This is a genomic window from Pseudomonas oryzihabitans, from assembly GCF_032027545.1.
Lineage (GTDB): Bacteria > Pseudomonadota > Gammaproteobacteria > Pseudomonadales > Pseudomonadaceae > Chryseomonas > Chryseomonas oryzihabitans_F.
Genome location: NZ_JAVSJB010000005.1, coordinates 1 through 54,893, shown reverse-complemented (window position 1 = coordinate 54,893; position 54,893 = coordinate 1). Strand labels below are relative to the sequence as shown.

The following is a 54,893-nucleotide window of genomic DNA, read 5'->3' as shown; positions in this document are numbered from 1 at the left end:
AAGACCTTGCCGGTCGCCCAGGAGCAGGACAGCCAGGAGCCAGGCGCCACGCAACTGGACCCGCTGTTCCTGCTCGGCATGACTGGCCAGTTCCCGACCCCTGCGGTGACCCCCGCCCCGACCACTCCGGCGGCGACGAGCACCCCGACGGCAGCCGCTCCGACCAATACGACTACCTCCCAGGGACTCGATCCGGCTGCCATTCTTGGCGCGGCGACCGCCCAGGGGACCCAGACAGCCGCCACGGGCCTGCCGAACGCGGCGCTGCCCGGCGCCGCCAAGCCCGGCGACACCGCGACCCAGGACAGAGGTCTGGCGCAGCTGCTTGGCCAGGCCCCGCAGCAGGGGCAGGGGGAGGCCAACAAGGCGGCAACCACCGCCAACAACCTGGCGGCGCAACTCAATACCCTGTTGCCGGACCCGTCCGCTCCGCTACCGGGTGCGGACCAGGCCGCCACGGCGGCCCTGGCTTCGACGCTGGATCAGGGGGACGCCAAGGATGCGGCTGTCCCGACCAAGGCCGATGCCTTCGCCGACAAGCTCACCGCGCTGTCGCAATCGCTGAGCGCGCCGGCGCAGACCGCTCGTCCGGTCAGCGCCACCGTTCCTGGCCAGGCGCTCAATCCCCAGGCCGGCAACTTCAGCGAGGCGGTGGTCGACAAGGTCATGTGGATGTCCAGCCAGAACCTCAAGACCGCCGACATCCAGATGGAGCCGGCGCAACTGGGCAAGCTGGAGGTACGCATCGACATGACCCAGGACCAGACCCAGGTGACCTTCGCCAGTCCCCATGCGGACGTGCGTGAGGCCCTGGACAACGGCAGCCAGCGGCTGCGCGAACTCTTCGCCCAGCAGGGCATGAACCTGGCCAACGTGAATGTATCCGACCAATCCTCCGGGCAGGCCTGGCAGCAGTCGCAACAGGGCGGCCAGAGCGATGGTTCGCGCCGTGGCCGCGGGGGGGCGGCGAACGGTGGCGAAGAGGAGCCGCTGGCGAACGTCGGCGAAACCCGTGGCTCCGCGATCCTGGCCGCGCGCAGCCTGGTCGACTACTACGCGTGATGACGGCCACCGGCCGGCAGGTGACAGCCTCGGCTGCACCTGCTATATCCCCTTCGCATCAATAAGTTAGCCGCGCTGCCCGGCAAGGGTGGCGCTCCGGACAAGGGTCGGTCGAGCGTATATGGCGAAGAAGCAGGCGCCTGCGGCAGAGGGTGCAGCCGCGGAAGGCAAGGGCAAGGGCAAGCTCAAACTCAAACTCATCATCATCATCGTCGTGGCCCTGCTGCTGGTGATCGGCGCCTCGGTGGGGGCGACCTGGTTCCTGCTCGGCAAGAAGAGCGCCGAGCCCGAGCACGCCGCGGCGGCCGCACCCGCGGCGCCGGTGCACCTGGCGGCGGTCTACCAGCCGTTGCTGCCGGCCTTCGTGGTCAACTACAACGCCGAGGGGCGGCAGCGCTACATGCAGGTGACGGTGACCCTGATGGGGCGCGACCAGGCGCAGATGGATGCGCTCAAGGCGCAGCTGCCGCAGGTGCGCAACCAATTGGTCATGCTGTTTTCCGGCCAGGACTTCGCTAGTCTGGTCACCCCGGTGGGCAAGGAGATGCTGCGCCAGCAGGCGACCAGCAAGGTTCAGGAGCTGGCGAAGAAACTGACCGGCCAGACCGTTATCGAACAGGTACTGTTCACCAATCTCGTCCTGCAATAGGTAACGCCATGGCCGTGCAAGATCTGCTCTCCCAGGATGAAATCGATGCCCTGCTGCACGGGGTCGACGATGGCATCGTCGAGACCGAGACCGATGTCGAGCCGGGGGCGATCAAGGGGTACGACCTCACCAGCCAGGACCGCATCGTCCGCGGCCGCATGCCGACCCTGGAGATGATCAACGAGCGCTTCGCCCGCTACACCCGGGTCAGCATGTTCAACCTGCTGCGGCGCTCGGCGGACGTGTCCGTGGGCGGCGTGCAGGTCACCAAGTTCGGCGAATACATCCATTCGCTGTACGTGCCCACCAGCCTGAACATGGTCAAGATGAAGCCGCTACGTGGCACGGCGCTGTTCATCCTCGACGCCCGGCTGGTGTTCAAGCTGGTGGACAACTTCTTCGGTGGCGATGGCCGCCATGCCAAGATCGAAGGCCGCGAATTCACCCCTACCGAGCTGCGGGTGGTGCGCATGGTGCTGGACCAGTGCTTCGTCGATCTCAAGGAGGCCTGGGGCGCCATGCTCGACTGCCAGTTCGAGTACATGAACTCGGAGGTCAACCCGGCCCTGGCCAACATCGTCAGCCCCAGCGAAGTGGTGGTGGTGAGCACCTTCAACATCGAGCTGGATGGTGGCGGCGGCGAGCTGCACGTGACCATGCCCTATTCGATGATCGAGCCGATCCGCGAGATGCTCGACGCGGGCTTCCAGTCCGATGTGGACGATCAGGACGAGCGCTGGGTCAAGGCCCTGCGCGAGGACCTGCTGGACGTGCGAGTGCCCCTGGAGGCGACGGTTGTCCGGCGCCAACTCAAACTCCGCGATATTCTCAATATGCAGCCCGGTGACGTGATCCCGGTGGAGATGCCCGAAGAGATGCTCATGAGAGCCAACGGCATGCCCACCTTCAAGGTCAAGATGGGCGCGCGCAAGGGCAACCTGGCCCTGCAGATTCTCGAACCGGTCAGCCGTAGCCGCTGAGCGATACCCGTTTTTCCCGTCCGGGCCGCGGCCCGGCGTTGCACGAGACACGAACGATGGCAGACAACCCCGAAGAACAAGCCCTGGCGGACGAGTGGGCCGCGGCCCTGGCCGAAGCCGGCGATGCCAGCCAGGACGACATCGATGCCCTGATGGCCCAGGGCACCTCACCGGCGGCACCCGAGGCGCCCAAGCCGCCCAAGGCTCCGGTCGAGGAATTCGGCCAGAGCAGTGGCGGTTTGATGGTGAGCGGCATGGAAGGGCCCAACCTGGATGTGATCCTCGACATCCCGGTAACCATTTCCATGGAGGTCGGCCATACCGACATCTCCATCCGCAACCTGCTGCAGCTCAACCAGGGTTCGGTCATCGAACTCGACCGCCTGGCTGGCGAGCCGCTGGACGTGCTGGTGAATGGTACCCTGATCGCCCACGGTGAAGTGGTGGTGGTGAACGAGAAGTTCGGGATCCGCCTGACCGACGTCATCAGCCCCACGGAACGCATCAAGAAGCTGCGGTGATCCATGAAGAGTCTGCTATTGCCGCTGGGTCTCCTGCCCCTGACCGCGAGCGCCGCCGAAGCCACTCATCCGGGGCTGGACGTAGGCGCCCAGCTCGGGCAGCTGTTGCTCGGCCTACTGCTGGTGATAGGCCTGATCCTCGGCCTGGCCTGGCTGGTGCGCCGGGTGCAACTGCAGGGGCCGCGTGGCCAGCAGGCGATCAAGGTGGTCTCGACCCAGCATCTGGGGCCGCGCGAGCGGCTGGTGTTGGTCCAGGTCGGCCAGGAGCAGATCCTGATCGGGGTCGCGGGCGGGCGCATCACGCCACTGCATACCCTGCGCGAGCCGGTACGACTGGGCGAGGCCGACCCGGCGGCGCCGGAATTCGCCCAGCGCCTGCTGGAACTCATCAGCCGCGATCCCAAGGCGAAACCATGACCAGGCTGCGACTACCGGCCGGTCTCGGGCGCACCCTGGGCTGGCTGCTGGGATTCGCCGTGCTGCTGTTCGCGCCCCTGGCGCTGGCGCAGCAGGCGGGACAGGGCAATCCACTGTCCGTCCCCGCCATCACCCTGAGCACCAACGCCCAGGGCCAGCAGGAATATTCGGTCAGCCTGCAGATTCTGCTGATCATGACGGCGCTGAGCTTCATCCCGGCGTTCGTCATGCTGATGACCAGCTTCACCCGCATCGTCATCGTCTTCGCCATCCTGCGCCAGGCGCTAGGGCTGCAGACCACGCCGTCCAACCAGGTGCTGGTGGGCATGGCGCTGTTCCTGACGTTGTTCATCATGGCGCCGGTGTTCGACCGTATCAATACCACCGCCGTGCAGCCCTATCTCAACGAGCAGCTCAGCGCCCAGGACGCCATCGGCCGGGCGCAGGTGCCGATGAAGGACTTCATGCTGGCGCAGACCCGGCAGTCCGACCTGGAGCTGTTCATGCGGCTGTCCAAGCGTACCGACATTCCCAGCGCCGACCAGGCGCCGCTGTCGATCCTGGTGCCGGCCTTCGTCACCTCCGAACTCAAGACCGCCTTCCAGATCGGCTTCATGATCTTCATTCCCTTCCTGGTCATCGACCTGGTGATCGCCAGTGTGCTGATGGCCATGGGGATGATGATGCTCTCGCCGATGATCATCTCGCTGCCGTTCAAGCTGATGCTGTTCGTGCTGGTGGATGGCTGGGCGCTGATCATGGGTACCCTGGCCAGCAGTTTCGGCACCGTCTAGCGGTGCTCCCTCGCGTGGAGAAGCGAAATGACCCCTGAAGTCGCCGTCGATCTGTTTCGCCAGGGTCTCTGGCTCACCGCGCTGCTGGTGACCGTGTTGGTGGTACCCAGTCTGATCGTCGGCCTGATCGTCTCCATCTTCCAGGCCGCGACCCAGATTAACGAACAGACCCTGAGCTTCCTGCCGCGCCTGATCGTCACCTTGCTGACGCTGATCGTGCTCGGGCCCTGGATGGTGCGGCAACTGATGGAGTTCATCCAGGTCTCGGTGACCAACATCCCGCGGCTGATCGGCTGAGCGATGCTCGAACTCAGCAACGCCCAGATCGGCGGCTGGGTCGGCAGCTTCCTCTTTCCGCTGTTCCGCATCGCCGCGCTGCTGATGACCATGCCGATCATCGGGACCACCCTGGTGCCGGTGCGGGTCCGCATGTATCTGGCGCTGGCCCTGAGCCTGGTGCTGGTCCCCACGCTGCCGCCCATGCCCCAGGTGGACGCCATCAGCGTCCAGGCCTTGCCGCTGATCGTCGAGCAGATCCTTATCGGGGCGGTGATGGGCTTCAGCCTGCAACTGTTCTTCCACGTCTTCGTGGTGGCGGGGCAGATCATCTCGACCCAGGCGGGCCTGAGCTTCGCGTCCATGATCGATCCGGTCAACGGCGCCTCGGCGCCAGTGATGGGGCAGTTCTTCACCATGCTGGTGACGCTGCTGTTTCTCGCCATGAACGGCCACCTGGTGGTGTTCGAGATCCTTGCGGAAAGCTTCGTGACCCTACCGGTGGGCGATACCCTGAGCGTCGAGCATTTCCGGCAGGTGGCCGGTCGGCTGGGCTGGGTGCTGGGCGCCGGCATCCTGTTGGTCTTGCCGGCGATCACCGCGTTGCTGGTGGTCAACATCGCCTTCGGCATCATGACCCGCGCGGCGCCCCAGCTGAACATCTTCTCCGTCGGCATGCCGCTGATCGTGGTGCTGGGCATGGTCATCGTCTGGCTCGGCACGGCGGATATCCTGTCTCATTACGAAAGCCTCGCGACCGAGGCGTTGCAGTGGCTGCGCGAGCTCGCGCAAGCCCGCTAGGAGATCTGCCCCATGGCTGAATCCGATGGCGAAGACCGCACAGAAGACCCAACCGACAAACGCAAGCGTGAGTCTCGGGAGGAAGGTCAGCTCCCGCGCTCACGCGAACTCGGTACGGTAGCCGTCATGCTTTCGGGCGTGGGCGGCCTGCTGATGTATGGCGCCTTCCTCGGCGGTAAGCTGCTGGAGGTGATGCGCGCCAACTTCTCCCTGCGCCGCGAAGAGGTGATGGACGAGCGCTTCATGGGTACCTTCCTGCTCGCCTCGGGCAAGGCGGCCATGGTGGGCATGGTGCCGATGATCGTCCTGGTGGTGATCGCCGCCATCGTCGGCCACATTGCCCTGGGCGGCTTCCTGTTCTCCGGCAAGGTTCTGGCGCCCAAGGCCAGCCGGATGAACCCGATGTCCGGCATCGCTCGGATGTTTTCCAAGAACTCCCTGGTTGAGTTGTTCAAGGCCCTGGGCAAGTTCTGCATCATCCTCGGTGTATCCGTGCTGGTGCTGATGAGCGAGCGCACGGCCCTGCTGCAGATCGCCAAGCTGCCGCTGGAGCAGGCGCTGCTGCACAGCATGCAGGTGGTGGGGCATGCCACCCTGCTGCTGGCCCTGGGGCTGCTGATCATCGCTGCCGTGGACGTGCCCTTCCAGATCTTCAGCAACCGCAAGAAGCTGATGATGACCAAGCAGGAGATCAAGGACGAGTACAAGGACGCCGAAGGCAAGCCGGAGGTCAAGGGCAAGATCCGTCAGATGCAGCGGCAGATGGCCCAGCGGCGGATGATGGCGGAGGTACCCAACGCCGACGTGGTGATCACCAACCCGACCCACTTCGCCGTGGCGCTGAAGTACGACGCGGCCAAGGGCGGGGCACCGATCCTGGTGGCCAAGGGCAGCGACTTCACCGCCCTGAAGATCCGCGAGATCGCTCAGGAGCACAAGGTGTCGCTGCTGGAGTCGCCGGGCCTGGCCCGAGCGGTGTACTTCTCCACGGAGGTGGACCAGGAGATCCCGGCCGGTCTCTACGTGGCCGTGGCCCAGGTACTGGCCTACGTCTACCAACTCAGGCAGTTCCGCGCCGGGCGCGGGCGCAAGCCCAAGCTGGCCGATCTGCCCATCCCGTCGGACCTGCGACGGGACGAGCAGGGCAAGCCGGCTACTTGATCACGCCGCAGGCGACGCGCGCGCCGCCACCGCCCAGGGGCTTGGGCTGGTCGGAGTAGTTGTCGCCACCGGCATGGACCATCAGGGCATGGCCCTTGAGCTCCTCGAGACGCTTCAGGCGCGGTGCCAGTACCGGTTGGGTGGCCTGGCCGTCGGCGGTCACGTAGAGCGCCGGCAGCTCACCCAGGTGGCCGTCGTCCGACCAGGGCGCGCTGTGCTTGCCGGTGTTGCGCGGATCGAGGTGGCCCCCCGCGGCGCCGCCAGCGGTCAGGGTGCCATTCACCTCGGCCGGACCGCAGTTGGGCTTGGTGTGCACATGGAAGCCATGGATGCCGGGCTCCAGGCCCTTGAGGTCGGGCGTGAAGACCAGGCCGTACTTGGAGCGGGTCACCAGTACGCTGCCGACGCTTTCACCCACGCCGTCGGTGGTGACCTTGTTCAGCGGGATGGTGAGGGATTCGGCGGCCTGGGCAGTGCCTGCCAGGCAGGTGGCCAACAGCGTCGCGGTCCAGATTGTTTTCATTGTCTCGTTCCTCGGATAGGCGCGCTAGCGCGGTCCCTAGACAGACCCATGCCTTTCTCGTGCGGTTCACCGCACTGTCCCGGCGATCCGTTACCAGTCCTGTCGACTCCTTGCGGAAAACCTCGCTTTTTCAAGGCGTTGAGCAGTTGGCCCGGAGCTTGCTGAAGCCCCTGCGAACAGTGCACTGCGTCAACTTTCCGTGACGACGGCACCGGCAAGCGAGGAATGGGCGTGAAAGTCGACAAATCCCTGATGATGGGCAACATGCGCGGTCTGGCACGCGGCAACCTGGGCGTGCCGCTGGCCGTCCTGGCGATGCTCGCCATGATGACCCTGCCGATGCCGCCGTTCCTGCTGGACGTGCTGTTCACCTTCAACATCGCCCTGTCGATCGTGGTCCTGCTGGTCAGCGTCTACGCCTTGCGGCCGCTGGATTTCGCCGTCTTCCCGACCATCCTGCTGGTCTCGACCCTGCTGCGCCTGGCACTGAACGTGGCCTCCAGCCGCGTGGTGCTGCTGCACGGCCAGGACGGCCACGACGCCGCGGGCAAGGTCATCCAGGCCTTCGGCGAGGTGGTGGTCGGCGGCAACTATGTGGTCGGTGCGGTGGTGTTCGCCATCCTCATGATCATCAACTTCGTGGTGGTGACCAAGGGTGCTGGCCGTATCTCCGAGGTATCGGCCCGTTTCACCCTGGACGCCATGCCCGGCAAGCAGATGGCCATCGACGCCGACCTCAACGCCGGCATCATCGACCAGGCCGAAGCCAAGAAGCGCCGGACCGAAGTGGGCCAGGAAGCCGACTTCTACGGCTCCATGGACGGTGCCAGCAAGTTCGTTCGCGGTGATGCCATCGCCGGCCTGCTGATCCTCTTCATCAACCTCATCGGCGGCATGGCCATCGGCATGGCCCAGCACGGCCTGCCGTTCGGCGAAGCGGCGCGCATCTACGCCCTGCTGACCATCGGTGACGGCCTGGTCGCCCAGGTCCCGTCGCTGCTGCTGTCGGTCGCCGCGGCCATCATGGTGACTCGCGTGTCTTCTTCCGAGGACATGGGTCAGCAGGTCAATCGTCAGATGTTTGCCTCGCCCAAGGCGCTGGCAGTCTCGGCCTTCATCATCATCGCCATGGGCCTGGTGCCGGGCATGCCGCACCTGCCGTTCCTCGGCCTGGGTGGCGCTGCCGCCGCCGGCGCCTGGCTGATCTACAAGCGTCAGCGCCAGGCCAAGCAGACTGCCGAGGTCGAAGCCAAGAAGCAGCAGGACCTGGCCCCCGTGCAGCGTCCCGCCGAAGCCAAGGAGCTGGGTTGGGACGACGTGACCCCGGTGGACATGGTCGGTCTGGAAGTCGGCTACCGCCTCATTCCCATGGTCGATCGCAACCAGGGTGGCCAGTTGCTGGCGCGGATCAAGGGCGTGCGCAAGAAGCTGTCCCAGGACCTGGGCTTCCTGATGCCCTCGGTCCACATTCGTGACAACCTGGATCTGCTGCCCAACGCCTATCGTCTGACTTTGATGGGCGTGAGCGTGGCCGAGGCCGAGATCTATCCCGACCGTGAGCTGGCCATCAACCCCGGTCAGGTCTATGGCACGCTCAATGGCGTGGCCGCCAAGGATCCGGCATTCGGTCTGGAGGCCGTCTGGATCGACGTCACCCAGCGCGATCAGGCCCAGTCCCTCGGCTACACCGTGGTGGACGCCAGCACCGTGGTCGCCACCCACCTCAACCAGATCCTCTTCAAGCACGCCCACGAGCTGATCGGCCACGAGGAAGTCCAGCAATTGCTGCAGGTACTGGCCAAGAGTTCGCCCAAGCTGGCCGAGGAACTGGTACCCGGCATCGTCTCCCTGTCGACCCTGCTCAAGATCCTTCAGCAACTGCTGCAGGAGCAGGTACCGGTCCGCGACATCCGCACCATCGCCGAAGCCATCGCCAACGTCGGTCCGCGGAGTCAAGATCCCGCCGCGATCGCTGGTGCCGTACGGGTCGCGCTGTCCCGTGCAATCGTCCAGAACATCGTTGGAATGGACCCTGAGCTGCCTGTTATCACCCTTGAGCCAAGGTTGGAACAGATGTTGCTAAGTAGTATGCAGAAGGCCGGTCAAGGCGCTGAGGACGGCATGTTCCTCGAGCCTGGCATGGCGGAAAAACTGCAGCGTTCCCTCGTCGAGGCGGCGCAGCGTCAGGAAATGATGGGTAAGCCAGTGGTGCTGCTGGTGGCCGGTGCGATCCGCGGGATGATGTCCCGCTTCGCCCGGATGGCGGCACCGAACATGAGTGTACTGGCCTACCAGGAAATTCCGGACAACAAGCAGGTCACCATCGTCGCTACCGTTGGCCAGAATGGCTGAGGTCTAGATCATGCAAGTCAAACGTTTCTTCGCCGCCGATATGCGTCAAGCCATGAAGCTGGTACGCGACGAGCTGGGCCCGGACGCTGCCATCCTCAGCAACCGTCGGGTCGCCGGCGGGGTCGAGCTGACCGCCGCGCTGGACTACCAGGCCCCGGCACCGGCTGCGCCCAACGCCGAGTTGCAGGCGGAGCTGCGCAAGACCCATGCGAAGATCGCCCAGGCCCATGCCGACCTCAGCATCCGCGCGCCGGGGGTACCCACCACCGCGCCCAAGGACAAGCAGCTGCTCGGTGCCATCAGTGCCGCCGACAGCCGTCGCGAGCCGGTGATCGCGCCGCCGCGTCCCCCCCAGCCTGCAGCTGCCGCGCCGGCCGCCGCTGTTGCGCCGGAAGATCGTCGCGCCCTGGATGCCATGCGCAGCGAGCTCAGCGGCCTGCGTGAACTGCTGGAAGTCCAGCTCGGCTCCATGGCCTGGACCCAGGTGCAGTCCACCCGTCCGCAGCAGGCTGGCCTCTGGCGCCGTCTGCAGCGCATGGGCCTGCCGGCCGAACTGGCCCGTCACCTGCTCGACAGCGTGGCCAAGATCCAGGACCCGCGGCATGCCTGGCGCATGCTGCTGGCCAACTTCGCCCAACTGGCCAAGACCACCGATGCCAAGATCCTGGAGGAGGGCGGCATCGTCGCCTTCGTTGGTCCGGCCGGCATGGGCAAGACCACCTCCCTGGCCAAGCTCGCCGCCAGCTACGTGCTCAAGTACGGTCCGCAAAGCCTGGCGCTGGTCAGCATGGACAGCTTCCGCATCGGTGCCCAGGAGCAGATCAAGACGCTGGGCCGCATCCTCGACGTGCCGGTGACCCTGGTCGACCCAGGCCAGTCCCTGGCCCAGGCGCTGGCTCCGCTGGCGCGCAAGCGCCTGGTGCTGATCGATACCGCGGGCATGCCCGCCAACGATCCGGCGCTCAAGGTACAGCTCGAAGCGCTGGCAAACCGTCAGCTGAAGATTCGCAACTACCTGGTACTCGGCGTTACCAGCCAGAGCCAGGTACTTAAGGCGGCCTACCACAGTTATCGCCGGTGCGGTCTCAGCGGCTGCGTGCTGACCAAACTGGACGAAGCCGCCAGCCTCGGCGAAGCCCTGGGCCTGGCCATCAGCCAACGCCTGCCGGTGGCCTACATCGCCGACGGTCCGCGTATCCCGGACGACCTGCATCCGGCGCGCAGCCACCAACTGGTGAGCCGTGCGGTGAGTCTGCAGGCGCCCGAGGAGCCGAGCGAAGAAACCATGGCGGGCATGTTCGCCGGCCTGTATCAAAACGCCGCCCGCCGCGCCGGCTAGCGCAGACGAACGGTATACGTGCATCGCATGCCTGGGCACGCCAAATGCACTTGGTCTAAAGTGTGACGGATTTCAATCAAAGGTATCAGGCAATGGGTAGCATGCATCCCGTCCAAGTCATAGCGGTCACGGGCGGTAAAGGCGGTGTCGGCAAGACCAACGTGTCGGTCAACCTGGCCTTGGCCCTGGCCGATATCGGGCGGCGCGTCATGCTGCTCGACGCCGACCTGGGCCTTGCCAACATCGACGTTCTCCTGGGCCTGTCGCCCAAGCGCACCCTGGCCGATGTCATCTCCGGCGAGTGCGACCTGCGCGACGTGCTGCTGCAAGGTCCCGGTGGCATTCGCATCGTCCCGGCGGCCTCGGGCACCCAGGCGATGGTCAACCTCACGCCGGCCCAGCACGCCGGCCTGATCCAGGCCTTCAGCGACATCAGCGAGAACCTCGACGTGCTCATCGTCGATACCGCTGCCGGCATCGGCGACCAGGTGGTCAGCTTCGTTCGCGCCGCCCAGGAAGTCCTGGTGGTGGTGTGTGACGAACCCACCTCCATCACCGATGCCTACGCCCTGATCAAGCTGCTCAATCGCGACCATGGCGTCACCCGTTTCCGGGTGCTGGCGAACATGGCGCTCACGCCCCAGGAAGGTCGCAATCTCTTTGCTAAGCTGACCAAGGTGACCGACAGGTTCCTGGATGTCGCCCTGCAGTATGTGGGCGCCATTCCGTTCGACGAAGCGGTGCGCAAGGCCGTACAGAAACAGCGCCCCGTGTTCGAAGCGTTTCCCCGTGCCAAGGCCTCGCTGGCCTTCCGCGCGGTCGCACAGAAAGTCGATGGCTGGCCGCTGCCGGCCAACCCGCGCGGACACCTCGAGTTCTTCGTCGAGCGACTCGTGCAACCAGCCACCGGTACCCACGCATGACAGCATCCAGCGGGCTTCGCATGTACAGCAAAACTTCCGAACGGACCGAGCAGGAGCAGCTCATCAACCGCTACGCGCCGTTGGTGAAACGCATCGCCTACCATCTCCTGGCACGGTTGCCCGCCAGCGTGCAGGTCGAAGACCTGATGCAGGCCGGCATGATCGGCCTGCTGGAGGCTTCACGCAAATACGACTCCGGCAAGGGAGCGAGCTTCGAGACCTACGCCGGCATCCGCATCCGCGGCGCCATGCTCGACGAGGTGCGCAAGGGCGACTGGGCACCGCGTTCGGTCCACCGCAACACCCGCATGGTCACCGATGCCATTCGGGCGGTAGAAGCGCGCACCGGTCGCGACGCTAAAGATTCCGAAGTCGCGGCCGAACTTAAATTGAGTCTGGATGAGTACTACGGCATCCTTGGCGACACCATGGGGAGTCGCCTGTTCAGCTTCGACGACCTCATGGAGGGTGGTGAGCATGGGCTCGAGGAGAGCGGTTCGCATGAACTCGAACCCGGTCGCGGTCTGGAGGACGAGCGCTTCCGCAAGGCCCTGGCCGACGCCATCGCCAATCTTCCGGAGCGTGAACGCCTGGTGCTCTCGCTGTATTACGACGAGGAACTCAACCTCAAGGAAATCGGCGAGGTACTGGGAGTGAGCGAATCCCGGGTCTGTCAGCTCCACAGTCAATGCGCGGCGCGCCTGCGGGCTCGGCTGGCGGATTGGCGTTCGCGTTAACGGGCTGGTACTCAGGCTACTACGATTGCTTAGGCGCGCTTCACGGCGTGTGTGCGGATTAGGACGGAGGTCGACTTGGACAAGAACATGAAAATCCTCATCGTGGATGATTTTTCCACGATGAGACGGATCATCAAGAATTTGCTGCGTGATCTGGGATTCACCAATACCGCCGAAGCGGACGACGGCAACACCGCACTGCCGATGCTGCAGAGCGGCAACTTCGATTTTCTCGTCACCGACTGGAACATGCCCGGCATGACCGGTATCGATCTGCTGCGTCAGGTCCGCGCCGATGCGCGCCTGAAGACCCTGCCGGTGCTGATGGTAACCGCCGAAGCCAAGCGCGAGCAGATCATCGAAGCCGCTCAGGCCGGCGTGAACGGGTATGTAGTCAAGCCTTTCACCGCCCAGGTGCTGAAAGAAAAGATCGACAAGATCTTCGAGCGGGTGAACGGCTGAAGAAAGCCGCGGGGACGTTATGGATCAGCTTGGCAACAACAGCTTCAGCGACTTCGAGTCGGTTCTAAAACAGCATGCCCAAGAGCTGGTGAAATGCCTGGAAAGCGGCGACTTCGCCCAGGCCGTGCACGTCATCAATGAGCTCAACCAGATTCGCGATCGGGGTCTCTACCAGGAAGTCGGCAAGCTGACCCGCGAACTGCACAATGCCATCGTCAACTTCGAGATCGATCCGCGCGGCATGGCCGGCGAGGAAGTCTCCCAGATCAGCGATGCCACCGATCGTCTCTCCTACGTCGTGAAGATGACCGAGAACGCCGCCAACCGGACCATGGATCTGGTGGAGGAGAGCGCGCCGCTGGTGGGCAACTTCGGCGACGAGGCCCGGGCGGTCCACGCCGACTGGAAGAAATTCATGCGCCGTGAGATGGGCGCGGACGAATTCCGCGAGCTCGCCAAGCGCGTGGACGCCTTCCTCAGCCACAGCGAAAGCAGTGCCGGACAACTTTCGTCCAAGCTCAACGACATCCTCCTCGCGCAGGACTACCAGGATCTCACTGGGCAGGTGATCAAGCGGGTGGTCAATCTCGTCGGGCAGATCGAGAAAGACCTCGTCAAGCTGGTGATGATGGCCAGCCAGGTCGACCGCTACACCGGCTTCAGCCACGATCACAGCGCATTGATCGAACAAAACCGAAAAGAAAAGACGATGAAGGGTGAAGGTCCGCAGATTCATGCCGATAAGCGTGAAGACGTTGTGGCCGCTCAGGTCGACGTCGACGATCTTCTATCCAGTCTGGGCTTCTGACCCAGACCCTCTTGGGGAGTGCAGGAATGAGCTTCGACGCCGATGAAGAAATCCTCCAGGATTTCCTGGTTGAGGCCGGCGAGATTCTCGAACAGTTGTCTGAACAATTGGTCGAGCTGGAAAGCCGCCCGGACGACATGGATTTGCTGAACGCCATTTTCCGTGGCTTCCATACCGTCAAAGGCGGTGCCGGGTTCCTGCAGCTCCATACGCTGGTCGAGTGCTGCCATATCGCGGAAAACGTATTCGACATCCTGCGCAAGGGCGAACGCCGCGTGGATGCCGAGCTGATGGACGTGGTGCTGCAAGCCCTGGATTCCGTCAATGAAATGTTCGGTCGGGTGCGTGAGCGGGAGGAGCCCCAGCCGGCTTCGCCCGAGTTGCTCGCTGCCCTGGCCCGTCTGGCCGAGCCGGCGGGCAGTGCGCCCGCTGCCGCCCCTGCGCCTGAGCCGGTGGTCACCGCTCCCGTCGCGGCGCCGGTACCGCCGCCCGTGGCAGCCGAGGCTGCCGAGCCGGAACTGAGCGATGCCGACTTCCAGAATCTGCTCGACGCCCTGGGCGGCGAGTCGAGCGCCGAGCGTGCGCCCGACGTGGCAGCGCCCAGCGCCGCCGGTGGCGAAGACATCACCGACGATGAATTCGAAGCCCTGCTCGATCAATTGCACGGCAAGGGCAAGTTCAACGAAGCGCCGGCGCCTGCGCCTGCTGTGACCGCTGCCGCGCCGGCACCTGCTACTGCCGGTGGCGACGACATCTCCGACGACGAATTCGAAGCCCTGCTCGACGAGTTGCATGGCAAGGGCAAGTTCGCCGTTGCCGAGGCTGCACCCGTGGCCGCGGTTGCCCCGCCAGCCGTGGCTTCCGGTGACGAGATCACCGATGACGAATTCGAATCGCTGCTCGACGAATTGCACGGCAAGGGCAAGTTCAGCGGCCCTGCCGAGGCCGCCGAGCCGGTAGTGCCGGCCGCTGCGGCTGCCGCGCCCAAGCCGACGCCGGCTCCTGCGCCCGTTGCGAAACCGGCACCGGTGGCGGCCGAAGCCGCCCCGGCCCGCGCCGAGCCACCCAAGCCTGCTGCACCGGCGCCTGCCGCGGCGGCAGGGGAGCGTCCCACCAGCGAGGCGGAAACCACCGTCCGGGTCGATACCGCGCGGCTGGACGAGATCATGAACATGGTCGGCGAGCTGGTGCTGGTGCGTAACCGCCTGGTGCGCCTGGGCCTGAACAGTGGCGACGAGGCCATGGCCAAGGCCGTGTCCAACCTCGACGTGGTCACCGCCGATCTGCAGACCTCGGTCATGAAGACCCGGATGCAGCCGATCAAGAAGGTGTTCGGCCGCTTCCCGCGCCTGGTTCGCGACCTGGCGCGCAGCCTGAAGAAAGAGATCAACCTGGAACTGGTCGGGGAAGAGACCGACCTGGACAAGAACCTGGTCGAGGCCCTGGCCGATCCGCTGGTCCACCTGGTGCGCAACGCCGTCGACCACGGTATCGAGGACCCGGCCGAGCGCGAGCGCAACGGCAAGTCCCGCGCCGGTCGCGTGGTGCTCTCCGCCGAGCAGGAAGGCGATCACATCCTGCTGTCGATCTCCGACGACGGCAAGGGCATGGATGCGGACCTGCTGCGCAACAAGGCAGTGGAAAAGGGTCTGCTCGACCGCGACGCGGCCGATCGCCTGACCGAGACCGAGTGCTTCAACCTGATCTTCGCCCCGGGTTTCTCCACCAAGTCCGAGATTTCCGACATCTCCGGACGCGGTGTGGGCATGGACGTGGTCAAGACCAAGATCAGCCAGCTCAACGGCACCCTCAACGTCTACTCCACCAAGGGCCAGGGCTCCAAGATCGTCATCAAGGTCCCGCTGACGCTGGCGATCATGCCGACGCTGATGGTGATGCTGGGCAACCAGGCCTTCGCCTTCCCGCTGGTCAACGTCAACGAGATCTTCCACCTCGACCTGTCCCGCACCAACGTGGTGGATGGCCAGGAAGTGGTGGTGGTGCGCGACAAGGCGCTGCCGCTGTTCTACCTCAAGCGCTGGCTGGTGCCCGGTGCGGCCCACGTCGAGCAGGGCGAGGGACACGTGGTGATCCTCTCGGTCGGCACCCAGCGGATCGGCTTCGTGGTCGATCAGTTGGTGGGCCAGGAAGAGGTGGTCATCAAGCCGCTGGGCAAGATGCTGCAAGGCACGCCCGGCATGTCCGGTGCCACCATCACCGGCGACGGCCGCATCGCGCTCATCCTCGATGTGCCCAGCATGCTCAAGCGCTACGCCCGCCGCGGGCTCTGAGCCGACACGGCACGAGCGGCGCCGGTCCCTGAGGGCCGACGCCATCGGGCGGCCTGCGCCGCCCCAGGTTAGGAGTTTCAACGTATGCCGGTAAAAGTACTGGTGGTGGACGATTCCGGCTTCTTCCGGCGTCGGCTCAAGGAAATCCTGGCGGCCGACCCCAACATCTCGGTGGTGGGCACGGCCAGTAACGGACGTGAAGGGGTCGACCAGGCCCTGGCGCTACGCCCCGATGTCATCACCATGGACTACGAGATGCCGATGATGGATGGCATCACCGCCGTCCGCCACATCATGCAGAAGTGTCCGACGCCGGTACTGATGTTCTCCTCGCTCACCCACGAAGGCGCCCGGGTCACCCTGGATGCCCTGGATGCCGGCGCGGTGGACTACCTGCCGAAGAACTTCGAGGACATCTCGCGCAATCCGGCCAGCGTGCAGAAGCTGCTGTGCGAGAAGATCCACCACATCGCCCGTTCCAATCGGCGCTTCGCCGTGGCGCCCAGTGTCGCGCCCGTCACGCCGGCTCCGGCGGCGAACGCGCCGGCCGGCGCGCGTCCGGCCGCGCGTCCGGCACCGATTCCCGCGGGTGCCGCCCAGGCGCCCGCCAGTCCCGCGTCGCCCCCGCCCAAGCGCAAGCACTATCGGCTGGTGGCCATCGGTACCTCCACCGGTGGCCCGGTGGCGCTGCAACGGGTGCTCACGCAACTGCCAGCCAATTTCCCGGCTCCCCTGGTGCTCATCCAGCACATGCCGGCTGCCTTCACCAAGGCCTTCGCCGAACGCCTGGACAAGCTCTGTCGCATCAGCGTCAAGGAGGCCGAGGACGGCGACCAGCTGCGTCCGGGCCTGGCGCTCCTGGCACCCGGTGGCAAGCAGATGATGGTGGATGGTCGGGGCATGGTGAAGATCCTGCCCGGCGACGAACGCCTGAACTACAAACCCTGCGTCGACGTGACCTTCGGTTCCGCGGCCAAGGCCTACGCCGACAAGGTGCTGGCGGTGGTGCTCACCGGCATGGGCGCCGATGGCCGTGAGGGCGCGCGGATGCTCAAGCAGGCCGGCAGCCAGATCTGGGCCCAGGACGAAGCCAGTTGCGTCATCTACGGCATGCCCATGGCCATCGCCAAGGCCAACCTGGCCGACGCCATCTACGGCCTGGATGACATCGGCAAGTACCTGAGCGAGGCCTGTTCGTGACGGCAGGCCTGCGCTCGCGAGAAGGCGATTGAGCGTGGATGTGCTGAGTCTCATCGGCATCCTGCTGGCCTTCACCGCCATCATGGGTGGCAACCTGCTCGAAGGCGGGTCCTTCGGTGCCCTGGCCAATGGCCCGGCGGCGCTGATCGTGGTGGGTGGCACGCTGGGCGCGGTACTGCTGCAGACCCGTCTGCCGGTACTGCGCCGCGCCCTGACCATGCTGGTATGGGTGTTCACGCCACCACCCCTGGACATGACCGGCGGCATCCGCAAGGTGGTCAACTGGAGTACCGTGGCGCGCAAGGAAGGCCTGTTGGGGCTGGAGCCGCTGGTTGCTCGGGAAGGCGATCCCTACGCCGCCAAGGGCCTGCAATTGCTGGTGGACGGCACCGAGCCGGAAGCCCTGCGCAGCACCCTGGAAGTGGATCTCTACGGCCAGGAGGATCATGACCTCGCGGCCGCCAAGGTCTTCGAAGCCATGGGCGGCTATTCGCCCACCGTCGGCATCATCGGAGCGGTCATGGGGTTGATCCACGTCATGCAGAACCTGGCCGATCCTTCACAACTGGGCAGCGGCATCGCCGTGGCCTTCGTCGCTACCATCTACGGCGTCGGCTTCGCCAACCTGTTGCTGCTCCCCATCGGCAACAAGCTCAAGGCACTGACCCTGCAGCAGTCGCGCTATCGGGAAATGTTGCTGGAGGGACTGATGTCCATCGGCGAAGGCGAGAATCCCCGTTCCATCGAAATGAAGCTGCAAGGTTTCCTGGATTAGAGGACGTCGCATGCCTCGCCGCCGCCGTCACGAAGAGCACGAGAACCACGAACGCTGGCTGGTTTCGTATGCAGACTTCATCACCCTGTTGTTTGCCTTCTTCGTGGTGATGTATTCCATCTCCTCGCTGAACGAGAGCAAGTACAAGGTGCTCTCGGACAGCCTGTCGGGCATCTTCAGCCAGCCGGAGCGCTCGATCAAACCCATTCCCATCGGTGATCAGCGCCCAACCGGGGCGAGCCCCACGCCAGTGGAGACCAACGCTGAGCAAAGCGCCAGCAAATCGGCGGGCGATCCCCTGCAGCAGATCGCCGAAAGCATGCGCGCGACCTTCGGCGACCTCATCGCCGGTGATCAGCTGAACGTCAGGGCCAGCGAAATGTGGCTGGAGATCGAGCTCAGCTCCAACCTGCTCTTCGCCAGCGGCGATGCCTTGCCGAGCAATCCGGCCTTCGGCCTGCTGGAGAAGGTGGCCAAGATCCTGGCGCCCTTCAGCAATCCGATCCAGGTACAGGGCTATACCGACGACCGTCCCATAAGCACGACGCTCTATCCCACCAACTGGGAGCTTTCCGCAGCCCGGGCGGCCAGCATCGTGCGGCTGCTGATCGGCAACGGCATCGCCCCACAGCGGCTCGCCGTGGTGGGCTACGGCGCCTACCAGCCGGTGGTGGACAACAACAGTGAGGCTGGTCGGGCACGCAACCGGCGGGTGGTCCTGTTGATTTCGCGTAATCTCAACCTGTTCCGTCCGCAGAGCACCTTGCAAAATTCGTCGACTGGCACACAATCTGCAGCATCGCCTGGAGAATCGGCGCCGGTGGTGGCGCCCGTCAAATCTTCGTCGCCGGCCGCTAAGCCGGTACCTTGACCCGGCTGGCCGTGTCGTCGGGAGGAAGTCTGCACATGAGAGTCTGGGCTGTCGCCAATCAGAAGGGTGGGGTAGGCAAGACCACCACCACCGTTGCCCTCGCCGGGTTGCTCGGCGATGAGGGCAAGCGCGTCTTGCTGGTGGACCTCGATCCCCACGGTTCGTTGACCAGCTACTTCGGACAGGATCCGGATAGCCTCGAGCACAGTGCCTTCGATCTGTTCCTGCATGGTGGCCAGGTGCCCGAGGGGCTACCGAAGCGGCTGCTGCTGCCCACCAGTCATCCGCAGCTGTCGATGCTGCCGTCCAGTACCGCCCTGGCGACCCTGGAGCGTCAATCGCCTGGCCAGAGCGGCCTGGGCCTGGTGATCTCCAAGAGCCTGGCGCAGCTGTGGAACGACTTCGACCACGTGCTGATCGATAGCCCGCCGTTGCTCGGCGTGCTGATGGTCAATGCCCTGGCGGCAAGCCAGCACCTGGTGATCCCGACCCAGACCGAGTTCCTCGCGCTCAAGGGCCTGGAGCGCATGGTCAATACCCTGACCATGATCAACCGCTCGCGCAAGCAGGCGCTGCCGTACACCATCGTGCCGACCCTGTTCGACCGTCGTACCCAGGCGTCCATCGGAACCCTCAAGGTGCTGCGCAATACCTATCCGCAGCGGCTGTGGCAGGCATTCATTCCCATCGATACCCGCCTGCGCGATGCCAGTCGTTCCGGACAGGTACCGTCGCGTTACGAGGCCAACAGCCGAGGCGTGATCGCCTATCGAGCGCTGCTGCGGCATCTGCTCGATGGAGCGCCCAGTACCCAGGTCGCCTGATTCAAGTTTTCCCTCGTGCCGGCCGATAGGCTGGACAATCAACCCACGTAGATCGCCATGAGCCAACCGACGTCCCTTGACAACCGTCCTCAGCGTGTCCTCCAGGGCTATCTCGATGCCCTGCTGCTGGACGCGTTCCTGGAGCTGCCGACCGCCGAGAGCGTGCCGGTCGCGGCGCCCGTGATGGCGACCGCCGAGCCGGTCGTCAGCGTCAGCGAAGACGAATTCGCCGCGGCGGTACGCGAGGAGCTCGAACGCGATGCCGCGCGGCAGCCCCGGGTCGTGCCGCTGGCACCCCGTCGGCCCGCCGTTGCCCTGGCCGAGCGGAGTCTGCCGGACGTGGTGCTGCCTCCGGTCCTGCCCACCGTAGCGCCGGAGACCGACATCGAGCTGGACTGGCGCGTGCCTGAACTGGCGCCGGCAGTCGAACCGGCCCGTCCGGTGGTGGAGGGCATCCCCCTCGGTGTCGACGCGCCGGTTCAGCCCGCCCTGGCGGAGGGCCTGCCGCCTGACGCGGTGCGCCTGGACGAGCGTCCTGAGTGGGGCGAGGAGCCCTTCGAGTGCCTGCTGTTCGACGTGGCCGGTCTGACGCTGGCGGCTCCCCTGGTCTGCCTGGGCTCCATTTATCCGTTGACCGACGAAGAGTTGACGCCGCTGTTCGGTCAGCCAGACTGGTTCCTGGGGCTGCTGCCCTGCCAGGCCGGTAACCTGCGCGTGCTCGATACGGCGCGTTGGGTGATGCCCGAGCGCTATCGCGACGACTATCGCGAAGGCTTGAAATTCGTGATATCGCTGCAAGGCCTGGACTGGGGGCTGGCAGTGCATGGCGTCAGCCATTCGGTACGCCTGGACCCGGCCGAGGTCAAATGGCGGAACCAACGGACCAATCGCCCATGGCTGGCCGGTACGGTGATCGATCAGATGTGCGCGCTGCTGGATGTGGCGGCGCTCGCGGAACAGGTGGTTGGCAGCCGTCGGTAAGGTGCCTGCCAGCCGCAACTAACCAGCGGGTTCGCCCGCTTCGCCGCACGTGCGGTAATTGACGAGGCTAGGGAACATGAAAAAAACGTCCGCACAGGGTTCCGAAGATCCGGTCCTGCAATGGGTCACCTTCCGCCTGGACAACGAGACCTACGGCATCAACGTGATGCAGGTCCAGGAAGTCCTGCGCTACACCGAGATCGCCCCGGTCCCGGGTGCTCCTAGCTACGTGCTGGGCATCATCAACCTGCGCGGCAACGTGGTGACGGTGATCGACACCCGCCAGCGCTTCGGCCTGCTGCCCACCGAGGTCACCGATAACACCCGCATCGTCATCATCGAAGCCGACAAGCAGGTCGTGGGTATCCTGGTGGACAGCGTGGCCGAGGTGGTCTACCTGCGGCAATCCGAGATCGAGACCGCGCCGAGCGTGGGTAACGACGAGTCCGCCAAGTTCATCCAGGGCGTGTGCAACAAGAATGGCGAGCTGCTCATCCTGGTCGAGCTGGACAAGCTGATGACCGAAGAAGAGTGGTCGGAGCTGGAAAGCATCTGATGCTCGTCGGGCTCATCCTGCTCAGCGTCGCGCTGGGGCTGGCCTGTGCCGGTCTCGGCGGCTGTTGCTGGCTGCTCTGGCAACGCCAGCGCCAGCAACTGGCGAAACAGGCCGAGCGGGATGCCCTGGTCGACAAGCGCATGCAGATGCTGCTCAAGCGCCTGGAAACCTACCAGGCGGGGCAGGTGCGGATGGGGGAGCAGGTCCAGGGCCTGGCGCAGATGGTGGCGCCCTTGCCCGATCGCCTGACCCAGATCGAGCAAAGCGACCCTACCAGCCTGTCGTTCTCCCAGGCCGCCCGTCTGGTGGGACTCGGCGCCAGCGCCGACGATCTCACCCAGGCCTGCGGACTATCCCAGGCCGAGGCCGAGCTGGTGACGCGACTGCACAAGCAGCGCCAGCAGCGTTCGGGCTAAGCGCGACCAGCAGCGCTACCAAGCATCCGCCCGACAGGTGCGCCTGCAGTGCTCGGATGCCAACACCCTAGTGTGGTGTTTCAGAAGTTCGCGCAAGAATTGGCGAGTGATTTTTTGACCTGGGCTAGGCGCCGCGACGAGTCATAGCAGGGCTATGGCGAGGAGTGGCAACAACGCCTAGACGGTCCGCCGCTGCGGCCGAAAAAGCGCCGCCAAAATTGTGCAGGTAACTTCTGAAACACCACACCAGGTACGAGCCCGGTAACCTTCCGGCGCGCCGTGCGCACCCGCCGAACCATTCCTCGCTACGCTTCGTCAGCCTCTCGACATCTCTAGCGCAGGACCATCAGCCTCAGCTGACGATCCAGTGATACAGCGCGATCACCACCAGCACCGCCAGCACCGGCTTGGCGATGCGGTAGGCCTTGGGATGGCGCCGCTTGAATTTCTTCACGCCACCGCCGATGCGATCGCCGAATCTCTTGCTGAAGGCATAGGCCTGGTTGATGCCGCCGACGCGCTCGCCCTCGACGTTCTGTGGCGCCGTGGCGCTGCCGAGGAAGCGGCTCACCGCCTGGTTGACGCGGGTCAGGAAGCGGTTGCGCAGCGGCCGCTCGACGTCGCAGAAGAGGATGACGCGGGTCTGGTCGGTCTCGTTCTTCACCCAGTGCACATAGGTCTCGTCGAACATCACGTCCTCGCCGTCGCGCCAGGCGTACGGCTGGCCGTCGACATAGATGCGGCAGGCGTCCGAGTTGGGCGTGGCCAGGCCCAGGTGGTAGCGCAGCGAACCACCGAAGGGGTCGCGGTGCGGATTCAGATGGCTGCCGCCTGGCAGCAGGGCGAACATGGCGCCCTTGACGTTGGGTATCTGGCGCACCAGTTCCACGGTGCGGGGGCAGAGGGTCTGGGCGGAGGGCAGGGGTTCGCCGTACCAGGTCAGGTAGAAGCGCTTCCAGCCCTTCTTGAAGAAGGAGCCGAAGCCTGCATCGTTGTCCTTCTCCGCGGCGCGGATGTAGCCCTCGTCGAACAGGCGCAGCGCCTCGACGCGGATTTCCTGCCAGTTGTCCTTGAGCACGTCCAGCTCCGGGAAGCGGCTGCGATCCAGGTAGGGCTTGGAGGGCACACTGGAGAACAGGTACATCAGCGCGTTGTAGGGGGCGAAGACCGCCGAGTGGTTGACCAGCTGGCGCAGGAAGGGCAGCCGTGCGCGTCCGCGAAGGTGGACGAAGAGCACGCTGGCGACGAAGAGCAGGACGATCGCGAGAGTAATCATGGGCAGAATTCTGATCGGCAGCGCCCGAACCAGGGGCGGATAGGTAATGGGATCATTATTTCACCCCCGTGAAAGGCTTGCACTCGGTTCGTCGGCTGCGCAGGATGGACACCCTGGCGCGCGGCCGCTCCAAGGCTGCGTCCTCTTGGATGATCTAGACGAGTCGTATCGATGAGCATGTCCCTACGCGACCAGCTGCTGAAAGCCGGGCTGGTCAATGAAAAGCAGGCCAAGCAGGCCGTCAAGCAGAAGCAGAAGCAGAACCGCATGGAGCACCGCGGGCAGGCGGAAAAGGATCGCTCTCAGGAGTTGGCCGTCCAGCAGGCCCAGGCGGAAAAACTGGCCAAGGACCAGGAGCTCAATCGCGCCCAGGAAGACAAGAAGAAGCGCAAGGCCGAGCAGGCGCAGATCAAGCAGTTGATCGAGACGAGCCGACTGCCCAGGCTGACCACCGAGGATTACTACAACTTCGTCGACGACAAGAAGGTAAAGCGCCTGTCGGTCAACGTCATGATGAGAGACAAGCTCAGCAAGGGCAGCCTGGCCATCGTGCGCTACGAAGGGCGCTACGAGGTGGTGCCACGAGCGACTGCCGAGCGCATCCAGGAGCGCGATCCCAAGCGGGTGGTGCTGCTCAACGTGCAGAGCGGCGAGCCGGACCCGGACGATCCCTACGCCGCCTATCAGGTACCCGACGACCTGATGTGGTAACGCCGATCAGGTTTTGGGCCTGACCAGCATGTACACGCGATAGACGGCGATGCTGGGGATCAACTGCAGCAGGCCCGAGAGGGTCTGCAAGGCGATCTCCGGGATTGCTACCTTGGCGAAGTGCTGGGCGATCCAGGCGTCGATCAGCCAGGCCGGCAATACCGTGACCAGGATGCAGGCCAGCAGCGTGAAGAAATGGCCGCGGGTCATGCGCAGGCTGCCGCGCAAGGCGTCCAGCGGCGCGCGTCCTTCCAGCACCAGCAGGTTCTCGGCGAAGGCCAGCACGGTCATGATCAGGAAGCCGGGGACGATCAACAGCGAAAAGCCCAGCATCACCAGCCCCGAGGTCAGGGCGGCGAGGATGGCGAAGCGTGGCCAGAGCAGCAGGGCTGCCCCCCAGACGCCGCTCAGGCGCGGTGTGTTGCCCTGGGTACGCGCCTCCAGGAAGATCAGTAGCGAGGCGGTGTACAGCGGATAGCACAGCAGGCTGACCAGCATGTCCCAGAGGCCGTTGCTCACGCCGAAACGCTCCAGTACCTGGTAGCGCAGCAGGGATTCGAGCAACAGCCAGGGCAGGGTGAGGACGGCCAGGGGACGCAGGTTGCGAGCGAAGAAGACCAGCGAGTCGCGCAGGATATCGACGGGGTTCATGCAGCTATTCCAAACGGGCAGGGCGGCAGTCTAGCAGGCGGATCCACCTGCTCGCAGGCGTTCGAGTAGCGCGGCGGCAGTGGTGACGGTGGCGTATTCGCCGTGCAGGTTGGCCATGGCCATTGCGTGGACCTCCTCGGCGCTGCGGGCGCGTCCGGCGAAGTCGGCCTTGGCGAAGGTGTAGCAGGCGTCTTCCGCCACCCAGGTGCGAAAGCCCAGGTTGCCGGCGCTGCGCGCCGTGGCCTCCACCGAGTTCTCGCTGGCCACGCCGCAGATGAACACCTCCTCGATGCCGCGTTGTAGCAACCAGCGCTCCAGACCGCTGTGGGCGAAGGCATCGGGCACCTGCTTGTCGAACACCGTCTCTCCAGGCAGGGGCGCCAGCTCCGGTTGGAACTCGACGCCTGGCCGACCGGGCCAGAACACCGAGCTCGGACTGCGCGACAGGTGCCGGACGTGAGCCAGCGGCGCTCGCGCCAGGCGCCAGGCCGCCAACAGTTCGGCCATGTGCCGTTCGGCGTCGGGATGGTTGCGCGGTCCCAGGTGTGGCGACCGGATGCCCTGTTGCTGGTCGATCAGGAGGAGCAGTGGCGGCATGGTCAGGCCTCGCGCAAAGTCGCCAGCGTCCCGCAGCGCTGGCCGATTGTCCAGCCGCGGCGGTGCTCAGGAACTCCCGCGAGCGCGCTCATTTCAGATGGGAGATGGACGCCGACCCGGGCCAGGCTGAATCCGCGCTGAACGCAGCGACGGTCGGCCTTGAAAAGGCTCTGGTCCGCCATTATCTGGAACAGCGGCGCCGGTGTATGCGCCTTTCGACATCCAGGCCGTTCCGCGAGAGGAACGCCGTCCAGTAGACCGTCTGCGGGAGGGTCACCATGCAACGCGAAGAAAGCCAGCTGATCGAGGGTCTGTTCGACCGTCTCAAGACCACGGAGGCCCAGACCGCACCCCGTGACCGGGAAGCCGAGGCGCTGATCCAGCAGCGCCTGCGCGAGCAGCCGGCCGCGCCCTACTACATGGCCCAGGCGATGCTGATCCAGGAGGCTGCCATCAAGCGGCTCGACCAGCGCGTCAAGGAGCTGGAGAGCCAGATGGCCCAGGTCCAGCAGAATCGGCCCAGCAGCGGTGGCTTTCTTTCCAGCCTGTTCGGTGGTGGCCAGTCCTCCAGCGCCCAGGCGCCTGCGAGTCCTGCGAGTAACGCCGCGCCGTCGCGTGGCTGGAACGACCCTGGTCCGGCAGCGCCTCGTCCCGGCTACGGCCAGCCCAACCCCGGTTATGCCCAGCCCGCACCCGGCTATGGCCAGCCGGCACCGGGTTATGCCGCACCCCAGGCCGCGCCGTCGCGCATGGGGGGGTTCATGGGGGGAGCGCTGCAGACCGCCGCTGGCGTAGCAGGCGGTGTGCTGGCCGCCCAGGCCATCTCGGGGCTGTTCCATCATTCCCAGCCCGAGGAGATCGTCAACGTCATCAACGAGACGCCAGCCACCGATCCTGGTCTCGCCGGCGGCGGTTCCCAGGATGCCTGGGCCGATAACGCCAGCTATGACAATGGCGGTGGTTTCCAGGATGCCGGCAATGTCCAGGACAACGGTGGCTTCCAGGATGCCGCCGATTATGGCGACACCGGCGGCGGTGGCTTCTTCGACGACAATGGCGACGACGACTCCTTCATCTGAGGCGTCGTGTCCGACCAGCCCTGGCACCGCGAGGTCAGGGCTTTTTCATGGGTGCGGTCAGCTAGACGCGGGCGGTAGCGGACGTTCGAAGGGCGTCGACAGCACCACCACGGTGTGACTCATGCCGAAGCTCATCAACTGGTCGAGCAGGGCCTCCAGCTCGACCATGTCGCGTACCGCTGCACGCAGCATGGCGCAGTCCTCGCCGGTGACCCGGTGGCAGGCGATCAGTTGCGGAATGGCCTCCAGCTTCTTGAACACCTGGCCGTGGCTGGTGCTGTGCAGTCGCAGTGAGATCAGGCACTCGGTACCGTAGCCCAGGGCGCGGCGGTCGATGCGCGCGCCGTAGCCGGTGATGATGCCGGCATCTTCCAGCTTGGCGACCCGCTCGGCGATGGCCGGGGCGGAGAGCCCCAGGCGCCGGCCCAGCTCGGCATAGCTGGCACGGCCATCGACCAGCAGCAGGTCGATGAGGCGTCGATCGATGTGGTCCACTCTCTGCTCCTTGGCCTTCGAATCGAAGGGCGTTTTCCTGAAATACCGCAGAACCCAAGCCCGCTGGGGCCCTTTCTCCGTTGACTCTATCTTAGTCGTCTCAGGGCGCACTTCTACAATGTCAGCCTGACACCCTGGGACCTTCTCGCACATGGACACCTCCGCTTTGCCCTCGACCGCCTCGCCCCGCCTGCCCACCTGGCTGCCCTTGCTCGCGTCCTTCTTCGCGCTCTATGTGATCTGGGGTTCCACCTACCTGGTGATCCGCCTCGGCGTGGCCCACTGGCCGCCACTGCTGATGGCCGGGCTTCGCTTCACCCTGGCCGGCGCCCTGTTGCTGGGCTGGCTGCGCTGGCGCGGCGCGGCCTGGCCAACGCGGCGCGAAACGCTGGCGGCTGGCGTGATCGGCGTGCTCCTGCTGGGGATCGGCAACGGTGGCGTGACCCTGGCCGAGCACTGGGGCGTGACCTCGGGAGTCGCGGCCCTGTCCATCGCCACGGTGCCCCTGTTCACCCTGTTGTTCGGCCTCTTCTGGGGCCACCGCAATACCGGACTGGAATGGGCCGGCATAGCCCTCGGCCTGCTCGGTATCGCCTTGCTAAACCTGGGCGAGACCATGAGCGCGACGCCCCTGGGCGCGGCGGTGATCCTGCTCGCGGCAGCGGCCTGGGCCTTCGGCTCGATCTGGAGCCGCTACCTGCCATTGCCCAAGGGCGCCATGGCCAGTGCCGTGGAGATGCTAGTGGCGGGCGCCGGACTGCTGCTGGTCAGCTGGCTCAGTGGCGAGCGCCTGCAGCATTGGCCGGCGCTGGGTGGTTGGCTGGCGCTGGGCTACCTGGTGGTGTTCGGCTCGCTGATCGCCTTCAGTGCCTATCTCTATCTGCTGGGCCGGGTGCGGCCGGCGGCGGCCACTAGTTACGCCTATGTCAATCCGGTGGTGGCGGTACTGCTGGGGACGCTGTTCGCCGGTGAGCGGATCGGCCTGGCGGAGCTGCTGGCGATGCTGGTCATCGTCGGTGCCGTAGTGCTGATCGGTCTGCCGCAGTGGCGACAGCGCTGAGGGCAGGCTAGGCTGGCGCGTCATCCTCGCGGAGTTCGCCATGAGCCAAGACGTCACCCCAGCCTTCGCCGAAGAACCGCTCGAGGTCGCCGAGATCCGCGTGCTCGGCAGCCTGATCGAAAAGCAGCTGACCACGCCGGAAACCTATCCCCTGACGCTCAATGCGCTGGCGCTGGCCTGCAACCAGAAGACCAGTCGCGAACCGGTGCTGAACCTCACCCCTGGCGAGGTGGGCCAGGCCCTGCGGCGCCTGGAAGAGCGCGGCCTGGCGCGCCTGGTCATGGGCAGTCGTGCCGATCGCTGGGAGCAGCGGCTGGACAAGGCCCTGGAGCTGCCACCGCCCCAGTGGGTGCTCTGTGCGCTGCTGTTCCTGCGCGGTCCCCAGACACTGGGTGAGTTGCTCGCCCGCAGCAACCGCCTGCACGCCTTCGACGATACCGAGCAGGTGCGCCATCACCTGGAGCGCCTGATCGCCCGGGGTCTGGCCACTGGCCTCGGGCGCCAACCCGGGCAGCGCGAGGAGCGCTATCTGCATCTGTTCGGTACGCTGGCGGAGCGCGATGCCCAGGTCGCCCAGCTGGGCAGTGCCAGTGAGGGCGGGGCGTCCGCGGGCGGTCGCGAAGGGCGGCTGGACGCACTGGAAGCCCGGATCGCGGCCCTCGAAGAGCGTCTGGCGCGCTTGGAGGAGGGCACTCAGCGCGGATAGAGCGGCGGCAGCTTGTCGTGGATGGCTTCGGGCGTCAGTGGCGGCAGGGCGTTGATCGCCTGCCAGAGCGTTTCGCCCTGCCAGCGCTGGCCGGCTTCGCTGTAGAGCGCGCCGTTTAGGTCGTCGAGGGCCGCGGCCAGGGGTTCGAAGCGGGCGCCCATGGCCGCCAGGGTCTCCGGCTGCTGCCGGGCCCAGGCGTCCAATGCATGGCGGGTGGCATGGGGATCGTTGCTCTGGCAGGCGCGGCGCAGTTCTTCGCGCTGCAGGCGGCTATCCACGTCCGGCACCGTCGGCAGTACCGCCGGTTGACGCCGGGCGCGCCACCAGAGGCCGAAGCCGAGCAGGGTGGTCAGGGCGAGGATGGCCGTCGCCAACTGCCAGCGCCACAGCCCGGACTCGACAGGACTGGCCTTGCCCGGGGGCGCCACCTTGGCGGTCTGCACGGCTGGGTCCTCCGCCACCGCCAGGGTCTGCGCCGGCAGGGTCGCCCGCTCCAAGGTGTCGGTCTCGGTGTTCCACCAGACGACTTCCACGGGTGGCAGTGCCTTGTCGCCCGGGGAGGTGGGGATCAGGGCGATGCGTTCCTCGCGCAGGCCGACCAGGCCACGGGCCTGGGTTTGCGTCGTGAGGCGTGGTTGCTCGGCATAGCGTTTGATGCCCTCCACCTCGGGCAGCACCAGGGGCGGCAACTGACTCGGCGCCAGGCCTTCGGCGCGGACCTGCAGCGTCCGGGTCAGGGCGCTGCCTTCGCGGGCACTGTCGGGTGCGGGATTCCACTGCTGGGTGAGGCTGAGGCTGCGCGCGGGAACCCAGGGTGTCTGCGGTGGATAGCTGGCGGGTTGCGGCTGGACGTCCAGGGTCAGCGGCGGGGTGCGCAGCTGGATCGGCTGGCCGGCCCTCGAGCTGTCGTCGATGCCGCCGGCGAGGGTCGCACTGAAGGTCTGGGGTGGCAGGACCACGGCGCCACTCTGCAGCGGATGGATGGCGTAGCGCCATTCGATCACTCCGTGCCGCACCCCGTCGACGTCGCGTTCGTAGACCTGGGGCGTACCCAGCAGGTCGACGCGGGCGTCGCTGGGATTGGGTGGCGTGAGCACATGGTCGTCGTAGAGCGCTACCGCATGGTAGAGACGAATGGTGAGGATGGTTTCCGCCTGGACGTACAGCCGCGGTCTGTCCACCGCCGCCTCCAGGTAGACGGGTTCGCGACTGTGGCGCTTGGCGGAAGGCGCTGCGACGGTAACGCTCAGGGGTTGGCTGCGGGCACCGTCGAGGGTCAGCGCGGGAATGGTCAGGGCGCCGCTGGTCTTGGGCTGCAGGGTCACGCTCCAGCGGGTGGTCACCCGTTCGCCGGGTGGCAGGCTGTTCTGGCGGACGCCCAGCACCTTGAAGTCCTGGTCCAGCGGGGCGAGGTCGGGCTTGCCGAACTGGGCGGGATCGGTGGTTTCCAGGATGAGTTCGAGGGTCTCGTTCTCGCTGAGCTGGCTGCGCTCCAGGCGGGCGCTGAGATCGGCGGCCTGGGCGAGCGGCGCCGTGAGGACGAGGGCGACGAGCAACGGATGGGACTTCATTGCAGCGCGGTCTCCTCGCGTTGTTGCTGCTGGTACCAGAATTTGCGGCGCAGCAGGTCGGCGGGATTGTCGGGTATCTCCCGCAACCATTGCTCGGCGGCCTGGCGCTGTTCTTCCTGCTGGGGATCGTCGACCGCGCTGGGGATGACCAGCCAGTCCGCGCCGGCCTGAGCCTGGAATTGGGGGCTGGCCGCGGCGGTCTCGGGTGTGCTGCTGCTGGCGCTGCTCGGTTCGTCGGCCTTGGCGTTGGTGGCGGTCGCCTGAGCTTTCTGGCGCCGCGCCGCCGCTTCGGCCTGGGCGGCTGCACGCTGGGCGAGCAGGCGCTCCAGGCGATTACGATTGCGCATGGCCGCCGCCAGGTCCGGGCGCAGCACCAGGGCAGCGGCATAGGCCTTCAGGGCTTCGTCGTAGCGACCGGCCATGGCCAGGGCGTTGCCGCGATTGTAGTGGCCGTCCGCCGACGGATCGTGGGCGAAAGCCGCGGCGGCGGCGGCGTAGTCGCCGCTGCGATAGAGCGCCACGCCGCGCCAGCGGTCATCGTTGAAACGTTCGGCGGCCACGGCAGCCTGGTCGTCGCTCAGCAACTGCATGGCCTGTTGGTCGCGTCGCTGCCAGAGGTCGTCCCAGCCACCGGCCTGGGCCGGTGGCGGCGTCAGCAGCAGGCAGAAGGGCAGGCAAAGCAGCCAGCCCCGCCGTGCCCCGCAGGCCACCAGCACCAGCAGCGGCAGGAGCAACAGGTAGCCCTGGTCGCGCCAGCCGGTGGGGCCCTGGCCGGCGCTGAGGCGGACCTCGTCGGGGCGGTCCAGCAGGCCCAGCCGGCGCAAGTCCTGGTCGTCGCGTTGCAGGCGCTGATAGCGCCCACCCAGTTCGCGGGCCAAGCCCTGCAACTGACCCTCGTCCAGGCGGGCGATGCGGATGCCGCCAGCGGCATCGCTCAGGTAATTGCCGGTCTCGGCGGCCACCGGGGCGCCCTGGGGTGTCCCGGGGCCGAGGATCGCCAGCTGGCGCAGGCGACCCTGCAACAGCCGTTCGATACCCTGGCGTTCGCGGCTGTCCAGTTCGCTGGCGATGAGCAACAGCCGGGCGCCGGCGCTCGGCGCCGGGCCGAGCAATTCCAGGGCCTGGGCGATGCCCAGGTCGGCGCGCTGGCCGGGCACCGGCATGATCGAGGGCCGCAGGGCCGTCAGCAGGTTGTCGATGGTCGGCAGGTCGTCGGTTAGGGGTACCAGGGTGTGGGCGCTGCCGGCGTAGACGACGATGGCGGTCTCGCCATCCTGGCGGGCCTTCAGCAGATCCTGCAGCTTGCGCTGCACGGCCAGCAGGCGGGTGGGCGGTACGTCCGTGGCGAGCAGGTCCGGGGTCAGCGCCAGCACCACCACCAGGGCGTCATCGCGGCGAAAGTTCTGCTGTTCACCTTCTTGCCAGCTGGGCCCGGCCAGGGCGAGGCAGGCCAGGACGCCCGTGGCGCCGAGCAGGCCGAGGCCGAGTGGCGAACGTTGCCGGTCGCTGTCGCTGAGCAGCCAGGGTTGCAGCGCCGGGGGCAGCAGGGCCTGCCAGTTGCCATGTCTATGGCGACGGCGGCGCAGCGCCCAGAGCGCCAGGGCGACCGGCAGCAGCGCCAGCAGCCAGGCCGGGCGGAGGAACAGCGGCAGCCAGTCGCTCATCGCCGGCGTCCCAGGCGGCGCCAGTGGTCGGGCAGGGGCAGGCGGGCAAGGGTCAGGGTCAGGCCGAGCAGCAGCGCCAGGGCCAGCGGCCAGGGGTAGAGTTCCTTGGTGGGGCGCGCGTGGTCGGGCTGCTGGCGGATGGGCTCGAGACGATCCAGCTGGCGCGACACCGCCGCGAGCTCTGCGCTGGAGCGCACTCGGAAGTAGGCGCCGTTGGTGAGTTCGGCGAGGTGCCGCAGCATGGGCTCGTCGAGATCGCTCGAAGTCGTGCCGCCGGCGAGGGTGTCGGGTTCGGCGCCGATGCCCAGGGTGTAGACCCGCACCCGCTCGCTCGCCGCCAGGGTGGCGGCCACCTCCGGCGTCACTACGCCACCGTTGCTGGCGCCATCGGTGACCAGGATCAGGGTACGGCTGTTGTCGGGACGCTTGCGCAGGTGCTTGACCGCCAGCCCTACGGCGTCGCCCACCGCGGTGTTGCGCCCGGCCAGCCCGATCTGGGCTTCTTCCAGCAGGGCATGCACGGTGCGGCGGTCGGCGGTCAGGGGTGCCTGCAGATAGGCCTGGGAGCCGAACAGGATGAGACCGACGCGGTCGCCCTGGCGACTGTCGATGAAGCGACCGAGCAGCTGCCTGACCAGCGTCAGGCGGCTGACGTTCTCGTCGCCCAGCTGCATGTCGGGAGTGTCCATGGAGCCGGAAACGTCCACCGCCAGCAGCAGGTCGCGGCCGCTCACGTCCAGCGGCTGGGGCGGTCCGACCCATTGCGGGCGTGCCGCCGCCGCCAGGATCAACAACCAGCCCAGCAGGAAGGGCAGCAGGCGACGTACGCCGGTCAGGCTACCGGGGCGGGTCGAGCGGCCGCCGAGGTGCTGGAGTTCGCCGAGGAAGTCCACGCGCAGCGCCGCCTGGCCGCTGTCGGCAACGGGCAGCAGTTGGCGCAGCAGCCAGGGCAGGGGCGCCAGCAGCCAGAGCCAGGGCCAGGCGAACTCAAACATGCTTGCGGATCCAGGTGGCGACCGCATCCTGCAGCCCGTCGATGGTACGGTCTTCCAGACGGCAGTCGGGGCGGTAGCCGCCGTCCACCAGGATCATGTAACGCGTCAGTCCTGCCGCCGGGCAGCGCGAGTCGAGAAAGGCCAGCCAATCGCGACCGCTCAGGGTCTGGCTGATCTGGTCCGGATAGCTGGCGCGGCACAGTCGCTTGAGCAGGGCGTTCAGCGCCTGCAACCAGGGGCCGGCTGGGGCCCCATAGGGGCGGGGCAGGCGGGCCAGCTCGGCCAGCGCGGTGGTACGCAGGTCCGCTTCGCTGGTCTGCTCGGCGACTGGTGCCGAAACCAGTGGGCGCCGGCCATGGCGATGGCGCAGGAAGAAGCCCAGGGCCAGTGCGACCAGCACCAGCAGCCACCAACCCGGTGCGGGTGGCCAGAAGGGCACCTCCGGCGGCAGCCGCAACGGCTCCAGATTGGCGACGCCGGGATTCACGAGGCATACCCCGGACGATGCTGGCGCAACTGGTGGCGCAGTTGCTCCACCAGGTCGTCGGCGGTGGACAAAGGAAGCAACGGAATGCCCAGGCGCAGGCTGAGTTCGGTCCAGCGCTCGCGGCGTTGCGCGGCCTGGTCGGCGTAGCCCTGGCGCACGTCCGCGCGATCGGTATCCAGTTCGACCTCGGCGCCGCCGCTGATGAAGCGCAGCAGCCCGGCCTGGGGTAGTTCGTGGTCGAGGGGGTCGGAGAGCGGCAGCAGCACCAGGTCGCTGTGCCGGGAAAGCAGGGTGAGATGCTGCTCGGTCGCCACGTCGAGGCTGCGCTCGTCGCAGATCACCAGGGCCAGACTGCCGGGGCGCAGTACCTCCCGGGCCCGCCGCAGCACCTGGTTGAAGGTGATACGTGGCACCTGGGCCAGCGCCGGGTCCTGCAGGGCCCGATTGGCGTTGATCAGATGATCGAAGAAGCGCAGCAGGTTCTGCTTGCTGCGCCTTGGACGTACCTCGTGCAATCGCTCGCCACCGAAGATCATGCCGCCGATGCGGTCGTTGTGCTCCAGCACCGCCCAGCCGATCAGGGCGGCCAGGCGCCCGCCCAGCACCGACTTGAATTGCTCGCGGGTGCCGAAGAAGGTGCGTGGACTCTGCTCCAGGAGCAGATAGACCGGTCGCTCCCGTTCTTCGTGGAACAGCTTGGTATGGGGCTCACGGGTACGGGCGGTGACGCGCCAGTCGATCGCCCGGACATCGTCGCCGGGCTGGTAGGCACGCACCTGGTCGAAGTCCACGCCCCGGCCGCGCAGGCGCGAGTGATGCAGGCCGATCAGCGGACTGCGGCGGCCGGCGGCGGAAAACAGCTGCACCTCGACCACCCGGTGGCGCATCTCGATGAGCTCGGCCAGGCCCAGGGTCACGCCACTGCGCTCGGGCATCTCAGGCCACGGCCACCAGGTCGAGGATGCGCTGCACCACCCGGTCGTGATCGATACCGGCGGCCTCCGCCTCGAAGGAGAGGATGATCCGGTGTCGCAGCACGTCGAAGACCACCGCCTGGATGTCTTCCGGGCTGACGAAATCCCGGCCGGCCAGCCAGGCATGGGCCCGGGCGCAGCGATCCAGGGCGATGGAGCCACGCGGGCTGGCGCCATAGGTGATCCAGTGCGCCATGTCCTGGTCGAAGCGGCCCGGCGTGCGGGTCGCCATGATCAGTTGCACCAGGTATTCCTCCACGGCATCGGCCATGTACAGCCCCAGTACCTCGCGGCGCGCCGCGGCGATGGCCGCCTGGCTGACCCGTTCGGTGGGCAGGGTCTCGCCGTCCAGGGCTTCGCCGCGGGCCTGGGCGAGGATGCGGCGCTCCACCGAGGCATCCGGGTAGCCGATCTTGACGTGCATCAGGAAGCGGTCGAGCTGGGCTTCGGGCAGGGGATAGGTGCCCTCCTGCTCGATGGGGTTCTGGGTGGCCATCACCAGGAACAGCTCGGGTAGCGCATAGGAGGTGCGGCCGATGCTCACCTGACGCTCGGCCATGGCTTCCAGCAGCGCCGACTGCACCTTGGCCGGGGCGCGGTTGATCTCGTCGGCCAGCACCAGGTTGTGGAAGATCGGCCCCTGCTGGAAGGAGAAGCTGGCGGTATCGGGGCGGTAGATCTCGGTGCCGGTGATGTCGGCCGGCAGCAGGTCGGGGGTGAACTGGATGCGATGGAAGTCCGCCTCCAGGCCTTCCGCCAGGTCCTTGATGGCCTTGGTCTTGGCCAGCCCCGGGGCGCCCTCCACCAGCAGATGCCCATCCGCCAGCACTGCGATGAGCAGCCGCTCCACCAGGGCTTCCTGGCCGAGGATCTGGCTGGTCAGATAGGTGCGAAGCACCTGCAGAGCGTCACGGTGATCCATGGGGCATCCTGAATACGGCGCGGGAGCGGTGAAAGGTGAGCAATTTTACTGCAAGCGGCGGCTGACGCCCATGCCTGCGCGGAGGTCGTTGCCAGGCAATGCCTTGACGAAAATTTGACGATGCCTGCGTCAGGCTGGGCGTTTGCCGGCGCGACTGTCGTCGCACTTCGCTCGTCAGGCACTCCTCGATGCTGACGCTGCGACAGCGGATGACTAAACTCCTCGGCCTGCCGACCGCGCCCAGGCCTCTGCGTGGGCGGTCCCGAGTCGCCGGCCATGCGCCGCGAATCCTCGCTTCCTTTGACAAGGTGTTTACATGTCGCAAATGGATGTCCCGCAATCCCCACGCCGCACCGGCCGCCGACCGCTGCCGACGTTGGGCAGCCACCTGAGCTTCCTGCTCGGCTGCGCCCTGGCGCTGATGGTCATGTTCACCCTGTTGCGCCTGGCGCTGCTGGGCTACAACACCGACCTGATCGGCAATTCGCCCTTCGCCACCTTTGCCGAAGCCTTCTTCAACGGTGCCCGCTTCGACCTGCGCCTGGTGGTCTATATCTGCGTGCCCTCGCTGCTCTGCCTGTTCAGCGCCAGGGCCATGGCCGCACGCCGGCTGCAGGCCGGCTGGTTCACCCTGGCCGCCAGCATTTGCCTGCTGCTGGGCGTTGGCGAGCTGAACTTCTACCGGGAATTTCACCAGCGCCTGAACAGCCTGGTCTTCCAATACATGCAGGAAGACCTGCATACCGTCACCAGCATGATCTGGAACGGCTTCCCGGTGGTGCGCCTGCTCTTGGCCTGGGCCGTGGCGACGCTGCTGCTGGGCCTGGTGTTTTTTGGCATCGAGCGGGCCACCCGCCGCTATGTCGAGTCGCGGCCGGTCGCCTGGTATCGCCGGGGCGCGGTGTTCATGCTCTGCCTGGTGGTGGCTGTCATCGCCGCCCGCGGCACCTTGAGATCTGGTCCGCCGCTGCGTTGGGGCGACGCCTACACCACCGATTCGATGTTCGCCAACCACCTCGGTCTGAACGGCACCCTGACCCTGATCAATGCCGCCGAGAACAGCTTCTCCGATCATCGCGACAACAGCTGGAAGGCGACCATGCCGGCCGCCGAGGCCCTGGCCGTGACCCGGCACATGCTGCTGACGTCGCGCGATGAGCTGATCGATGCCGACAAGGCCGCCATCCGGCGGATCTATACCCCGCCGGCCGAGAGTCAACTGCCCCAGGTGCGCAACGTGGTGGTCATCCTCATGGAAAGCATGGCCGGCCGCTACATTGGCGCCCTGGGCAACCAGGACGGCATCACCCCGAACTTCGATGCCCTGGCCAAGCAGGGCACCCTGTTCACTCGCTTCTTCTCCAACGGCACCCATACCCACCAGGGCATGTTCGCCACCATGGCCTGCTTCCCCAACCTGCCGGCCTTCGAGTACCTGATGCGCATGCCCGAGGGCGCCCACCAGTTCTCCGGTCTGCCGCAGCTGCTCAGCACCCGTGGCTTCGACGACGTCTACGTCTACAACGGCAACTTCCAGTGGGACAACCAGTCCGGCTTCTTCAGCAACCAGGGCATGACCCGCTTCGTCGGTCGTGAGGACTTCGTCAACCCGGTGTTCATGGACCCGACCTGGGGCGTCTCCGACCAGGACATGTTCGATCGCTCGGTACAGGAACTGGACAAGCTGGCCAAGGCGCCGGACGGCAAGCCCTTCTATGCACTGCTGCAGACGCTGTCCAACCATACGCCCTATGCGCTGCCCAAGGACCTGCCGGTCACGCCGGTCACCGGGCATGGCTCGCTTGACGAGCACCTCACCGCCATGCGCTACGCCGACTGGTCCCTAGGCCAGTTCTTCGCCAAGGTGAAGAACGAGCCCTGGTATCAGGACACCCTGTTCGTAATCGTCGGCGACCACGGCTTCGGCAACAACGAGCAGATCACCGAGATGGACCTGTCGCGCTTCAACGTGCCGCTGCTGCTGATCGGCCCGGGCGTCCAGGAAACCTTCGGTGCCCGCCGCGACACCGTCGGCAGCCAGATCGACGTGGTGCCCACCGTCCTGGCCCGCTTCGGCCAGCAGACCCAGCACCAGTGCTGGGGCCGCGATTTGCTCGGCCTGCCCCAGGGCGATCCTGGCGTGGCGGTGATCAAGCCGTCCGGCAGCGACCAGACCGTGGCCCTGGTCACCGGCGACCGCATCCTGGTCAAGCCGCGCGATCGCGACGCCGTGCTCTATCGCTATCACCTGGGCACCGAGGCCGGGGGCGAGGTGCTCAAGGGCGATGCCAGCGTGCCCGAGCTGCAGAAGCGCCTGGAGGCCTTCATCCAGACCGCCACCGCCAGCCTGCTGGGCAACACCACCGGCATGACCGACAGCAAGGCTGCCGCGGCCCAGCGGCAGTAATCCTCGCCCCATGAAAAAAGGCCGCCCAAGGGCGGCCTTTGCATTGGTCGGCAGCGATCAGGCGGCGATGACCACGTCTTCGGCCTGCAGGCCCTTGTCCCGCTGGATCACCGAGAACTCCACCCGCTGGCCTTCCATCAGGACCCGATGGCCTTCGCCACGGATCGCGCGGAAGTGCACGAAGATGTCGTCGCCGGTATCCCGGGAGATGAAGCCGAAGCCCTTGGAGGTGTTGAACCACTTCACCGTGCCCCGCTCGCGGTCATCGGCCAGCGGGCGTGCCGGCGCGGCGGCCGCGGCAGGGCGGGCGACCGGGCGCGGCCGGCTTTCCGTTTCGGTCGCGACAGCGCTGCCAGACGGCACGCGAAACTTCTCCGGCAGGCTGGCCAGGGCCGCGATCAGGGTCAGCCCCAGCGGCAGCAGTTCGGCGGGGACGCCGCCGATGTAAGAGAGCGGTGCGAGCAGGATGAATGTCTGCACCACGACGGCGATCACCAGCAGGGCGCTGGCGAATTTCTGGGCGCCGCTGCTGCGGCTACGGGAGAAGGGCGTGAAGAGGAGGGTGGCAAGACCCAGCAGGGCCAGATGGATGGACTCGGGTTGATCGAAGGAAGAGGTATCGGACTGCAGTCCGGGAATGGCCGATAACAGGAGCGCAGCAGCGCCCACCACGACATGGACAGTAGATAACGTGTTCAATGTGAAATCACCTTGGGGTCAAGAACTCGGATCTGCCGAAACTGCTGTGGCTATGCACGGCAGCGGCGTGACCCGGCGCGGAAGGCGCGTCCTTATTAAACCCAAAAGGTGAAGGTCGCTCAATCGTGGCACCGCCGCGGACGTGCACCCGCGGCGGAGTGTCGCCTCAGGCGGCCAGCAGGCTGCGCAGCATCCAGGCGGTCTTCTCGTGGATCTGCATGCGCTGTGTCAGCAGGTCGGCGGTAGGCTCGTCGCTGACCTTGTCCAGCAGCGGGAAGATACCCCGGGCGGTACGCACCACGGCTTCCTGGCCCTGCACCAGCAGGCGGATCATCTCCTGGGCGTCCGGGATGCCTTCCTCTTCCTTGATGCTCGACAGGCGGGCATAGGCGGCATAGGTGCCCGGCGCCGGGAAACCCAGGGCGCGGATGCGCTCGGCGATGTCGTCCACCGCCACGGCCAGCTCGGTGTACTGGGTCTCGAACATCAGGTGCAGGGTATTGAACATCGGCCCGGTCACGTTCCAGTGGAAGTTGTGGGTCTTCAGATACAGGGTGTAGGTATCGGCCAGCAGGCGCGACAGGCCCTCGGCGATCTGGGCACGATCCTGTTCGGCGATTCCGATGTTGATTTCCATGCTGACAGCTCCTTTGCGGTCGGTTGCGAAAGGCCCCGAGGCTACCACAGAACCGCTGGCCGTTTAGCCAGTGTTCACGTGTCGAGCTGCGTGGCCTGCTACGGTAAAATCGTGACGGATGATATAGAATCTCCCGTTCAGTCGAGCGCCCTGCCTTGCCGGCCTGGCGCCTCCACGCATTCAGCCTGTTCTAGAGAAGCGAAAACACCATCATGATGCGCAGCCACTATTGCGGCCAGTTGAACGAGAGCCTGGACGGCCAGGAAATCACCCTCTGCGGTTGGGTCCACCGCCGCCGTGACCACGGCGGGGTCATCTTCCTCGACATCCGTGATCGCGAAGGCCTGGCCCAGGTGGTGTTCGATCCGGATCGCGCCGAGACCTTCGCCAAGGCCGACCGCGTGCGCAGCGAATACGTGGTCAAGCTCACCGGCAAGGTACGTCTGCGTCCCGAGGGCGCGCGCAACGCCAACATGGCTTCCGGCGCCATCGAGGTACTGGGCTACGAGCTGGAGGTGCTCAACGAGGCTGAGACTCCGCCGTTCCCGCTCAACGAATACACCGATGTCGGCGAAGAGACCCGCCTGCGCTATCGCTTCATCGATCTGCGTCGTCCGGAGATGGCCGAGAAGCTGAAGCTGCGTTCACGCATCACCTCCAGTATCCGCCGCTATCTGGACGAAAACGGTTTCCTCGACGTGGAAACCCCGATCCTGACCCGTGCCACCCCCGAGGGTGCCCGCGACTACCTGGTGCCCAGCCGCACCCATCCCGGCAGCTTCTTCGCCCTGCCGCAGTCGCCCCAGCTGTTCAAGCAGCTGCTGATGGTCGCCGGCTTCGATCGCTACTACCAGATCGCCAAGTGCTTCCGTGACGAAGACCTGCGTGCCGACCGCCAGCCGGAATTCACCCAGATCGACATCGAGACCAGCTTCCTCGATGAAAAAGACATCATGGACATCACCGAGACCATGGTGCGCAACCTGTTCAAGGAAGTGCTGGACGTCGAATTCGGTACGCTTCCGCACATGACCCTGGCCGACGCCATGCGTCGCTTCGGTTCCGACAAGCCGGACCTGCGCATCCCGCTGGAGTTGGTGGATGTGGAAGACCAGCTCAAGGACGTCGACTTCAAGGTCTTCGCCGGTCCGGCCAACGATCCCAAGTGCCGCGTCGCCGCCCTGCGGGTGCCGGGCGGGGCGAGCATGCCGCGCAAGCAGATCGACGATTACACCAAGTTCGTCGGCATCTACGGCGCCAAGGGCCTGGCCTACATCAAGGTCAATGAGCGCGCCGCCGGCGTCGAGGGCCTGCAGTCGCCCATCGTCAAGAACATCCCGCTGGACAACATCAACGTCATCCTCGACCGCGTCGGCGCCGTGGATGGCGACATCGTCTTCTTCGGCGCGGACAAGACCAAGATCGTCTCCGAGGCCCTGGGCGCCCTGCGCATCAAGCTCGGCCACGACCTGAACCTGCTGACCTGCCAGTGGGCCCCGCTGTGGGTCGTCGACTTCCCGATGTTCGAGGAAAACGACGACGGCAGCCTGACTGCCATGCACCACCCCTTCACCTCGCCCAAGTGCAGCCCGCAAGAGCTCAAGGCCAACCCCGGTGCCGCGCTGTCGCGCGCCTACGACATGGTGCTCAACGGTACCGAGCTGGGCGGCGGTTCCATCCGTATCCACGACAAGAAGATGCAGCAGGCCGTCTTCGAGGTGCTGGGGATCAGCGCGGAGGAACAGGAAGAGAAGTTCGGCTTCCTGCTGGACGCCCTGAAGTTCGGCGCACCGCCCCATGGTGGCCTGGCCTTCGGCCTGGATCGCCTGGTGATGCTGATGACCGGCGCCTCGTCCATTCGTGAAGTCATCGCCTTCCCGAAAACCCAAAGCGCAGCCGACGTCATGACCCAGGCGCCCGGCGCGGTCGACGCCAAGGCCCTGCGCGAGCTGCACATCCGTCTGCGCGAGCAGCCCAAGGCGGAATAAGACCTACCGGAGGAGGGCGGCCGCTGCGGACGCCCTCCGTTATCTTCGTTTTCGCTGCGTCGCGGTCCTCGTCGCCGGGCGTAGTCATCGTCAAGACAGTGGAGTAGCTCATGGCCGGTCATTCCAAATGGGCCAACATCAAGCACCGCAAAGAACGCCAGGACGCCAAGAAAGGCAAGATCTTCACCAAGATCATCCGCGAGCTGACCGTGGCCGCGCGCCAGGGTGGCGGCGTCCCTGCCGACAACCCCCGCCTGCGTCTGGCGGTGGACAAGGCGCTCACCGCCAACATGACCCGCGACACCATCGACAGGGCCATCGCCCGCGGTGTGGGTGCCGGTGAAGGCGAGAACGTCGAGGAACTGACCTATGAAGGCTATGCCCCGAGCGGCGTTGCCATCATCGTCGAGGCCATGACCGACAACCGCAACCGCACCGCCGCCGAAGTCCGCCATGCCTTCAACAAGTGCGGCGGCAACCTGGGCACCGATGGTTCGGTGGCCTACCTGTTCGAGCGCAAGGGCCAGATCAGCTATGCGCCCGGCCTGGACGAAGACGCCCTGATGGAAGCGGCTCTGGAAGCAGGTGCCGATGACGTGGTCGCCAACGACGATGGCTCCATCGACGTCTTCACCAGCTTCGCCGACTTCATCGCCGTCAACGAGGCCCTGACCGCCGCTGGCTACAAGGCCGACGAAGCCGAGGTGACCATGATCCCCTCGACCTCCGCGACCCTGGACCTGGAGACCGCGCAGAAGGTACTCAAGCTGATCGACATGCTCGAAGACCTGGACGACGTACAGAACGTCTACTCCAACGCCGACATCCCCGACGACGTCATGGCGCAGCTCGGCTGATGTCCCTCTACGAGCGCCTGCCGCCCGATGCTCCCGGTACCCTGGTGCTGGGCATCGACCCGGGCTCCCGGCTGACCGGCTTCGGCGTGGTGCGCGACACCGGGCGCGGCTGCGAATACGTCGCCTCGGGCTGCATTCGCACCGGCAACGGTCCCTTGCCGGAGCGGTTGCAAATCGTCTATCGCGGCGTGCGCGATGTCATCGCCCAGTACGGGCCGGTGACCATGGGCATCGAGCAGGTGTTCATGGCGCGCAATGCCGACTCGGCGCTCAAGCTGGGTCAGGCGCGCGGGGCAGCCATCGTCGCGGGTGCCGAAGGTGGCCTGGAGATCTCCGAGTACACCGCGAGCCAGGTCAAGCAAGCGGTGGTCGGTAGCGGCGGCGCGGACAAGCAGCAGGTGATGCTGATGGTCATGCACCTGCTGCGACTGACCGAAAAACCCCAGATCGACGCCTCCGACGCCCTGGCCATCGCCCTGTGCCATGCCCACACCCGGCAGAGCCTGGTCCCCCATGGCTTGCTGGCGACCCGCCGCCGTGGCGGTCGTCTGCGGCTCTAGTGCTATCCGCTCAACCATCTCGCTCCAGCGTTAGGAAGGTATCCCTGTGATCGGTCGTCTACTTGGCACCCTGGCGGAAAAGCAGCCACCCCATCTCCTGCTCGACGTGGGTGGAGTCGGCTATGAGGTCGAGGTGCCCATGACGACCCTTTATCGGCTGCCGGCCCAAGGTGAAGTCGTCACATTGCATACCCACCTCGTGGTACGGGAAGATGCGCACCTGCTGTACGGGTTCGGCGAAAAACGCGAGCGTGAGCTGTTTCGCGAGCTGATCCGACTCAATGGTGTCGGCCCCAAGTTGGCCCTGGCGTTGATGTCCAGTCTCGAGGTGGATGAATTGGTTCGCTGTGTTCAGGCCCAGGACACCTCCGTCCTGGTCAAGGTGCCGGGCGTGGGCAAGAAGACCGCCGAGCGCCTGCTGGTCGAGCTCAAGGACAGATTCAAGGCCTGGGAAAACCTGCCCACCATCGCGCCCCTGGTCCTGCCGAACCAGGCGCCGGTTGTCGCCAGCGCCGAAGCCGATGCGGTCAGCGCCCTGGTCGCCCTGGGCTTCAAGCCCCAGGAAGCCAGTCGCGCCGTCGCTGCCGTGGAAGGGGAAGACCTTTCCAGCGAGGAACTCATCCGTCGCGCCCTGAAGGGCATGGTCTGATCCCATGATAGAAACCGATCGTCTCATCTCGGGCAGCGGCCGCGACCGTGAAGATTTTCAGGACCGCGCCATCCGTCCGGTGCGCCTGGCGGACTACATCGGCCAGCCGGTGGTGCGCGACCAGATGGGGCTGTTCATTCAGGCGGCGAGGGGCAGGGGAGAGGCGCTCGACCATACCCTGATCTTCGGCCCCCCCGGACTGGGCAAGACCACCCTGGCCAACATCATCGCCCAGGAAATGCAGGTTTCCCTGAAGAGCACCTCGGGGCCCGTGCTGGAGCGCCCGGGCGACCTTGCCGCGCTGCTGACCAACCTGGAAGCGGGCGATGTGCTCTTCATCGACGAGATCCATCGGCTGTCACCCATCGTCGAAGAGGTGCTCTATCCGGCGATGGAGGACTACCAGCTCGACATCATGATCGGCGAAGGCCCGGCGGCGCGCTCCATCAAGCTGGACCTGCCGCCCTTCACTCTGGTGGGTGCCACCACCCGGGCCGGCATGCTGACCAACCCGCTGCGTGACCGCTTCGGGATCGTCCAGCGCCTGGAGTTCTATGGCACCGCGGACCTGGCCACCATCGTCACCCGCTCCGCTGGCATCCTGGGACTGGCCATCGAAGCCGAAGGTGCCCTGGAAATCGCCCGTCGCGCGCGCGGTACGCCGCGGATCGCGAACCGGCTGCTGCGCCGGGTGCGCGACTTCGCCGAAGTGCGCGGGCAGGGGCACATCAGCCACGACATCGCTGGTCGAGCCCTGGACCTGCTGGACGTCGACGCCCAGGGCTTCGATCACCAGGATCGCCGGCTGCTATTGACCATGATCGACAAGTTCGACGGTGGGCCGGTGGGCGTGGACAGTCTTGCCGCCGCTATCAGCGAAGAGCGTCACACCATCGAAGACGTCCTGGAACCCTATCTGATCCAGCAAGGCTATATCATGCGCACGCCGCGCGGGCGGGTAGTGACCCGGCATGCCTATTTGCACTTCGGACTCAACCTGCCATCGCGCCTGGCCCAGGGTGGTACGCCCGATCTGTTCGAGGTCAATGGTAACTAAATGCAGTTGCGAACATTTCTGATTGGCAACGGCGAGGCTAGGTTCTAGAGTATGCACGCGCAACCGCGGAGCCCGTCGTCGCCCGTCCTCAGGTGTCGTGTCTATTACGAAGATACCGATGCCGGCGGCATCGTCTATTACGTCAACTACCTCAAATTCATGGAACGCGCCCGCACCGAGCGACTGCGCGCGCTGGGCTATGCCCAGTCCGAACTCGTCCAGGAAGGTCTGCTCTTCGTCGTCCACAGCAGCGAAGCGCGCTACCATGCGCCCGCGCGCCTGGATGACGAACTGCTGATCGGCGCGGAGGTGGTCGAAGCGAAGCGTGCCAGCCTCAGGTTTCACCAGGAGGTTCGGCGCGCGAAGGATGATGTCCTGCTCTGTGAGGGGTGGGTGACGGTCGCCTGCGTGCGTGCCGACAGCTTCAGGCCCAGGGCCATGCCCGAAGCCATGCGAACGGTTCTTGCCGGAAATCCGGCGTCAATTCAATCAGGAGATTAAGCGTGCAACCCAACGTCGACCATACGTCCATGTGGAGCCTCATCGCCAACGCCAGTCTGGTGGTACAACTGGTGATGCTCATCTTGGTCGCAGCCTCCGTCACGTCCTGGATCATGATCATCCAGCGCGGCAACGCCATGCGCGCCGCCAAGCGTGCGCTGGACGCCTTCGAAGAGAAATTCTGGTCGGGCATCGACCTGTCCAAGCTCTATCGCCAGGCCGGCAGCAACCCCGATCCGGATTCCGGCGTCGAGCAGATCTTCCGTGCCGGCTTCAAGGAGTTCTCCCGCCTGCGCCAGCAGCCCGGCGTCGATCCCGATGCCGTGATGGAAGGTGTAGCCCGTGCCATGCGCGTCGCCATCTCCCGTGAAGAAGAAAAGCTCGAGCAGGCCCTGCCGTTCCTGGCCACCGTCGGTTCCACCAGCCCCTACGTGGGTCTGTTCGGTACCGTCTGGGGCATCATGAACTCCTTCCGTGGTCTATCCACCGCCCAGCAGGCGACCCTGGCCACCGTAGCTCCCGGCATCGCCGAAGCCCTGATCGCCACCGCCATCGGTCTGTTCGCCGCCATTCCCGCCGTCGTGGCCTACAACCGCTTCGCCTCCCGCTCGGAAATGCTGATCAACCGCTACTACACCTTTGCGGACGAATTCCAGGCAATCCTGCACCGCAAAGTCCACACCAGCGACGAATAAAGAGGTATCCCATGGTCCCTCGCCGCCAGAAACGCAAGCCCGTCGCCGAGATGAACGTGGTGCCCTACATCGATGTGATGTTGGTGCTCCTCGTTATCTTCATGGTGACGGCGCCCATGCTCAACCAGGGCGTGAAGGTCGACCTGCCCAAGGTCGACAGCCAAGCCCTGCCGCAGGACAACGACAAGCAGATCCTCACCGTTTCGGTGAAGGCCGACGGCACCTACTACTGGAACGTCGGTTCCGAGGTGGATACCGATCAGAAAGCCAAGTCCGAGACTGCGGTATCCCTGTCACAACTGAGTCAGCAGGTCGGTGCCATCATGCGTCAACGTGCGGACACCCAGGTGTTCATCCGCGGTGACAAGGCCGCCAACTATGGGGTCGTCGCCGGCGCCATGGGGGCCTTGCAACAGGCCGGCGTACCCAACGTCGGGTTGATTACCGAGGCGCCTTGATGCGACACCGCGAGCCTTCGTCGTCCGAAAGTTATTTCTGGCCGGTCATCTGGGCGGTTGCCCTGCATGTGCTGATCTTCGGCCTGCTGTTTGTCAGCTTCGCCTTCACGCCTGAATTGCCCCAGTCCCGCCCGGTCGTCCAGGCGACCTTGGTCCAGCTCAAATCCAAGAGCTCGGCTCAGGTCCAGACCGAGCAGAAGCTGGCCGGCGAGGCGAAGAAGACCGCTGCCAAGCAGTACGAGCAGGAGCAACTGGAGCAGCGTCGCCAGCAACAGGAAGCCCAGCGTGAAGCAGCGGCCGCCAAGGCGGCCGAGCAGAAGGAAGCCCAGCAGCAGGCCGCGGAACAAAAGAAAGCCGACGACGCTCGAAAGGCGCAGCAAGCGGAAGCGGCGGCCAAGGCCGCCGAAGCCAAGGCCGAGGCCGAGAAACAGGCGGATGCCGCCAAGGCGACCGCGGAAGCCAAGCAGGCCGCCGAGCAGAAGAAGCAGGCGGACATCGCCAAGAAGAAAGCCGACGAAGCCGCCAAGCAAAAGGCAGCCGACGAAGCGGCCAAGGCTAAGGCAGCCGAGGCGGCCAAGCAGAAGGCCGCGGAAGAAGCCAAGCAGAAAGCGGCTGCCGATGCGGCCAAGAAGGAAGCCGCTGCGGAAGCGGCGAAGAAGAAGGCGGCTGACGACGCCAAGAAGAAGGCCGCCCAGGCGGCCGCGCGCAAGGCGGCGGAAGACAAGAAGGCCCAGGCCCTGGCCGAGCTGTTGTCGGAAGACACCCAGCGGCAACAGGCCCTGGCCGACGAGCAGGGCGATGAAGTGGCGTCCAGCTTCGATGACCTGATCGTGCGTCTGGTCAGCGAGCAGTGGACCCGTCCGCAATCGGCGCGCAACGGTATGAGCGTCGAGGTGCAGATCAACATGCTGCCGGATGGCACCATCACCGGCGCCACGGTGACCCGCTCCAGTGGCAACAAGGAATTCGATAATTCAGCGGTATCGGCCGTGCGTAACGTCGGTCGTATCCGCGAGCTGCAGCAGCTGGATCGCAAGACCTTCGATCAGCTGTACCGTCAGCGCCGCATGATCTTCAAACCGGAGGACCTGAGTCTGTGAACACCCTGATCCGTTACATCCTGCTGGGCCTGGTCCTGGTGGTGGGCTCCGCCCAGGCGGCCGATCCGCTGGTGATCTCCAGCGGTAGTGATCGCGCCATACCGATCGCCGTCGTGCCGTTCGGCTGGCAGGGTGGTCAGCCGCTACCGGAGGACATCGCCAACATCGTCAGCGACGACATGCGCAACTCCGGGGTGTTCTCGCCCATTCCGCGGCAGAACATGCTGAGCCAGCCGACCCAGGCCAGCGAAGTGATCTTCCGTGACTGGAAGGCCCTGGGTGCCAACTACGTGCTGGTCGGCAACGTCGTGCCCAATGGTGGTCGCCTGCAGATCACCTACGCCCTGTTCAATGTCTCCACCGAGCAGCAGGTCATGACCGGCAACGTCGGCGGGGGTACCGACCAGTTGCGCGACATGGCGCACTTCATCTCGGACCAGGCCTACGAGAAGCTGACCGGCGTCAAGGGTGCCTTCTCGACGCGTATTCTCTACGTGACCGCCGAGCGCTTCTCCGCCACCAACACCCGCTATACCCTGCAGCGCGCCGACTACGACGGTGCCCGTTCGGTGACCTTGCTGCAGTCCCGCGAGCCGATCCTGTCGCCGCGCTTCGCGCCGGATGGCAAGCGTATCGCCTACGTCTCCTTCGAGCAGCAGCGTCCGCGCATCTTTATGCAGTACATCGATACTGGTCGCCGTGAGCAACTGACCAACTTCGAAGGCCTGAATGGCGCCCCGGCGTTCTCGCCCGATGGCAATCGTCTGGCTTTCGTGCTATCCAAGGACGGTAACCCCGAGATCTACGTGATGGATCTGGGCTCCCGTGCCATTCGTCGCGTGACGAATGACTCGGCCATCGATACCGAGCCTTTCTGGGGCAAGGATGGCCAGACCATCTATTTCACCTCCGACCGCTCCGGCAAGCCGCAGATCTACAAGACCAGCGTCAATGGCGGTGGTGCTGAGCGCGTGACTTTCGTCGGCAACTACAATGCCAACCCGAAACTTTCGGCGGACGAAAAGACCCTGGTCATGGTGCATCGCCAGGAAGGTTTCACCAACTTCCAGATCGCTGCCCAAGACCTGCAACGCGGCTCTGTGCGGGTACTTTCCAACACCAGTCTGAACGACTCGCCCACTGTCGCGCCCAATGGCACCATGCTAATCTACGCCACCCGCCAGCAGGACCGAGGCGTACTGATGCTTGTCTCCATCAATGGTCGCGTCCGGATTCCTCTTCCCACCGCCCAGGGTGATGTGCGCGAGCCTTCCTGGTCTCCTTACCTGAACTGACGGCTAATTAGAAAAGTCCTTAGAAACACCAACATTGCGGTTCTTTTAGGAGTTACATGATGGAAATGCTGAAATTCGGCAAGTTCGCTGCACTGGCTCTGGCCATGGCTGTTGCCGTGGGCTGTTCCTCCAAGGGCGGCGACGCCTCCGGTGAAGGCGCTGGCGCTGGCGCCGGTGCTGTCGACCCGAACGCTGGCTATGGTGCCAACGCTGGTGCCGTCGACGGCAGCATGGGCGACGAAGCCGCTCTGCGCGCCATCACCACCTTCTACTTCGAGTACGACAGCTCCGACCTGAAGCCGGAAGCCATGCGTGCTCTGGACGTTCACGCTCGCGACCTGAAGGCCAGCGGCCAGCGTGTCGTTCTGGAAGGTCACACCGACGAGCGCGGCACCCGCGAGTACAACTTGGCTCTGGGTGAGCGTCGTGCCAAGGCCGTTCAGCGTTACCTGGTCCTGCAGGGCGTTTCCCCGGCTCAGCTGGAAGTGGTTTCCTACGGTAAAGAGCGTCCGGTTGCCGTCGGTCACGACGAAGCTTCCTGGGCTCAGAACCGTCGCGTTGAGCTGAAGAAGTAATAAACGATGTCCAAGCGCCTGCAGTTCTTGATCGCCCTGACCCTCGGTGTACCGGTTGTCGCCGGGGCTCAGGTTCCCGTACAGGATGGTAGCTATGCCCCTGCCCAGTCCGCTGGGCAGGGTTATGGCAACGCAGGCGTGGCCAGTGCCGGGAACGGGGCTCCCGTTTCCGGCATGGGTCAACTCTTCATGCAGTTGCAACAGATGCAGGACGATATCGCGCGCCTGCGGGGCCAGGTGGAGGTCCAGGAAAACGAAATCCGCCAGCTCAAGCAGGAAGGATTGGATCGTTACCAGGATCTGGATGGCCGCATTTCTCAGCTTTCTTCCGCTCCTGCCGCAGGTGCAGGTGCAGGTGCCACACAGAACGGCGCCATCGCCGCCAATAGCACGCCAACACCGCCCACTCCGGCCGGTGCTCCGGCTGCCAGCAACGAGCCGGGCGATCCGGCGAAGGAAAAGCTGTACTACGACGCTGCCTTCGACCTGATCAAAGCCAAGGATTTCGACAAGGCCAGTCAGGCATTCAATGCCTTCCTGCGCAAGTACCCGAACAGTCAGTACGCCGGCAATGCCCAGTACTGGCTGGGCGAAGTGAATCTGGCCAAGGGTGATCTGCAGGCCGCGGGTCAGGCTTTCGCCAGGGTCAGTCAGGCCTATCCCACCAGCAACAAGGTGCCGGATTCGCTATACAAATTGGGTGGGGTCGAGCAGAAGCTCGGCCATACCGATCGGGCCAAGGGGATGTACCAGCAGGTCATCAGCCAGTATCCCGGGACATCCGCTGCGCAGCTAGCGCAGCGGGATCTGAAAAGCCTGCCCTAGCGCAGGCTTTTTTCTTTCATCTACCGCAACGGAGGCGGATGGCCTGTTTAGCCGTCACGCCCGTGGCTTCCATGCAAAAAGATACCCTACGTCTTACCGAGATCTTCTATTCGCTGCAGGGCGAGGCGCGCACCGCCGGCCTGCCCACCGTCTTCGTTCGTCTGACTGGTTGCCCACTGCGCTGCCAGTACTGCGACACGGCCTATGCCTTCACCGGCGGTGAGATCCATCACCTCGACGGCATACTGGAGCAGGTAGCGAGTTATCGCCCGCGCCACATCTGCGTGACGGGGGGCGAACCCCTGGCACAACCCAATTGCCTCAAGCTGCTCGAGCGGCTGTGCGATGCCGGTTACCAGGTGTCCCTGGAAACCAGCGGCGCACTGGACGTCAGCGGTGTCGATTTGCGCGTCAGCAAGGTCGTCGATCTCAAGACGCCGGGATCGGGCGAGATGGGACGCAACCTCTACAGCAACATCGCCCATCTCACGCCCAACGATCAGGTGAAATTCGTCATCTGCTCCCGTGAGGACTACGACTGGGCTGTTTCCAAGCTGATCGAGTATCGCCTGGAGCAGCGGGCGGGTGAGGTGTTGTTCTCGCCCAGCCATGGCCAGGTCGTGCCGCGGGAGCTGGCGGAGTGGATCGTGGCCGACAATCTGTCGGTGCGCTTCCAGCTGCAGTTGCACAAGCTTCTCTGGAACGACGAACCAGGACACTGAGCATGAACCAGCCAAAAGCCGTCATCCTTCTTTCCGGCGGTCTCGATTCCGCCACCGTGGTCGCCATGGCCAGGGCCCAGGGCTTCGCCTGCTACTCCATGAGTTTCGACTACGGCCAACGCCATAGAGCCGAATTGCACGCCGCTGAACGTGTAGCGCGCCAGCTGGGCGTCGTCGAGCATAAGGTGATAGGCCTGAATCTCGACGGCATCGGTGGCTCGGCGCTCACCGATCCGAACATCGCCGTGCCGGAAGCGCCGGGGGAGGGCATTCCGGTCACCTATGTGCCCGCGCGCAATACGGTGTTCCTGTCCCTCGCCTTAGGTTGGGCCGAGGTGCTTGGCGCCAGGCATCTGTTCATCGGCGTGAATGCCGTGGACTACTCCGGCTACCCGGATTGCCGACCGGAGTTCGTCGAAGCCTTCGAGCGTCTGGCCAACCTCGCCACCAAGGCCGGCGTGGAAGGCGATACCTTCAAGATCGAGGCGCCCTTGCAGTTCATGTCCAAGGCCCAGATCGTCCAGGCCGGTACCCAACTGGGCGTCGACTATGGCCTGACGGTGTCCTGCTATCAGGCCAGCGACGAAGGCGAAGCCTGCGGCCGTTGCGACAGCTGCCGCCTGCGCGCCGACGGCTTCAAGGCCGCCGGAATCGCCGACCCGACTCGCTACCGGTAAAAAAATTAATCTAGGGTGTTGATTCTCCTGAGAAAATCGCTAGAATGGCGCCCACTAACGGGTCGTTAGCTCAGTCGGTAGAGCAGTTGGCTTTTAACCAATTGGTCGTAGGTTCGAATCCTACACGACCCACCATTTCATTCCTGGTGAGCCTTTTCCAATCAGAGAAGAGGTTTGCTGGGGAGAAGCAGATACAGCGCAGCGCAGACAGCAGCCGTCTGTCGCAAAACATAGCTGCGCATATTCTTGATGTCAATTCGCGATAGCGCACAGCCAAACCCGCATGGCTGTGCGCTTTTTCGCGTGCCCGTGCGGTAAATCCTCGGCACGGGCTATCGAACGCGGGCGATCCTAACTTGAGAGGCGCATCACGTTTCCCGACTGACGGTCAGGTCTGGCGTATCAGCCGTGAGGTTTAGCTTCCCCTAAGGGACTGGCTGGTGCGCATTCTCACCGGCTGTGGAGGGAGCCTGAGTGTAGTGACACCCTCTCTTGGACTTGTACCCCTGCTCCCAGAGTGTGCAGGTATAGGTACGCATACCCCTGACTGCGTCAGCTGATTAAGCAACGCAGACATTAAGGCCTGCATCGTAGCGAGATCGGGTCCGCCTGGTGGCGTATTGCCAGCGGAACCCCCTGATGCCTGTAAGGGTGTATCGGGTGATGCATGATGGAGGCTGTCACAGGCTGGGGGCAGGCGCTGTGTTAGCCGTTCGTTCGCATGCTGTAGGGCGAGCGTGGGATGATCAGCTCTGCCGTTTGGGAGCAGATGTAGTGGCTGGGCATCATTGCTCGGGGTGGCAAGTGCTTCCGCTGGCAGGCTGCGCGCCTGCTCTAACACCCTGCGACCGCCGCTTTCGTCGACCCTCGCCACCCTTCGACCTGCGCGAGCGCGTGACTCACGCTCGGTCAATACCTCGCGCATGATCTCGAAGTCGGTCTCGATATAGCCCATGGTGGTGGTGAGACTGGTGTGATTCAGAATGGTCTGAACAACGTTGATGTTGCGATCCGCCTCTTTCATGAGATCGGTGGCGAGGGTATGGCGAAAGCGATGAGGTGTCATGCGTACGCCTACTGCCGCGCTGAGCTTTTTGTAAAAGGCCTCGACCTGGTCGGGATCCATCACCTCTTTTTCGTAGTGATGCGAGAAGCGATTGACGTTGAAGAGCTGATCCCTAGGCCCGATACCAGAGATTTTCGCTGCCTCACACAGCCTTCGAATCAAGGGCTCCAATGATTCAGTGATCGGGACCTCGTATTGGCGGTAGGTCTTCTCGACCTCGCCCCGGACTACGATCTTCAACTCAGGCAGATTCACGTCCATGGGCCGGATGTGGAGCAGGGCGCTCAGACGCATGCCTGTGCTCCAGTACATTTCGAAAACACACCGCCAAAACCAGGCGGGCGTGGCTTTGGCCCGCTTGTGTGTCAGCTTCTCTTCACTCTCCAGTTGCTGTAGATACAGGCGGGCCTGCTCGATGGCGACGCGGGTAAGCGTCTTCTTTGGTTTGGTAATGAGCTTGACCGTTGTCTTGCGAAAGGGATTGCGCCTGAGGTTGAGGATCTCTTCGTCCATGGCAAGCTGGTAGATCGTTTTCATGTTGTTGGAATAGGTGTTCCAACTCTTTCGCTCCAGATTGCGATCTACCCGGTCTTTACGCCACTCAACCACCTGTTGATGCTCGATGGTGTCAGCCTCGACATCCTTGAAATGTTTGATCATGGCCTTGGTCGAGGCCCGCAGGCATCGCCTCGAGGCCTCCCGCAGGTCCGTCTGCACGCCGATGTACCATTCCGTGAGCTCACTCAGTCTCATGCGTCTGCCTCCGCGGTCTGGAGGCGCAGGCTGACGTTATCGAAAGGAGGCTGAGGGAAGATCAAGGTAGGATCCTGTAGCAGATAGCCCTTGAGGGACTTGGATTTGCGGGGACCTACGACGTCGCAGGTCCAGATGTTGAGGTTGTCCGAGGTCTTGCGGTTGATCTTGAGCTTTTCGAATGCGCGCTGAACCAGTTGCCAGGGTTCCAGGCTTCGCTCCTTAGCGTCTTTCTGCAGCTCTGGGTGTTCCAAGGCATAGCGTTTGAACAAGCCTGGGCTGACCAGAAACGCCGTCCCGTCGACCGTATGAATCATCGCCTTGGCATCGTTGATCACCAGCTTGTGTGCAAGCACGCCATGGCGCGTCCACTCCATGAAGGCCTGGCCCAATTCGCCTGTGCTCGATGAGGAAGGAGTTGGCGCTGGGAGTGGCTCTGGGTCTTCCTCTATCGCTACGGTCTGAAGTGTTTCAGGAGTCGGTTGCGTGATTGCGGTAATCACAGGCGAAGGAGCACTGCCGAGGAGTTCATCGGCCAGTGCGAGAGCGTCATCCATTGCGTCCAAACCGGTCTGGAATGCGGGCGGCGGCAGTGTTTCGGAAAGAGGCTGATTTGGGAAGACTGTGACATCGGTCACGGGTTGTGATATCGGCAATGCTGGCGAAGCAATATCGCTCGTTGCGTCAGGCCGCTGCTCTTCTGGCTCTATACCGTCCGTCTGCTCGAGCGTGAGCGTTCCGCTGAATGCAGGTGGGCGATCAGCTGCGTTCGGCCAGATCAGCGCAGGGGCAACCTTCAAGAAGGTAAACGTCTGACTCCACCCCTTGCCGTTGTCGACCTTCGCCTTCCAGATTGCCTTGTCCTGAGTATTGACCTGGATGATCGCCTGATCCTGAATCAGATTGAAGAACGGGGCGTTTGACGTGGGGATACCTTCCACGCCCTGAGAGAGCATCAATGCGCGTAGCTGGTCTGAGGCAGGCTTACTGACGAGCCATAGCGCATCCTGGGTCAGCCACCCATCCGACGGCCCATCTGGCTGGTTCAGCTTGAATTTCTCAATGACAAGGGTGCGCAACCCATCTGCCAGTTGACGCTGGATCGTATTCTTGGGGGCTTCCATCGCACGTTGTGGGTTGGCGCCGAGCTCCTGGGCGACACTCGCCTGGTCGGCCTGGACGATCATCTCGCCCAGTACGCCGGCATGCTGGTATTGCCCGGCCAGGACGAAGATCAGCGATGACCATAGCTCGCGGTATCCACTGAGCCAGTCCAGCACGTGGGGCGGCAGCACCTGGAAATAGACGAGTGCTGAGGCAGCGCCATGAAGTTGGTAGTCGCGACCTTTGACGTATCTGAAGCGGTAGGGCTTCTCAATGCGGCCGTGCCAGGGGTGCCATGGCTTGCCGTCTTCGAGGACGACCTCGATGTCGACGGCGATCTTGCCCAAGTCGTGGAGGAGGGCGCCGTAGGCTACCGCTGCTGACCACGCTTCGGCCTGGGCTGCTTGTGACTCAGGCGGTGCGCCGATGGGGAGGAGGTAGTTCTGCCGAATCTTCAGTGCGTAGGCGACGATCTCCAGCCCGTGGTCGAGCAGGCCCCCGGGATAGGCATGGTGGTGGTTTTCCGAAGCTGGAAGCTGCTGGACCAGGTCAGCGTAGCGCCCGAGAGGATCCCGATAGAGTGAGGCGAACTGCTCGCGGGACAGCGACGTCCGCTGCCAGATGTTCTCGATGAGCTTCTGCCGGCGGGGGAGCGCCAGGAGATCCTGGCCTACAGACGGCTGGGTGAAGCCCTGTTTGCTGGGCCCTGCAGGCGCGGAGGGTGGGGCTTTCTTCCTGAAAAAGAGATCGAACATGGCATGCCCTTGGTAGTTCTTGGGCCTGCGTTGTCGATCAGCACGGTCGGCTGGACAATGGTAAACCGCTATCACTGCTCAGGAGGTTGGGGCGGCGGATGGCTACTATGGCCGGGAGCCTGGGGACCCTTTGCTCCTCGCAGCCATGAAATGACCCCCGAAAGTTGGACGCTGCCCTGAAGGCGTACCATGCCCAAGTACTCTCTAGCGTTCAAATTGAAGATCGTCGCTCAGTACCAAAAGGGCGATTGCAGCTACGGCCACCTCGCTAGGGCGCATGACGTCAGCGTGGTGCAGGTAAAAGGATGGATTGGCGCCTATGCCAATCACGGAAAAGCGGCTCTACAAAAGCGTTATCGTTATCACAGCATCGATTTCAAGATCGAGGTGGTGCGACAGATCGTCGAAGGCCTATCAATCCGACGGGCTAGTGAGCGATTTAGTCTCAATCGCTCCCAAATGCAGCGCTGGGTCGATGCGTGGCAGAGGTATGGTATCGAGGGGTTGGCCAGCAAACGCAGAGGTGACTCCTTGCCCCTTCTTCCCGTTCCAGATCCATCCGCTTTCAAGCCCCACATCGCAAACCCAGTCCGAGAGCTGGAAAAA

Annotated in this window: 58 protein-coding genes, 1 tRNA gene and 1 pseudogene (1 of these 60 running past the window's edge); 44 read left to right on the top strand and 16 right to left on the bottom strand. The window is 65.0% G+C overall.

Annotated features, from left to right (window positions below; genetic code table 11):
* From RND78_RS09780 to flhB, 9 genes are all read left to right on the top strand, one after another.
* Positions 1-1,062: the 3' portion of a flagellar hook-length control protein FliK gene (locus RND78_RS09780; protein WP_312728229.1), read on the top strand. It extends 348 nt beyond the left edge of the window; only the last 1,062 of its 1,410 coding nucleotides appear in the window; the start codon falls outside the window, past its left edge; the stop codon is at positions 1,060-1,062.
* Positions 1,063-1,183: 121 nt separating this feature from the next.
* A complete protein-coding gene (gene fliL, locus RND78_RS09775) occupies positions 1,184-1,711 on the top strand; it encodes a flagellar basal body-associated protein FliL (protein WP_312728228.1) in 528 nt (175 codons plus the stop codon).
* Between the two features lie 8 nt (positions 1,712-1,719).
* Positions 1,720-2,691, top strand: coding sequence for a flagellar motor switch protein FliM (gene fliM / locus RND78_RS09770; protein WP_295460627.1), 972 nt, complete (start codon positions 1,720-1,722; stop codon positions 2,689-2,691).
* A 56-nt stretch (positions 2,692-2,747) separates the two neighbouring features.
* Positions 2,748-3,212, top strand: a complete 465-nt coding sequence (gene fliN / locus RND78_RS09765; protein WP_312728227.1) for a flagellar motor switch protein FliN — start codon at positions 2,748-2,750, stop codon at positions 3,210-3,212.
* A gap of 3 nt (positions 3,213-3,215) precedes the next feature.
* Positions 3,216-3,629 carry a flagellar biosynthetic protein FliO gene (gene fliO, locus RND78_RS09760; protein WP_312728226.1) on the top strand — a complete coding sequence of 138 codons (414 nt, stop codon included), beginning with the start codon at positions 3,216-3,218 and terminating at the stop codon, positions 3,627-3,629.
* Positions 3,626-4,423 (top strand): flagellar type III secretion system pore protein FliP, encoded by a 798-nt coding sequence (fliP, locus tag RND78_RS09755; RefSeq protein ID WP_059226862.1) that lies wholly within the window; start codon positions 3,626-3,628, stop codon positions 4,421-4,423. The genes fliO and fliP overlap by 4 nt, the downstream gene beginning before the upstream one ends.
* 27 nt (positions 4,424-4,450) lie before the next feature.
* Positions 4,451-4,720, top strand: a complete 270-nt coding sequence (fliQ, locus tag RND78_RS09750; RefSeq protein ID WP_295460631.1) for a flagellar biosynthesis protein FliQ — start codon at positions 4,451-4,453, stop codon at positions 4,718-4,720.
* A 3-nt stretch (positions 4,721-4,723) separates the two neighbouring features.
* Entirely contained in the window at positions 4,724-5,500 is a 777-nt protein-coding gene (fliR, locus tag RND78_RS09745) for a flagellar biosynthetic protein FliR (protein ID WP_312728223.1), read from the top strand.
* Between the two features lie 12 nt (positions 5,501-5,512).
* Positions 5,513-6,661 carry a flagellar biosynthesis protein FlhB gene (gene flhB, locus RND78_RS09740; RefSeq protein ID WP_312728221.1) on the top strand — a complete coding sequence of 383 codons (1,149 nt, stop codon included), beginning with the start codon at positions 5,513-5,515 and terminating at the stop codon, positions 6,659-6,661.
* Here the strand turns inward: flhB and sodC are convergent.
* Complete coding sequence (gene sodC, locus RND78_RS09735) at positions 6,654-7,184, bottom strand: superoxide dismutase [Cu-Zn] SodC (RefSeq protein ID WP_312728219.1); 531 nt, start codon at positions 7,182-7,184, stop codon at positions 6,654-6,656. The two genes, flhB and sodC, sit on opposite strands and share 8 nt — an antisense overlap.
* A 252-nt stretch (positions 7,185-7,436) precedes the next feature.
* On the opposite strand from sodC, the gene flhA reads away from it, so the two are divergent.
* The 14 genes from flhA to RND78_RS09665 all read left to right on the top strand — a co-directional run bounded on the left by flhA (position 7,437) and on the right by RND78_RS09665 (position 21,719).
* Positions 7,437-9,536: a flagellar biosynthesis protein FlhA gene (gene flhA, locus RND78_RS09730; protein ID WP_312728846.1), complete on the top strand. Its 2,100-nt coding sequence runs from the start codon at positions 7,437-7,439 to the stop codon at positions 9,534-9,536.
* Positions 9,537-9,546: 10 nt separating this feature from the next.
* Complete coding sequence (gene flhF / locus RND78_RS09725) at positions 9,547-10,875, top strand: flagellar biosynthesis protein FlhF (protein WP_312728217.1); 1,329 nt, start codon at positions 9,547-9,549, stop codon at positions 10,873-10,875.
* Between the two features lie 92 nt (positions 10,876-10,967).
* Positions 10,968-11,798: a flagellar synthesis regulator FleN gene (gene fleN / locus RND78_RS09720; RefSeq protein WP_295460636.1), complete on the top strand. Its 831-nt coding sequence runs from the start codon at positions 10,968-10,970 to the stop codon at positions 11,796-11,798.
* The gene (gene fliA, locus RND78_RS09715) at positions 11,795-12,535 is read left to right on the top strand and encodes an RNA polymerase sigma factor FliA (RefSeq protein WP_295460637.1); all 741 of its coding nucleotides are present in this window, start codon (positions 11,795-11,797) and stop codon (positions 12,533-12,535) included. The genes fleN and fliA overlap by 4 nt, the downstream gene beginning before the upstream one ends.
* An 87-nt stretch (positions 12,536-12,622) precedes the next feature.
* Positions 12,623-12,997, top strand: coding sequence for a chemotaxis response regulator CheY (locus tag RND78_RS09710; RefSeq protein ID WP_169853335.1), 375 nt, complete (start codon positions 12,623-12,625; stop codon positions 12,995-12,997).
* 19 nt (positions 12,998-13,016) lie between these two features.
* Entirely contained in the window at positions 13,017-13,805 is a 789-nt protein-coding gene (locus tag RND78_RS09705) for a protein phosphatase CheZ (protein WP_312728211.1), read from the top strand.
* 26 nt (positions 13,806-13,831) lie between these two features.
* Positions 13,832-16,096 (top strand): chemotaxis protein CheA, encoded by a 2,265-nt coding sequence (locus RND78_RS09700; protein ID WP_312728209.1) that lies wholly within the window; start codon positions 13,832-13,834, stop codon positions 16,094-16,096.
* 84 nt (positions 16,097-16,180) lie between these two features.
* Entirely contained in the window at positions 16,181-17,296 is a 1,116-nt protein-coding gene (locus RND78_RS09695) for a chemotaxis response regulator protein-glutamate methylesterase (protein WP_312728206.1), read from the top strand.
* Between the two features lie 34 nt (positions 17,297-17,330).
* Positions 17,331-18,071 (top strand): flagellar motor protein, encoded by a 741-nt coding sequence (locus RND78_RS09690; protein ID WP_312728203.1) that lies wholly within the window; start codon positions 17,331-17,333, stop codon positions 18,069-18,071.
* 10 nt (positions 18,072-18,081) lie between these two features.
* Positions 18,082-18,942 carry a flagellar motor protein MotD gene (gene motD / locus RND78_RS09685; RefSeq protein ID WP_312728201.1) on the top strand — a complete coding sequence of 287 codons (861 nt, stop codon included), beginning with the start codon at positions 18,082-18,084 and terminating at the stop codon, positions 18,940-18,942.
* Positions 18,943-18,977: 35 nt separating this feature from the next.
* Positions 18,978-19,766, top strand: coding sequence for a ParA family protein (locus RND78_RS09680; RefSeq protein ID WP_312728199.1), 789 nt, complete (start codon positions 18,978-18,980; stop codon positions 19,764-19,766).
* A gap of 57 nt (positions 19,767-19,823) precedes the next feature.
* A complete protein-coding gene (locus RND78_RS09675; protein WP_312728196.1) occupies positions 19,824-20,747 on the top strand; it encodes a chemotaxis protein CheW in 924 nt (307 codons plus the stop codon).
* A 76-nt stretch (positions 20,748-20,823) separates the two neighbouring features.
* The gene (locus RND78_RS09670; RefSeq protein WP_058761264.1) at positions 20,824-21,303 is read left to right on the top strand and encodes a chemotaxis protein CheW; all 480 of its coding nucleotides are present in this window, start codon (positions 20,824-20,826) and stop codon (positions 21,301-21,303) included.
* Complete coding sequence (locus tag RND78_RS09665; protein WP_312728191.1) at positions 21,303-21,719, top strand: DUF2802 domain-containing protein; 417 nt, start codon at positions 21,303-21,305, stop codon at positions 21,717-21,719. Before RND78_RS09670 ends, RND78_RS09665 begins: the two co-directional genes overlap by 1 nt.
* 352 nt (positions 21,720-22,071) lie before the next feature.
* On the opposite strand, the gene RND78_RS09660 is transcribed toward RND78_RS09665, so the two are convergent.
* A complete protein-coding gene (locus RND78_RS09660) occupies positions 22,072-22,995 on the bottom strand; it encodes an aspartyl/asparaginyl beta-hydroxylase domain-containing protein (protein ID WP_409457035.1) in 924 nt (307 codons plus the stop codon).
* A gap of 171 nt (positions 22,996-23,166) precedes the next feature.
* Here RND78_RS09660 and RND78_RS09655 point away from each other — a divergent pair, with 171 nt between their 5' ends.
* Positions 23,167-23,706 carry a DUF2058 domain-containing protein gene (locus RND78_RS09655; RefSeq protein ID WP_312728190.1) on the top strand — a complete coding sequence of 180 codons (540 nt, stop codon included), beginning with the start codon at positions 23,167-23,169 and terminating at the stop codon, positions 23,704-23,706.
* A gap of 6 nt (positions 23,707-23,712) precedes the next feature.
* Here RND78_RS09655 and RND78_RS09650 read toward each other — a convergent pair whose 3' ends face one another.
* Together RND78_RS09650 and RND78_RS09645 are read right to left on the bottom strand one after the other, a co-directional pair.
* Positions 23,713-24,357, bottom strand: a complete 645-nt coding sequence (locus tag RND78_RS09650; RefSeq protein WP_312728188.1) for a YciC family protein — start codon at positions 24,355-24,357, stop codon at positions 23,713-23,715.
* Positions 24,358-24,387: 30 nt separating this feature from the next.
* On the bottom strand, positions 24,388-24,954 hold the full coding sequence (locus RND78_RS09645; protein WP_312728187.1) for a cysteine hydrolase family protein: 567 nt from the start codon (positions 24,952-24,954) through the stop codon (positions 24,388-24,390).
* 278 nt (positions 24,955-25,232) lie between these two features.
* Between RND78_RS09645 and RND78_RS09640 the strand changes: the two genes are divergently transcribed.
* Positions 25,233-26,033: a DUF2076 domain-containing protein gene (locus tag RND78_RS09640; RefSeq protein ID WP_312728185.1), complete on the top strand. Its 801-nt coding sequence runs from the start codon at positions 25,233-25,235 to the stop codon at positions 26,031-26,033.
* Between the two features lie 57 nt (positions 26,034-26,090).
* On the opposite strand, the gene RND78_RS09635 is transcribed toward RND78_RS09640, so the two are convergent.
* On the bottom strand, positions 26,091-26,528 hold the full coding sequence (locus RND78_RS09635) for an Lrp/AsnC family transcriptional regulator (RefSeq protein WP_312728183.1): 438 nt from the start codon (positions 26,526-26,528) through the stop codon (positions 26,091-26,093).
* 151 nt (positions 26,529-26,679) lie between these two features.
* Here RND78_RS09635 and yedA point away from each other — a divergent pair, with 151 nt between their 5' ends.
* Positions 26,680-27,588, top strand: coding sequence for a drug/metabolite exporter YedA (yedA, locus tag RND78_RS09630; protein WP_312728182.1), 909 nt, complete (start codon positions 26,680-26,682; stop codon positions 27,586-27,588).
* Positions 27,589-27,628: 40 nt separating this feature from the next.
* Positions 27,629-28,294: a YceH family protein gene (locus tag RND78_RS09625; protein WP_312728180.1), complete on the top strand. Its 666-nt coding sequence runs from the start codon at positions 27,629-27,631 to the stop codon at positions 28,292-28,294.
* Here RND78_RS09625 and RND78_RS09620 read toward each other — a convergent pair.
* Genes RND78_RS09620 through RND78_RS09595 form a run of 6 tightly spaced genes read right to left on the bottom strand, consistent with a single transcriptional unit; the run spans position 28,282 to position 34,907 of the window.
* Positions 28,282-29,865, bottom strand: a complete 1,584-nt coding sequence (locus RND78_RS09620; RefSeq protein ID WP_312728178.1) for a BatD family protein — start codon at positions 29,863-29,865, stop codon at positions 28,282-28,284. The genes RND78_RS09625 and RND78_RS09620 overlap by 13 nt on opposite strands.
* Entirely contained in the window at positions 29,862-31,529 is a 1,668-nt protein-coding gene (locus RND78_RS09615; protein ID WP_312728176.1) for a tetratricopeptide repeat protein, read from the bottom strand. Before RND78_RS09615 ends, RND78_RS09620 begins: the two co-directional genes overlap by 4 nt.
* Positions 31,526-32,524 (bottom strand): VWA domain-containing protein, encoded by a 999-nt coding sequence (locus RND78_RS09610; protein WP_312728175.1) that lies wholly within the window; start codon positions 32,522-32,524, stop codon positions 31,526-31,528. Before RND78_RS09610 ends, RND78_RS09615 begins: the two co-directional genes overlap by 4 nt.
* A complete protein-coding gene (locus RND78_RS09605; protein WP_312728174.1) occupies positions 32,517-33,011 on the bottom strand; it encodes a DUF4381 domain-containing protein in 495 nt (164 codons plus the stop codon). Before RND78_RS09605 ends, RND78_RS09610 begins: the two co-directional genes overlap by 8 nt.
* On the bottom strand, positions 33,008-33,946 hold the full coding sequence (locus tag RND78_RS09600) for a DUF58 domain-containing protein (protein ID WP_312728172.1): 939 nt from the start codon (positions 33,944-33,946) through the stop codon (positions 33,008-33,010). The genes RND78_RS09605 and RND78_RS09600 overlap by 4 nt, the downstream gene beginning before the upstream one ends.
* A gap of 1 nt (position 33,947) precedes the next feature.
* Positions 33,948-34,907: a MoxR family ATPase gene (locus RND78_RS09595; RefSeq protein ID WP_312728170.1), complete on the bottom strand. Its 960-nt coding sequence runs from the start codon at positions 34,905-34,907 to the stop codon at positions 33,948-33,950.
* 316 nt (positions 34,908-35,223) lie between these two features.
* Between RND78_RS09595 and RND78_RS09590 the strand changes: the two genes are divergently transcribed.
* Complete coding sequence (locus RND78_RS09590; protein ID WP_312728168.1) at positions 35,224-37,314, top strand: LTA synthase family protein; 2,091 nt, start codon at positions 35,224-35,226, stop codon at positions 37,312-37,314.
* A gap of 57 nt (positions 37,315-37,371) precedes the next feature.
* Here the strand turns inward: RND78_RS09590 and RND78_RS09585 are convergent, their stop codons facing one another.
* From RND78_RS09585 to RND78_RS09575, 3 genes and pseudogenes are all read right to left on the bottom strand, one after another.
* Positions 37,372-37,587: a cold shock domain-containing protein gene (locus RND78_RS09585; protein ID WP_160923550.1), complete on the bottom strand. Its 216-nt coding sequence runs from the start codon at positions 37,585-37,587 to the stop codon at positions 37,372-37,374.
* 117 nt (positions 37,588-37,704) lie between these two features.
* Positions 37,705-38,013 (bottom strand): annotated as a pseudogene (locus RND78_RS09580) (cold shock domain-containing protein membrane protein); the annotation flags it as partial.
* Positions 38,014-38,179: 166 nt separating this feature from the next.
* On the bottom strand, positions 38,180-38,650 hold the full coding sequence (locus tag RND78_RS09575; RefSeq protein WP_059226917.1) for a Dps family protein: 471 nt from the start codon (positions 38,648-38,650) through the stop codon (positions 38,180-38,182).
* A gap of 212 nt (positions 38,651-38,862) precedes the next feature.
* On the opposite strand from RND78_RS09575, the gene aspS reads away from it, so the two are divergent.
* The 15 genes from aspS to RND78_RS09500 all read left to right on the top strand — a co-directional run bounded on the left by aspS (position 38,863) and on the right by RND78_RS09500 (position 50,744).
* Positions 38,863-40,638: an aspartate--tRNA ligase gene (gene aspS / locus RND78_RS09570; protein ID WP_312728164.1), complete on the top strand. Its 1,776-nt coding sequence runs from the start codon at positions 38,863-38,865 to the stop codon at positions 40,636-40,638.
* 110 nt (positions 40,639-40,748) lie between these two features.
* Positions 40,749-41,495, top strand: a complete 747-nt coding sequence (locus tag RND78_RS09565) for a YebC/PmpR family DNA-binding transcriptional regulator (protein ID WP_059226922.1) — start codon at positions 40,749-40,751, stop codon at positions 41,493-41,495.
* Entirely contained in the window at positions 41,495-42,055 is a 561-nt protein-coding gene (gene ruvC / locus RND78_RS09560) for a crossover junction endodeoxyribonuclease RuvC (RefSeq protein WP_059226925.1), read from the top strand. Before RND78_RS09565 ends, ruvC begins: the two co-directional genes overlap by 1 nt.
* A gap of 46 nt (positions 42,056-42,101) precedes the next feature.
* On the top strand, positions 42,102-42,704 hold the full coding sequence (gene ruvA, locus RND78_RS09555; RefSeq protein ID WP_312728154.1) for a Holliday junction branch migration protein RuvA: 603 nt from the start codon (positions 42,102-42,104) through the stop codon (positions 42,702-42,704).
* 4 nt (positions 42,705-42,708) lie between these two features.
* On the top strand, positions 42,709-43,761 hold the full coding sequence (gene ruvB / locus RND78_RS09550) for a Holliday junction branch migration DNA helicase RuvB (RefSeq protein ID WP_312728151.1): 1,053 nt from the start codon (positions 42,709-42,711) through the stop codon (positions 43,759-43,761).
* Positions 43,762-43,812: 51 nt separating this feature from the next.
* Complete coding sequence (gene ybgC / locus RND78_RS09545) at positions 43,813-44,262, top strand: tol-pal system-associated acyl-CoA thioesterase (RefSeq protein WP_312728149.1); 450 nt, start codon at positions 43,813-43,815, stop codon at positions 44,260-44,262.
* A gap of 2 nt (positions 44,263-44,264) precedes the next feature.
* Positions 44,265-44,957, top strand: coding sequence for a protein TolQ (gene tolQ, locus RND78_RS09540; RefSeq protein WP_312728147.1), 693 nt, complete (start codon positions 44,265-44,267; stop codon positions 44,955-44,957).
* A gap of 11 nt (positions 44,958-44,968) precedes the next feature.
* Positions 44,969-45,415 carry a protein TolR gene (gene tolR, locus RND78_RS09535; RefSeq protein ID WP_312728145.1) on the top strand — a complete coding sequence of 149 codons (447 nt, stop codon included), beginning with the start codon at positions 44,969-44,971 and terminating at the stop codon, positions 45,413-45,415.
* Entirely contained in the window at positions 45,415-46,515 is a 1,101-nt protein-coding gene (gene tolA / locus RND78_RS09530; protein ID WP_409457034.1) for a cell envelope integrity protein TolA, read from the top strand. Before tolR ends, tolA begins: the two co-directional genes overlap by 1 nt.
* Complete coding sequence (gene tolB, locus RND78_RS09525; protein WP_312728141.1) at positions 46,512-47,810, top strand: Tol-Pal system beta propeller repeat protein TolB; 1,299 nt, start codon at positions 46,512-46,514, stop codon at positions 47,808-47,810. Before tolA ends, tolB begins: the two co-directional genes overlap by 4 nt.
* 59 nt (positions 47,811-47,869) lie before the next feature.
* Positions 47,870-48,385, top strand: a complete 516-nt coding sequence (gene pal, locus RND78_RS09520; protein ID WP_312728140.1) for a peptidoglycan-associated lipoprotein Pal — start codon at positions 47,870-47,872, stop codon at positions 48,383-48,385.
* Between the two features lie 6 nt (positions 48,386-48,391).
* Entirely contained in the window at positions 48,392-49,210 is an 819-nt protein-coding gene (ybgF, locus tag RND78_RS09515) for a tol-pal system protein YbgF (protein ID WP_312728139.1), read from the top strand.
* Positions 49,211-49,281: 71 nt separating this feature from the next.
* Entirely contained in the window at positions 49,282-49,932 is a 651-nt protein-coding gene (gene queE / locus RND78_RS09510; RefSeq protein ID WP_312728136.1) for a 7-carboxy-7-deazaguanine synthase QueE, read from the top strand.
* Positions 49,933-49,934: 2 nt separating this feature from the next.
* A complete protein-coding gene (gene queC, locus RND78_RS09505; RefSeq protein WP_312728134.1) occupies positions 49,935-50,609 on the top strand; it encodes a 7-cyano-7-deazaguanine synthase QueC in 675 nt (224 codons plus the stop codon).
* A gap of 59 nt (positions 50,610-50,668) precedes the next feature.
* Positions 50,669-50,744 (top strand) — tRNA-Lys (locus tag RND78_RS09500).
* A 280-nt stretch (positions 50,745-51,024) separates the two neighbouring features.
* Here RND78_RS09500 and RND78_RS09495 read toward each other — a convergent pair.
* Both RND78_RS09495 and mobH read right to left on the bottom strand, forming a co-directional pair.
* Complete coding sequence (locus RND78_RS09495; RefSeq protein ID WP_312728132.1) at positions 51,025-52,335, bottom strand: site-specific integrase; 1,311 nt, start codon at positions 52,333-52,335, stop codon at positions 51,025-51,027.
* An 89-nt stretch (positions 52,336-52,424) separates the two neighbouring features.
* On the bottom strand, positions 52,425-54,287 hold the full coding sequence (gene mobH / locus RND78_RS09490) for a MobH family relaxase (protein ID WP_312728130.1): 1,863 nt from the start codon (positions 54,285-54,287) through the stop codon (positions 52,425-52,427).
* A gap of 189 nt (positions 54,288-54,476) precedes the next feature.
* Here mobH and RND78_RS09485 point away from each other — a divergent pair.
* Positions 54,477-54,893 (top strand): helix-turn-helix domain-containing protein (locus RND78_RS09485; RefSeq protein WP_312728129.1); only part of this gene is annotated, 417 nt, incomplete at its 3' end.

What these genes read in the sequence shown, in the direction of transcription:
- RND78_RS09595 (WP_312728170.1), bottom strand. Translation starts at nt 34,907, where the DNA reads ATGGATCACCGTGACGCTCTGCAGGTGCTTCGCACCTATCTGACCAGC.
- RND78_RS09650 (WP_312728188.1), bottom strand. Translation starts at nt 24,357, where the DNA reads ATGAACCCCGTCGATATCCTGCGCGACTCGCTGGTCTTCTTCGCTCGC.
- fliM (WP_295460627.1), top strand. Translation starts at nt 1,720, where the DNA reads ATGGCCGTGCAAGATCTGCTCTCCCAGGATGAAATCGATGCCCTGCTG.
- fliN (WP_312728227.1), top strand. Translation starts at nt 2,748, where the DNA reads ATGGCAGACAACCCCGAAGAACAAGCCCTGGCGGACGAGTGGGCCGCG.
- RND78_RS09575 (WP_059226917.1), bottom strand. Translation starts at nt 38,650, where the DNA reads ATGGAAATCAACATCGGAATCGCCGAACAGGATCGTGCCCAGATCGCC.
- RND78_RS09680 (WP_312728199.1), top strand. Translation starts at nt 18,978, where the DNA reads ATGAGAGTCTGGGCTGTCGCCAATCAGAAGGGTGGGGTAGGCAAGACC.
- motD (WP_312728201.1), top strand. Translation starts at nt 18,082, where the DNA reads ATGCCTCGCCGCCGCCGTCACGAAGAGCACGAGAACCACGAACGCTGG.
- fleN (WP_295460636.1), top strand. Translation starts at nt 10,968, where the DNA reads ATGGGTAGCATGCATCCCGTCCAAGTCATAGCGGTCACGGGCGGTAAA.
- RND78_RS09670 (WP_058761264.1), top strand. Translation starts at nt 20,824, where the DNA reads ATGAAAAAAACGTCCGCACAGGGTTCCGAAGATCCGGTCCTGCAATGG.
- RND78_RS09665 (WP_312728191.1), top strand. Translation starts at nt 21,303, where the DNA reads ATGCTCGTCGGGCTCATCCTGCTCAGCGTCGCGCTGGGGCTGGCCTGT.
- RND78_RS09645 (WP_312728187.1), bottom strand. Translation starts at nt 24,954, where the DNA reads ATGCCGCCACTGCTCCTCCTGATCGACCAGCAACAGGGCATCCGGTCG.
- flhF (WP_312728217.1), top strand. Translation starts at nt 9,547, where the DNA reads ATGCAAGTCAAACGTTTCTTCGCCGCCGATATGCGTCAAGCCATGAAG.
- ruvB (WP_312728151.1), top strand. Translation starts at nt 42,709, where the DNA reads ATGATAGAAACCGATCGTCTCATCTCGGGCAGCGGCCGCGACCGTGAA.
- ybgC (WP_312728149.1), top strand. Translation starts at nt 43,813, where the DNA reads ATGCACGCGCAACCGCGGAGCCCGTCGTCGCCCGTCCTCAGGTGTCGT.
- RND78_RS09565 (WP_059226922.1), top strand. Translation starts at nt 40,749, where the DNA reads ATGGCCGGTCATTCCAAATGGGCCAACATCAAGCACCGCAAAGAACGC.
- sodC (WP_312728219.1), bottom strand. Translation starts at nt 7,184, where the DNA reads ATGAAAACAATCTGGACCGCGACGCTGTTGGCCACCTGCCTGGCAGGC.
- fliL (WP_312728228.1), top strand. Translation starts at nt 1,184, where the DNA reads ATGGCGAAGAAGCAGGCGCCTGCGGCAGAGGGTGCAGCCGCGGAAGGC.
- fliR (WP_312728223.1), top strand. Translation starts at nt 4,724, where the DNA reads ATGCTCGAACTCAGCAACGCCCAGATCGGCGGCTGGGTCGGCAGCTTC.
- mobH (WP_312728130.1), bottom strand. Translation starts at nt 54,287, where the DNA reads ATGTTCGATCTCTTTTTCAGGAAGAAAGCCCCACCCTCCGCGCCTGCA.
- ruvC (WP_059226925.1), top strand. Translation starts at nt 41,495, where the DNA reads ATGTCCCTCTACGAGCGCCTGCCGCCCGATGCTCCCGGTACCCTGGTG.
- flhA (WP_312728846.1), top strand. Translation starts at nt 7,437, where the DNA reads ATGATGGGCAACATGCGCGGTCTGGCACGCGGCAACCTGGGCGTGCCG.
- RND78_RS09625 (WP_312728180.1), top strand. Translation starts at nt 27,629, where the DNA reads ATGAGCCAAGACGTCACCCCAGCCTTCGCCGAAGAACCGCTCGAGGTC.
- fliQ (WP_295460631.1), top strand. Translation starts at nt 4,451, where the DNA reads ATGACCCCTGAAGTCGCCGTCGATCTGTTTCGCCAGGGTCTCTGGCTC.
- RND78_RS09640 (WP_312728185.1), top strand. Translation starts at nt 25,233, where the DNA reads ATGCAACGCGAAGAAAGCCAGCTGATCGAGGGTCTGTTCGACCGTCTC.
- yedA (WP_312728182.1), top strand. Translation starts at nt 26,680, where the DNA reads ATGGACACCTCCGCTTTGCCCTCGACCGCCTCGCCCCGCCTGCCCACC.
- RND78_RS09655 (WP_312728190.1), top strand. Translation starts at nt 23,167, where the DNA reads ATGAGCATGTCCCTACGCGACCAGCTGCTGAAAGCCGGGCTGGTCAAT.
- RND78_RS09695 (WP_312728206.1), top strand. Translation starts at nt 16,181, where the DNA reads ATGCCGGTAAAAGTACTGGTGGTGGACGATTCCGGCTTCTTCCGGCGT.
- queC (WP_312728134.1), top strand. Translation starts at nt 49,935, where the DNA reads ATGAACCAGCCAAAAGCCGTCATCCTTCTTTCCGGCGGTCTCGATTCC.
- fliO (WP_312728226.1), top strand. Translation starts at nt 3,216, where the DNA reads ATGAAGAGTCTGCTATTGCCGCTGGGTCTCCTGCCCCTGACCGCGAGC.
- RND78_RS09660 (WP_409457035.1), bottom strand. Translation starts at nt 22,995, where the DNA reads ATGATTACTCTCGCGATCGTCCTGCTCTTCGTCGCCAGCGTGCTCTTC.
- fliP (WP_059226862.1), top strand. Translation starts at nt 3,626, where the DNA reads ATGACCAGGCTGCGACTACCGGCCGGTCTCGGGCGCACCCTGGGCTGG.
- fliA (WP_295460637.1), top strand. Translation starts at nt 11,795, where the DNA reads ATGACAGCATCCAGCGGGCTTCGCATGTACAGCAAAACTTCCGAACGG.
- RND78_RS09495 (WP_312728132.1), bottom strand. Translation starts at nt 52,335, where the DNA reads ATGATCAAACATTTCAAGGATGTCGAGGCTGACACCATCGAGCATCAA.
- RND78_RS09620 (WP_312728178.1), bottom strand. Translation starts at nt 29,865, where the DNA reads ATGAAGTCCCATCCGTTGCTCGTCGCCCTCGTCCTCACGGCGCCGCTC.
- flhB (WP_312728221.1), top strand. Translation starts at nt 5,513, where the DNA reads ATGGCTGAATCCGATGGCGAAGACCGCACAGAAGACCCAACCGACAAA.
- aspS (WP_312728164.1), top strand. Translation starts at nt 38,863, where the DNA reads ATGATGCGCAGCCACTATTGCGGCCAGTTGAACGAGAGCCTGGACGGC.
- RND78_RS09590 (WP_312728168.1), top strand. Translation starts at nt 35,224, where the DNA reads ATGTCGCAAATGGATGTCCCGCAATCCCCACGCCGCACCGGCCGCCGA.
- RND78_RS09700 (WP_312728209.1), top strand. Translation starts at nt 13,832, where the DNA reads ATGAGCTTCGACGCCGATGAAGAAATCCTCCAGGATTTCCTGGTTGAG.
- RND78_RS09610 (WP_312728175.1), bottom strand. Translation starts at nt 32,524, where the DNA reads ATGTTTGAGTTCGCCTGGCCCTGGCTCTGGCTGCTGGCGCCCCTGCCC.
- RND78_RS09710 (WP_169853335.1), top strand. Translation starts at nt 12,623, where the DNA reads ATGAAAATCCTCATCGTGGATGATTTTTCCACGATGAGACGGATCATC.
- queE (WP_312728136.1), top strand. Translation starts at nt 49,282, where the DNA reads ATGCAAAAAGATACCCTACGTCTTACCGAGATCTTCTATTCGCTGCAG.
- ybgF (WP_312728139.1), top strand. Translation starts at nt 48,392, where the DNA reads ATGTCCAAGCGCCTGCAGTTCTTGATCGCCCTGACCCTCGGTGTACCG.
- tolR (WP_312728145.1), top strand. Translation starts at nt 44,969, where the DNA reads ATGGTCCCTCGCCGCCAGAAACGCAAGCCCGTCGCCGAGATGAACGTG.
- tolA (WP_409457034.1), top strand. Translation starts at nt 45,415, where the DNA reads ATGCGACACCGCGAGCCTTCGTCGTCCGAAAGTTATTTCTGGCCGGTC.
- RND78_RS09600 (WP_312728172.1), bottom strand. Translation starts at nt 33,946, where the DNA reads ATGCCCGAGCGCAGTGGCGTGACCCTGGGCCTGGCCGAGCTCATCGAG.
- pal (WP_312728140.1), top strand. Translation starts at nt 47,870, where the DNA reads ATGGAAATGCTGAAATTCGGCAAGTTCGCTGCACTGGCTCTGGCCATG.
- RND78_RS09705 (WP_312728211.1), top strand. Translation starts at nt 13,017, where the DNA reads ATGGATCAGCTTGGCAACAACAGCTTCAGCGACTTCGAGTCGGTTCTA.
- RND78_RS09675 (WP_312728196.1), top strand. Translation starts at nt 19,824, where the DNA reads ATGAGCCAACCGACGTCCCTTGACAACCGTCCTCAGCGTGTCCTCCAG.
- RND78_RS09615 (WP_312728176.1), bottom strand. Translation starts at nt 31,529, where the DNA reads ATGAGCGACTGGCTGCCGCTGTTCCTCCGCCCGGCCTGGCTGCTGGCG.